Origin of the sequence: Arcobacter ellisii (genome assembly GCF_003544915.1) — a bacterium.
GTDB lineage: Bacteria > Campylobacterota > Campylobacteria > Campylobacterales > Arcobacteraceae > Aliarcobacter > Aliarcobacter ellisii.
In genome coordinates this window covers 692,056-749,726 of sequence record NZ_CP032097.1, presented here as the reverse complement: position 1 = coordinate 749,726, position 57,671 = coordinate 692,056, and the positions used below count along the sequence as shown (strand labels likewise).

The window sequence follows — 57,671 nt, the reverse complement described above, 5'->3', positions numbered from 1 at the left end:
AAAGCTACTAAACACAAAAAGAAAGTTTTACATAAAGTTAGTAGGTTTCAAGGTCCTTGGTAATAAACAATAAAAAACTAATTTTGAAACAAAATTGAATAATAAAATAAGCAATATACAACAATTTAACTAGCATAAATTAAGAAGATTAAATTTTAAAAAAACTCTAAAATTCCTCTATAATTTTAGAAATACTTAAAAGGCAAAACAGATGGGAAAAATAAAAAAAGTACTTATTGCAAACAGAGGGGAAATAGCTTTAAGAATTATTAGAGCTTGTAAAGAGTTAGAAATAGCAAGTGTTGCTATATTTTCAGAAATTGATGTTGAGGGTATTTGGGTTAGAAAAGCAGATGAGTGTTATCCAATTTTGGGAGATGTTGTTCAAGCATATCTTGATTATGAAAAGATAATTTCAATTGCAAAAAAAGCTGAGTGTGATGCAATTCATCCAGGTTATGGATTTTTGAGTGAAAATGCAGATTTTGCAAAGGCTTGTGAAGAAAATGGTCTAATTTTTATTGGTCCTAAACCTGAACATATTGAACTATTTGGTGATAAAATGGCTTCAAAAGTTGCGATGAAAAAAGTTGGAGTTCCAGTTCTTGAAGGAACAGATGAACCAATTATAAACATTGAAGAAGGTGCGAAAATTGCAAAACAAATTGGTTTTCCAGTAATCATCAAAGCTGCTTTTGGTGGTGGTGGACGAGGTATGAGAATCGTTCGAGCTGAAAAAGATTTCAAAGATATGTTTGAAAGTGCAACAAATGAAGCAAAAAAATATTTCGGTCGTGGTGAAGCATTTATTGAAAAATATGTTGAAAATCCAAGACATATTGAAATTCAAATTATTGCTGATAAATATGGAAATGTTCTTCACTTAGGGGAAAGAGATTGTTCAATTCAAAGAAGACACCAAAAAGTTATTGAAATTGCTCCAAGTCCTAGATTAGATGCAAGTACAAGAAAAGAGCTTTATAGAATTGCAACAAAAGCAATGTTCAAACTTGGATATGAAAGTGTTGGAACAATTGAATTTTTAGTTGATGAAAATAATAATATTTATTTTATTGAGATGAATACAAGAGTTCAAGTTGAGCATCCGGTAACTGAAACTATAACTGGTGTTGATATTATTCAAAGAATGATAGAAATAGCTGAAGGTGATAAACTTCAATTTTTACAAGAAGATGTACAATTTAGAGGATATGCAATTGAATTTAGAATAAATGCTGAAAATCCTCAAAAAAACTTTATGCCATCAGTTGGAACAATTAGTAAATATTTAACTCCAGGAGGTCCAGGAGTAAGAATAGATACAAGTATTTATACTGGATATAAAGTTCCAGCAAACTATGACTCAATGATTGGAAAACTTATTGTTTGGGCACTTGACTGGAAAGGTGCTGTTAAAAAAGCAAAAAGAGCATTAGATGAATTTTATATTGAAGGCTTCCCAACAAATATTCCACTTCATAGAGAAATTGTAAGAGACCAAGATTTTATTGATGGGAAATTTACTACAAATTATCTTGATAAAAAAATGGAAATCTTTACACTTCATAGTGAAGATAATATCAAAAAAGAAGAAGAAAAAGTTGCTAGTATCATGAAACTTATTGAAACTATCAACAAAAATAATTTAAAAGTGAAACATTAAGCACCTCAAATAAGGTGCTTAATGCCAACAGAAAAGATTAAACAAAATAATGTAAAAATCTTTTTATGAAAGATTTAAAAGATACAATTATAAAACTTATTATTAGTGCAATTATTTTAGCCATTGCATTTTCATATCTTGAAAAAAAACCAACTACAACTGCTATTCACTTTGATACTTCAAAAAATCAAAAAACAGAAGCGACTCCCTCAAAATTACAATGGTATGATACATTTAAAGGGATAGAAAATCTTCCTTCAAAACAACAAGAAAATAAATAGAAAGATTTATTTTAATATTTTCTAATTATTAAGGTATAAGCCTTATTTATCTTATTTTCATCATTTTAGTTGTATCATTGGGCAATTTTTAAAGAGAAAGAAAAAGAATGTCCGAAAATAATAATTATAATTTTGATAAACAAAATGATACAGAAATGATACATCTAACATCAATTGAGTACAATCAAATTTTAAATTTACAACAACAAATTCTTGAAATGCTATCGACAAATATTAATACTTCACAAATATTATCAAAACTTTGTCTTTTAGCAGAATCTTTACTTCCAAACTCTGTAGCCTCAATTATGTTAAAAAATAAAGAAGATGGGCTAATGAGTATAAAAGCTGCTCCATCAATTCCTCAAAATGGACAAGATAGACTTGCTAATCTAAAACCAGATCCAACAGGTGGTTCTTGTGGAAATGCTGTTTTTAAAAACTTACCTCAATTTGTAAAAAATACATTTACAGATAAAAGATGGGCTGGGCTAAAAGAAGTAGCAATTGATTTTAACATCTGTTCTTGTTGGTCTTTTCCAATTAGAGATAAAGAAAAAAATGCTATTGGTTCTTTTGCTCTTTCATCTTTTGAACACCGTTCTCCTAATAAATTTCATAAAAAATTACTTGAAACAGCCTCTTCAATAGTTAGTACAGTTTTAGCGAATGAAGAGATTCAAAGAAGAAATAGGCTATTTTCAATTGCCTTAGATGACTCATCAGATGGAATTATAATTAGTGATGAAAAAAATCAAATTATTGAAATAAATGATGCCGTTGAAAAAATTTATGGTTATAAAAAAGAGGAATTGATTGGTAAAAATCCAAAAATTTTATCTTCAAATTTACATGATGATAATTTCTATGAAAATATGTGGGAAAAGATAAAAAAAGATTCAAAATGGAGTGGTGAAATTATCAATAGAAAAAAAGATAATTCTCTAATTCATGAATGGATGAGTATAACAGCAATTCAAGATGAGAATAAACAAACACATAACTATTTTGCTATTTTTACAGACTTAACTCAGTTAAAAGAGGCTCAAAATAAGATGGAATATATGGCTTATCATGATTCTCTTACAAATCTATATAATAAAAGTTATTTAACTTCTATTTTAAATACACCAAGTTATAAAACACTGATTCTTTTAAATATAAATAATTTTAGTTATATAAATACAGCTTACGGTTTTGATATTGGTGATGAAATTTTACTTTGTATTTCTGAAATTTTCAAAAATAATTTTCAAATAGATACCCTTTGTAAAATCAATTCAGATGAGTTTGCTTTGGTTTTTAATAGTGAAATTTCTATTATTGATAAGATTTTGGAAATTCAAGATTATTTTATGAAAAATTTAATCAATGTAAAAAAAATCAAACTAAATATTACCTTCTCTTATGGTGCTGTTTATGGTAATGAAATGCTTTTAAGAAAAGCATCAACGGCATTAAAAGAAGCAAAAGAAAATGGGAAAAATAGATTTGAAATTTTTGAACAAAATTACAGTATTGATTATACAAAAAGAGAAGCTTTTATAAACAATACAAATCTTATAAAATCAGCACTAGACAATGACCAATTTTTTCCTTTTTTCCAAGGAATTTATGACAATTTTAATCACAATATCACAAAATTTGAAGCCTTAGCAAGAATTGTTTTAAAAGATAAAATCATTTCTCCTTTTGAATTTTTAGAACCAGCTAGATTATCAGGACTTTTACCTGAAATTACAAAAGTAATAATAGATAAAACTTTTAAAACTATGGCAAAAAATAATTTTTCATTTTCAATAAATATAACAGAAGATGATTTAGCAGAAAACTATCTTGTGAATTATTTAGATGAAAAAATTGCTTTTTATAAAATAAATCCCAATAGAGTGATTCTTGAAATACTTGAAGGTGTTAGTTCAACTGGTAAAAAAAACCATATAAATCAACTAACTTCACTAAAAAGCAAAGGTTTTAAAATCGCAATTGATGATTTTGGTGCAGAGTATTCAAATTTTGAAAGAATTTTAGATTTGGATATTGATTTTTTAAAAATTGATTCAAAATATATAAAAGATATTGATACAAATAAAAGAAGTTTTGAAATAGTAAAAGCTATCGCATTTTTTGCAAAAAATGTAAAAATTCCTTGTATTGCTGAGTTTGTTCATAATGAAAATGTACAAAAAATTGTAAATAATTTGGGAATAAATTATTCTCAAGGTTACTATTTTTCAGTTCCAAATAAAGAGATAAAAAACTAAATTTTTCTCTTTTTATATAAGGCTATTAATATTCCAAAAAGTATTATAAAAGTTGAAACTATCAGTTCAAAACTAAGTTTTTCATCTAAAATTATTAGACTTAAAAATATGGCTATAATAGGAACTAAAAGTTGCAAAATACTTGCAGTAAAAATTTCTATTTTTGGTAAAACTTCATACCAAATCAAATAACCCAAAGCTGATGTTATCATCCCTGAAGTAATTGCAAGTAAAAAAGTATATACATCAACTTTTAAAAAATCTACAAATAAAACTCCAAAAATGAGTGTAAAAATCGAAGCTTTGAAAAAATTATCTGTTGTATTAAAAGTAGCATTTGTAGATTTTTTTCCTAAAACACTATAAACTCCCCAAGCAATTCCAGCTATTATCATCAAACTTGCGTGAAATAAAGAGATAACAAACTCTTCTTTTGGATAAAGAAGATAACCCAAACCAGCAAAAGCAATCAACACGCCAATTATTTTATGTAAAGAGAGTTTTTCTTTGTAAAAAAGAGCTATTAAAATCATACTTAGTTGAACAACTGCAAACAAAATCAATGTTCCAATTCCAGCATATAAATTCATAAAAGAGTATGAAAAACAAATAGCATATAAAAAAAGCATAAACGAACTTAACCAATTTGTTTTAAGATTTAGTTTTAGATTTTTGTTTTTATAAAAATAGATTAATAAAAGAAAAATTGCCCCTGAAAATATTCGTAAAAAAGTAAAAGAATAAGCATCAATATTTTGTGTAGAAATTGCCATTTTACACAAAATAGAGTTTGCACTTAAAAACAAAAGTGAAATAGAAATCAAAATAAAGATTTGCAAACTTATCCTTTTTATTTTTATTATAAAGTTTATTTTATGAAGAACAACTAAGTTTAATATTTGCAAATTTCATAGGTGTTGGTTGGGCATATCTTTCAAAATCTGGATGTTCATCAAATGGATTTAAAGCAATATTTAACAACTCATTTACAAGCCAATAATCGCCCTCATCTGCTTTTTGGATAGCTTCTTGAAGCATATAGTTTTTTAATATATATTTTGGATTTACTTTTTTCATAATTTCAAATCTACTTTCAAAAGTCGTTTCTTGCTCTAAACAAACTTTTTTATATGATTCAAACCATTTTTTAAGTGGCTCTTGAAAAACTGCTATATCCAAAATTGAACTTAAATCTTCAAATGATTTTAGATTTGTTAATCTATAAAAAAATACATTATAATCCATTTTTGAGGATTCCAAAGCACCTAATAATTCAAGAATCAAATATAAATTTGAGTCACCACTTTTTGAAACTTCAAGCCCTACTCTTTTGTTCATCATATCCAAATAGATTTTTTTATGTAAAGATAAATAGTTTTTCATATAGTTTTCAAGTTTTGTTTCATCACAAATTTTTTTAAGACAATCTAATAAAACAAACAAATTCCATCGTGCCACATAAGGCTGATTATTATAAGAGTATCTTCCTTCTACATCTGTATGATTACAAATTGAATTTTTTTCAAAATAATCCATAAAAGCATAAGGTCCATAATCAATAGTAAGTCCAGCCATTGAAAAATTATCTGTATTCATAACTCCATGTTGGAAACCATAAACTTGCCATAAAGCCATAAGTTTTGCACTTCTATCAACCAAAGAATAAAACATCTTTTCATATTTGTTTTCTTCATTTTCAAGTTCGGGATATGATTGTTTGATTACATAATTGGCTAATTGTTTTAGATTTTTTTCAGCGTTTTGTTTTGTTCTTGCAAAATATTCAAAAGTTCCAATTCTAATCCAAGAAGGGGACATTCTAAGAACAATAGAACATGATTCTTGATTCCATTCTCTATGAGCAAAACTATCTGAATCAATAATAGCTAAAGCCCTTGTTGTTGGAATTCCAAGAGCATACATAGCTTCACTCACAAGATACTCTCTAATACTTGAGCGTAAAACTGCTCTTCCATCTCCTTGTCTTGAATATCGTGTTAATCCAGAACCTTTTGTTTGTAAATGCCAACCGTTTATGCTTCCAAGATTTATTGCCCTTCCATCACCAAGTTGTGGTACAAAATAACCAAACTGATGCCCAGCATAAACCATACTATAAGGAACACTTCCCTTTAATATTTTTGTTCCATTCATAAACTCTAAAAACTCTTGAGTTTCACACTCTTTATAGTCTAATCCTATTAAGTCACAGGCTTTTTGATTGAAAGATACTAATTTTGGATTTTTTAATGGGGTTGCATTTAATTTTTGGTATAACTTTTCATCAAATTCAAAATAATCAACTTCAAGTTTTAATTCATCTAATTTCATTTTTATTCTCTTTTATAATAATTGTTCATATCTATGCAAGAACTCTACCAAAAGAAAACACAAAAGAGGATAAAAATTATCTTGTTTGATTATTTTTATTTTATTGTTTTAAATCTTTGATTTTATAAACTCATCAATCAAATTTCTAACACAAATATCAATCATTTCATAAACTTTATCAAAACCTTCAAATCCATCAAAGAAGTATGGGTCAGGTACACACTCTCCATCAAATCCAAAATCTCCAAGTTTTATAGGATTTTTATAACCTAAATTTTTTAGATTTGAAATATTATTTTTATCAAGTCCAACTATCAAATCAAACTTTTTAAAATCCTCTTTTTTTACTTGTCTTGCTTTTTGATTTGAAATATCAACACCATTTAGTTTTGCCACTTTTATTGAATTTTCGCAAGGTTTTTCTCCTATATGCCAAGAACCCGTTCCTGCACTATCAATCAAAATATCCAAATTTTGTTTTTTTATATACTCTTTTGCAACTCCCTCAGCAATTGGAGAACGACAAATATTTCCTAAACATACAAATAAAATCGATTTTACTTCCATTTAAAACTCATTTCCTTCTATACTATTATATGAATATGTTTTTATTTCACCATCTTCAACTATATATGAAACTTCTATTGGTCTGCAACAAACTTCACAATCTTCAACAACTGTCGTATATTCGTAAACTCCCGTATCCAAAAGAATTGAAATGGCTTGTAAACAATATGGACATTGAATATGTATCTCTTTCATCTAATTTCCTTTTTCATCTATTTAAACTAAAAATATGTTACTATTTCAAAAATTTTCAAAGGAGTTCTCATAGCTACTTGTAAAAATTGCAAAAATGAAATAGAACCAAAAAAAAGACAATGCCCATATTGTGGCATTTTAAATCCTACTGTAACCCTAAAAGATGTTTTTGTAGGAATGTTTATAGTTTTATTTGTGATGAGTATAGTTACTTATTTTGTAAATAATTAACTCTATCTTCTAATAAGTGCATAAATAAAACCAACAGCAAGTCCTATAAAATGGGCATACCAAGCAATTGGAAGTCCAATTAATAAAGGTGCAACTGAAATCAATAAAATCCAAGTAATTATTCCACCTCTTTGAGCTTTATCATAATATGCAACATATCCTAAAATGGCACAAATTGCTCCTGAAGCTCCCACTAAATTCACTTGATTATCTAAATAATAGATATATAAAAATGATAATAATGAAGTTACAATTCCTGTTATAAAATATAAAAGAATTATCTCTTTTTTACCTCTAAATCTCTCTATTAAATTTCCAAACTGCCAAAGAACAAACATATTCATTCCAAGATGGGCAATTCCACCGTGAGCAAAAATTGTAGTTAAAGGTTGCCACCAAAAATCATAAACCATAAAATAAAGATTTAATCCAAATAATAATCCACCTTGAGGAATGTTTATTTGAATAATATACATTATTACAGTTATTAGTATAATCACATTTGTTGCAGTAAAATCTCTTCTATTAAATCTTTTTAACATTGTTTTCATAAGCCTTTATAGTACAATCTATTCTTCTTTTTATCTCATCTTTATCATACAGATTAAAATCTATATAAAATCTAAAAATCTCAGTTTTATCTGCTTTAAATGAAGTCATTATACTTCCTGAACAAATCTTACACTCTTTTGATTTTTTATTTGGATCTTTTTTATCATTTTCGATTATTTCATACTCTATTGTCAAAAATTTATTTATATCCTCTTTTGGTTTAGATGAAATAGCTTCAATATAAAAACTATCTATCTCATTTAAAGTAATAAACTCTTCTATAATAGATTTTGAATGTATTGATTTTACATATTGACCATTAAGTTTATAAAATCCCTTATCTAAGGCTTTTATTGAATCATTTAAAAGTTTTTGATTATATACTTTTGAAGTAGAAAAAATTTCTTTTTCGCAAGAAAGAGGAGTTACCTCCTCTTTTGTTACATTTTTATCACCAACGATAAATTTTGAATACAAAACAATGACAATTGAAATCATTACAATAGAGGCTAAAGTAAAAAAATTATTTACTATTAGACTCTGTCGTCTTGTTTTGCTCATTTTAGTTTTCCAAAGCCTCTTTTAATACATCTTCGATTGTATCAACAGCTTTTATTTCCATAGCACTTTTTACTTCTTCAGGAATTTCATCTAAATCTCTATCAAAGTTTTTTCTAGGAACTAAGGCTTTTTTCATTTTTGCTTTATATGCAGCAATTAATTTCTCTTTTAATCCACCAATTGGTAAAACTTTTCCTGAAAGTGTAAGTTCTCCAGTCATAGCAACATCAGCTTTTATAGCTTTTTCACTTAAAACAGAAGCCATTGCAAGAGCCATTGTTATACCTGCACTTGGTCCATCTTTTGGTGTTGCACCTTCTGGAATATGTAAGTGAATATCATATCTTTTGTAAACTTCACTTGAATCAATTTTCTCTTTTTCTTCCTCTTCTTTGAAAGATTTTGGAATTATTTTATCATCGATTTTTAGAGTTTTATTATCAATTAATACTTTTACAACAGAGTAAGAAATTCTTGAAGACTCTTTCATAACATCACCAAGATTTCCAGTTACACTTAAATTACCTTTTCCTTTTAGTTTAATTGCTTCAATTTTTAAAACATCTCCACCAACAGCTGTCCAAGCTAATCCATTTGCAATTCCAACAGAGTTTTTCTTTTCAGCTGGGTCAATTTCAAAAATTGGATTATCTAAATATGTTTTTAAATCTTTTGTACCAATAGTTACTTTTTCTATTGTTGGGTCATTTAAAATCTGTTTTACAACTTTTCTACAAAGTTTTGAGAAAACTCTTCTTAGATTTCTAACCCCAGCTTCTCTTGTATATTTTCCTATTATCATCTCAATAGTCGCTTTATTGATACTTACTTCACTCTTTTTAAGTCCATGTTTTTCCAACTCTTGAGGAATTAAATAATCTTTTGCTATATGATATTTTTCATTTGGAGTATAAGATGAAATCTCTATAAACTCCATTCTATCTCTAAGTGGTGCAGGAATTCTTCTAGCATCATTTGCAGTTGAAACAAAAATTACTTGTGATAAATCAACTGGAAAATTAAGATATAAATCCCTAAATTCATGGTTTTGCTCAGGGTCTAAAATTTCAAGCATAACTGCTGTTGGGTCACCTCTATGGTTAGCTCCTAGTTTATCAATCTCATCTAAAACCATAACTGGATTCATTTTTTTAGCATCAATTAATCCTTTGATTAATCTTCCTGGCATTGCTCCAACGTATGTTCTTCTATGACCTCTTAACTCATTTACATCTTCCATTCCACCTAAAGCAATTCTAATAAGTGGTCTTTGTAGTGCTTTTGCAATTGAGTTTGCTAAAGAAGTTTTACCAACACCTGGAGGTCCCACAAAACATAAAACAGTACCTTTTGATTTTAAATCTTCGATATTTCTTTGCTCTAATAACTGTTTAACTGCAAAATATTCTGAAATTCTCTCTTTTGGTTTAACTAAAGAGTAATGGTCTTCGTTTAGTTGGTCTTCAACACTTTTTACTGATATTTTTTCATTTGCATATTCACCAAATGGAATATCTAAAACTTGTTCTACATAAGTTTGTAATAAAGAAGCATCAGGAGAATCTTGGTTCATTCTACTTAATTTTTCAATTTGTTTTTTTGTCTCTTTATAAGCCTCTTTTGGCATAAACTCTTTTTTAGCTTTTAATCTTTTTTTATAAGCTTTTATCTCTTCATCTTTTTGGTTATCACCGCCAAGCTCTTTTTGAATCGCTTTTATTTGCTCTTTTAAAAAATAATCTTTATGAGTTTTTTCTATTTTTGAGTTTACTTTTTGAGTTATCTCTTTTTGGATTTTAAATGATTCTATCTCTTTTTTTATCTCTTCAATAATATCAAGTAATCTTTGTTCTACATTTGTTTGAGAGAAAAGTTTATAAGCTTCATCTTTTTTTACTTTTAGAACTGAAGAAATCAAATCAGCAATTCTTGTTGCATCATCATTTTCTTCAATTGTTTTTACTAAATCAGCTGGGAATTTTGTATTTAATCTTGAAAGTTTTTTAACATTGTCAATTAAAACTTCTATAATAGATTTGATATTTTCTTCATTTATCTCTTCTGTTCTTAAAATATCAACTCTTGCAAAAAGAGAATCTTCTAAAGCAAAATCTAAAATTCTACCTTTTGCTAAACCTTGAAAAAGCACTTTTATTTTACCATCAGGTAAAGATACTTTTCGCATAATATTTCCAACTACTCCAACATCATAAAAAGAGTCTAATTCTCTTTTTCCCTCTTTACCATGCTTAGAAACAGTAACCATAACTAATTTATTATGTTCTATTGCATATTCAACTGCTTTTATATTTTGCTCATTACTTAAAAATAAAGGAGCAATCATAAAAGGGTATAAAAATATATCATCTTCAATAATTAAAGGTATAGTTTGTGGGAATTCATCGTAATTTTCTAATTCCATTTTTATTTAACTCCTAAAATCTGTATTATGCACTCTTGATATTATTCAAAAATTGATCTGTAAAAAGGAACTTTCACTGGTTCAATTTCTGCTGGATTTATCCAAGATTCTTTAACTTTTTGTTCATAAAAAGCTGCTGCTGCTTCTTTATCTCTTCTTATATAAAGTTCCGCAATTTCGTTATCAAATGAAGCTTTTGCCATAAATAATCTTGAATTTATTGTATCAACTAAAGGCATATAAGGTGAATTTTTGTATTTTGATTTGAACTCTTGTATTTGAGTAATTGTTTCATCAATTAATTGTTGATCTCTAAATTGGTATTTAAACCCTAAAAAGTTTGCTTTGATTTTTAAATATCTTGCATAATCAATATCTTTACTTAAACCAAATCTTTTAATATATTCATCTAAATAAAAGTTTGCTAAAGCATACTCTTCCTCATCAATGTGTCCATTTACTAAAATAAGAATAGCACTTGGAATAAAAGGAGAATTTCTATGTTCACTCTCTAAAGAAGTGTAAGTATCATCTGCTTTATCTAAATCTCCTGATGCAATTTGCTTCATCATTTTGTTATACCAATAAAGTGCAGGTTTATTGTACTCTTCTTCCTCTTTTGAAGAACAAGCAGATAAAACAAAGGCTGTACAAGCTATCAATAATAAATTTTTAAACTTCAAACTTTTTATCATTTTAATATCCTTTCTCATAAAAGTGTTATTCTATCCAATACTACCTTAGGAATTATCTGCTATAATTGATGAAAATAATTTAAAAGGCAATATAAATGAAACTTACATTAATTGGTAATGGAATTATGGCTCAATCATTAGCAAGAGGACTTATTAAAAATCACGAAATTGAGATAATAGGAAGAGATATAGAAAAATTAAAAGTTATTCAAGAGAAGATGCCTCAAATCACAATAAAAGCTTTAGATGACCAAGAAGATATTACAGGAAAAAATATTTTATTTTGTGTAAAACCTTATGCTTTACAAAGTGTATCAGCAAGACTTGTTGGAAATGCAAATGTATTATTATCTATTTTAGCTGGAACAAAACTTGAATCTTTAAGAAAACAAATCAAAGCAAAACATTATATTAGAACTATGCCAAATATTGCTGCTTCTGTACAAAATTCAATGACAACTATTACAGGTGATAACGAAGCGAAAATTATTGCAATGGAAATTTTTAGTAGCATTGGACAAGCTATTTGGGTTAATACAGAAACTCAACTTGATATAGCAACTGCAATTGCTGGAAGTGGACCAGCTTATTTAGCTTTAGTAGCTGAAGCTTTAGCAGATGGTGCAGTAAAAGCAGGACTTGAAAGACATTTAAGTATGCAATTAGTTCAAGGTTTATTTAGTGGAACATCAAGTTTACTAAAACATTCTCATCCTGCAATTTTAAAAGATTCTGTTATGAGTCCAGGTGGAACAACTGCTGCTGGTTATGCAGAACTTGAAAAAGCTGGTGTAAGAAATGCTATGATAAGTGCTGTTGAAGCTGCTTTTGAAAAAGCTATCGAACTTGGGAAAAAGTAGTTTTACACTACTTGAAACCTTAATCAGTATCACTTTTTTAATCATTGTCATAGGTGGTTTTAAATTTTCCACTTATGGTGATGAACAAGAACAAAAAAATTTTATGCTTTTAAATGATTTAGAAAATAAATTTGATACAAAAAATTACTCACTTTTTTCTAAAAACACAAAAAATCTTAAAATCATAAAAAATCAAACTATTGTAGAAAATATTGTTGTTTCTAAATATCAATTTGAAAATGAACAGATAAAGATTTTTAAATATGAAAAATAGTTTTTCTTTATTTGAAATCATATTAACACTAATAATTTCATCCATAGTTATAATCTATTCAACAATTTTTACAAAAGAGATAATTCTACAAAATAAACAAACTCAACAAATTGAAATTGATAAAATAAATTTTTTAGCTACAAAAATATTTTTTGAAAAACATAAAAATGAACTAGATAAATTTTCATTTGAAAATAACAATTTATACTTTGAAAATAACTTACTTTTAAAAGATGTAAAAGAGTTCACTTTAAATAAAAATCTTGAAAAAATTTCTATTTACATAAATTTAAAAAATAATATTATTCAAAAATGGGAATTTAGTTTATGAAAAAAGCTTATACACTTTTAATAACTATTATTTTAGTTACACTTTTTTCTTATATAGGTATTTTAATTTTAGAGACTAAAGCTTTAAGAAATGAAAATTTATCAAATCAATATTTATATATTCAAGGAAAAAATCATATAAATTTTTTAAAATCTTATGTAAAAGATTTAGATTTGAAAAATATAAATCATCTTCAAATAGAAGATGATTTATTTGATATTTATGCAACCATAAACACTGAAAATCAAAAACATATAATCAATTTTTATGTAAAAGCCAAAGATTATGATGTTTCAATTCATGAAAAAATTATCAAAGAATAACGTCTAAAACTTTTTTTGCTAAAGCCAAAGCTTTGCTTCTATGAGAGAACTCTTTTTTCACTTCATGTGGAAGTTCTCCTAAAGTTTTATCAAAACCATTTGGAATAAACATTGGGTCATAACCAAAACCACCCTCACCCATCTCTTTATTTATAACATTTCCATGCATCCAACCATGAACTGTGTAAACTTCATTTTTATAAACTATTGCTATACAAGCTGTATAAAAAGCAGGTGTTATCTCTAAATTTTTTGCATTTAGATTCTCTATTAATTTTGCATTATTTGATTTATCAGTTGCATTAACTCCTGAATAACGAGCACTATAAACTCCTGGTTCATTATTAAGTGCAGGAACAGAAATACCCGAATCATCAGAAATCACAACAACATCTTCATAATCTATTTTTTTTAATTCATCATAAATTGTTTGTGCTTTTTTAATAGCATTTCCTTTAAAAGTATCCTTATCTTCAACGATATCAATTTCACCTAAAATTTCACTAAATGCAATTACTTCATCATTTGGAAGAAGTTTTTGAAACTCTGAAATTTTGCCTTTATTTGCTGATGCTAAAACTATTTTCACAATTATCCTTTTTAACCTATTATTAACTAATATTAACTATAATCTGCCCAAAATTATATTATGTTTAGGATTATAGATGATTAAATCAGTTTTGCCTCTTAGTGCAATTATTGCTCTAAGATTTTTCGGTTTATTTTTAGTTTTACCTATTATTTCAGTTTATGCTATAAATTTAGAAGGTGCAACACCAACTTTAGTTGGTATTGTAATTGGTGGTTATGCTTTAACTCAAATGATTTTTCAAGTTCCATTTGGAGTAATAAGTGACAAACTTGGAAGAAAAGGTACAATTATTATGGGATTATTGCTTTTTGCAGTTGGTTCTTTAATTTGTGCTGTTTCTAATGATATTTACAGCTTATTATTTGGTAGATTACTTCAAGGTGCAGGTGCTATTGGAGCAGTTGTTACTGCAACTATTAGTGATTTAGTAAAAGAGGAACAAAGACCAAAAGCTATGGCTTTAATGGGTTCATCAATTGCTATTGCATTTGCAGTTTCTATGATTGCAGGTCCTACAATTGGTGCTGCATTTGGTGTTCACTCTTTATTTTATATCACAATGGTTATAGCTTTAGGTTCAATTTTTGTTTTAATAAAAATGGTTCCAAATCCTCCACATATAACTCACACTTATAATAAAAAAGTAAATTTAGGTGAAGTTTTAGGAAATACAAATTTAATTAAAATGAACATTACAAACTTTTTACAAAAAGGTTTAATGACATTTGCTTTTATGATTATTCCCATCACTTTAGTAAATCATTTTGAATGGACAATGGGTGAATTGTGGAAAGTTTACCTTCCTGCAATGATTTTTGGTGTTATTGCAATGGGACCTGCTGCTGTTATTGCAGAAAAAAAAGGAAAATTTAAAGAGATACTAATTATTGGGATTGTATTTTTTGCTATCTCTTATTTAGTAATTGGATTAAGTTCTAGTGCTGTTGTTTTTGTTGTTGGTGTTGTTATATTTTTTATTGGATTTAATATGCACGAACCAATTATGCAATCACTTGCTTCAAAATTTGCAAAAGTTCACCAAAGAGGTTTAGTTTTAGGAATTTTTAATTCAGCTGGTTATTTAGGAACATTCCTTGGAGGAATGATTGGAGGAATGTTTTATAAAAATGTAACTCTATCAACTTTAGTTATTACAATTGCAATTATCTGTGTTTTATGGGCTATTTTAATCTTTACTATGCCAAATCCTGCTAAAAAAAGATTTTTATATCTTTCTTTAGATGAGTATCATTTAGAAAATAGCAAAAATCTAAATAATCCTTCAATTGATGAGTGGTATATCAACAATACTGAAAACATTATTGCTATAAAATATGACAATGAAAAAATAAGTGAAGATGAGATAAAAACTCTTCTAAAATAACTTCTTTAATTTTAATTAAATATTAGATAATATATGTAATAAAAAAAAGGAGATAAGATGAAAAAAATGTTATTCATTTTAATTTTTCTTATCCCCTTTTTATCCCTATTTGTAACTGCCTCAAAAACATTCAATATTGACCCAGCTCAACTAGCTTCCATAGAAAACAAATATGGTTCAAGTGCTAAAAAAAGAGTTGAAATGTGGGACTCGATGATGGAAGCTTCTAAAAATGAATCTGTTTTAAATAAACTTAAAAATGTTAATGATTTCTTTAATAGATTAACATATAAAACCGATTTAGCACACTGGAAGAGAAAAGATTATTGGGCAACACCAGTTGAATTTATGGGAACTGGAGCTGGAGATTGTGAAGATTATGCAATTGCAAAATATTTTTCACTAATCAAATTAGGAATTCCAGATGACAAATTAAGAATTACCTATGTTACTTATTCAAAAGCAAATAGTAGATTTGACCAAGCTCATATGGTTTTAACATATTATCATCAAGCTGGGGCAATTCCTGTAGTTTTAGATAATATTAACGAAAGCTTACAACTTGCAACAAAAAGACCTGACTTAAAACCTGTTTATAGTTTTAATGCAACTGGATTATGGCAAGCTCAAACAAAAGGTGAAAAACGAATTGGTGCAAATAATCTTAAATCTTGGAAAGATTTAATGAGTAGATTTTAAAAAAGGAAGAAAAAATGTCTTTATCTAAACAGCTATATATAATCATATCAATAATATTTTTTATGATTTTTACTGGTAATTTTATAATTAGTGTTAAAAATACTAAAGAGTATTTAGAAGTTGAATCTCAAACAAAAGCACAAGATACAGCTACATCTTTAGGAATGAGTCTGAAAAATCTTTTAAAAGATAAAACAAATCCTGAAATTGAATCTGTAATCAATGCTATTGCAAATAGAGGTTTTTATAAAGAAATCCGTTTAGAAGATGCTTTATTTACAATAAAAGAGAGTGATTTAATAAAAGCTTCAAAAGATTTAGATAATACAATGTGGGAAATTTCAAATTTAACTGTTGATGAAAAACTAGGAAAAATTGAAATAAATACTTTAAGTGATGATTTTGAAAAAGAGTTATTATCTTTAGAAAATCCAACAGAAGAAGTGGTAAAAAAACCTACTATAAAAAATCCAAGTGAAGATATTTATAATTTTATTCCTAATGTAAAAACTAATGGAAAAATCACTTTAACTTTTAATTTCACTGCAACAAACCAATTTGACAAAAAAATTGACACAAGTGCAACAATTACTTTAGATAAAATATTAGTTCAAGTAACAAGAGATATAAAATTTGACTCTGTTCCAGAATGGTTTATAAATTCTATTCCTATTGAACTTGAAGAACAAGTAAGTGAAATAAGTAATGGTTGGCAAACAAGTGCGATTATTTATGTAAGTGCTAATCCTGGTGATGCTTATGATAAACTTTATAGTCAAGCAAAAAGTGCAATTATTTATGCAATTATTGCTTTCATTATTTCAATTGTGATTTTATTTATATTTGTTCAATATCTATTAAAACCACTTAAAAAACTTGAAAAACTAGCTCATAGTATTGCAAGTGGTAAATTTGGTAAAATTGATAATCTTCCTTGGACAACAGAGATAAAAGCTGTTGCAATTGCATTTAATGATATGTCAACAAAAATTGAAAATATCATCAATAGATTAAATTCAACACTTGAAAATCTTACAAAAAAATTATCACTTGATGAACTTACAGGTCTTTCTTTAAAACAAAGTTTTGAAACAGATATGAAACATATGTTTATTCATAAATCAACTGGATATATTTTTGTAATCAAAATCTTCGATTTAGCTTCTTTTGCAAAGGCTCACACAAATGCAGAAGTAAATAGTTTTATTAAAAAATTTGCAAAAGTTTTAGCAACTACAAAATTAAATGATAAATCAAAAGTAACAGCTTACAGATTTTTTGGTTCAGAGTTTGCTCTAATAGCTCAAAACTTTTCTTATGAAGATGCAGTAAATTTCACAAAATTATTACAAAAAGGTTTTGAAGAGTTATCTTTAGAGTTTAATAAAAAAGATATTGTTCATATTGGCGCAACTCCATTTAATCCAATTGGAACAACTCCTGAGATTTTACAAAGTGCAAATCAAGCCTATGAAAAAGCAACAGTTATTGGTCCAAATGAATTTTTTATAACTGATACAAATGAATTAGTAAAAGATATGGAAAGCTGGAGAGAGTTGATTTTTGATATTATTGACAACTCTAAGTTTGATGTAAATTATATTGGTGATTGTAAAAAACTTGATGAATCACATGATAATATCGTAATGCAAGAGGCATTTACATCAATAAAAGATAAAGATAATAACAATATTCCTATTGGTACATTTGTTTCTATTGCTGAAAAATATGAAAAAATCGTTGATTTTGATAAAAAAGTTATCCAAAAAGTAATGAATCATATTTTAATCAATAATATAAAACATGATATTTCAATCAATCTATCTTTAGAATCAATAAATAATACTGCATTTATTGCATGGTTAGAGAAAAAATTAGTTGAAAACAAAAATATTGCTTCTCAACTTGTATTTAGTGCAACTGCTTATGCCGTTGCAAAAGATGTTGATAAATTCAAATTCTTTGCAGATGAAATCCATCAATGTGGAGCAAAAATTATCATAAAAAGATTTGAAACTAAATTTATACCACTTAATAACATTAAAGATTTCAACTTAGATTATATAAGACTTGCAAGGGATTATACAAATGAAATCTCAAATGATTATTCTAAACAAAGTTTTGTTGAGTCAATTTCAGAATTAACAACTTTATTAAATATAAAACTTTTAGCTGAAAATGTTCAAAAAGATGAAGATTTAGCATTTATAAAAAAACACAACTTATATGCTGCAAGTAGATAATTTTCTACTTGTGCTAACTTGTATTAATTTATCATTTATACTTTTAAATTATGATACTTCTTTTTATTTCTAAGGAATTTAATGTTTGAAAAGATTTTAAGATTTTTTGTTGAGAATTCAAGAATAAACTATACTTTATTTATTTTAGTTTTTGCAGTTGGAGTTTGGTCATATACTAAAACACCTAAAGAGATTTTCCCTAGTTTTGATTTAGATATGATTTCTATCAAAGGTTCATATAGTGGAGCTAGTGTTGATATTTTAGATAAAATGGCTGTTTCAGAGATTGAAGACAAAATCAAAAATTATGACTCAATTGATACTATGTCAACAATAATAAGTCCAGGAAAATTTACAATTGTTTTGGAACTAAAAAAAGGTTTTAATAAATATGTAGAAGCAGATAAATTAAAAGATTCAATTAGTCTAATAAAAACAAATTTACCTTCTGATATGGATGAGCCATCTGTTAATACACTTGATAGAAGTAGAACATTAGTTGATATTTCGGTAACTTCTAAAAAATTCTCTGTTGATGAATTAAAGCCTTTTGCAGATGATTTAAAAAGTAAACTTTTAACAATAAATGGAATAAATGAAATCAATGTATTTGGAGATTCTGATAAATATTTTGAAGTATTACTCGATGAAAAAAAGATAGATGCACTTGGTTTAAATAAAAATGATGTATTTACTGTCATTTCTAATTTATCTTATATTTTTCCAATTGGAAAAATTGAAGACCCTAAAAAACACTACTATATTTCTACAAACAATGGAGCAAAAACAGCTTTTGAGTTTGAAAATACAAAGGTAAAAATTTCTGGCAAAACTCTTTTTATAAAAGATATTGCAACTATTTCAAAAAAATATGAAGACTCCTCAACACTTTACTCTTTTAATGGAGAAAATGCTTTATCTTTAGAGATAGTTCAAGCAGATACAGCAGATGCAATAAAAATAGTAAAAGATATAAAAAAATTATTACCAAATATCCAAAAAAACAATCCAGATATTAATATTTCAATTGCTGATGATAATAGTGAAAGAATTATTGATAGATTAAATGTTGTTTCATCAAATATTTTTCTTGGAATAATATTAATAACAATACTTGTAACTCTATTAATAAATGCAAGAATGTCATTTATTATTGGACTTGGAATTCCAACTTCATTTGTTATTGCTTCAATTTATATCTATTTTTCAGGATATACAATAAATATGATTTCTCTTGTTGGTGTATTAATTGCAATAGGAATTGTTGTTGATGATGCAATTGTTGTTAGTGAAAATATCCAACAACATATTGAAGAGGGTCATTCTCCAAAAGAAGCAGCAATTATGGGAGCAAAAGAGATGGTAAAACCTGTTACTATTGCTTCACTTACTACTCTTTTTTCATTTTTACCAATTTTGATGATTAGTGGAACTATGGGTGAAGTTATGAAACTAATTCCCATAGCTTTAAGTGCTTTAGTTATCGCTTCTTTGGTTGAATCTTTTATTTTTCTTCCAATACATGCAGCCCATACTTTAAAAAATGGTTCAAAAGTTACATCATGGGAAAAAGCAAATAAGATTTACAATAAAATCATTCATTTTTTCATGAATTGGAAAAAAACATTTATTACTATTTTTATAGTTCTTGTTCCTTTTTTAACTTTTGAATATATAAAAAATTCAAGATTTCAAATGTTTCCACAATTTGACTCAACTGATGTAAAAATTACTTTAAAAGCAAATGCAAATACAACACTAGAAGAAGCTTTTAAAATAGTAAGTTCTATTGAAGCTGATTTAGCAAAAAAAAGTGATGAATTTTACATTAGAAATATAAACTCAATTGCTGGATATAGAAAAGATGTAGGAAACAATACTGAAAATTTCCCATATGCTATGTATATGACTGTTGAATTGCAAAAACTAAAAGAGATGAATTTTTTAGATAAATATGTAACTCCAAATTTAAGTTTTTATTATGATAAAGAAGGAAGAACAAGAGAAGAGACTTCAAATAATATTTCACAAAAATTAAAAGAGTTTTTAAAACAACAAGATTATAAATCAAAATACAATCTTGAAGAGATAGAAGTTCTTGAGAAAAAAGTGGGTCCAATTAAATCTGATATTCAAATAGGTGTTGTAACTTCAGATAATCAAAAAGCTATTAGTGCTGTTGAAAAAATTGATGAGGCTTTAAAAAATATAAAAGGTATTAAATCCTCTTCAAACTCTTTAAAATTTGGAATTGATGAGATAAAAATCAAAGTAAACTCTTATGGAGAACAACTAGGACTTACAGAATCTTTTATAGGAACTTATCTTTCAAATTTATATTTACTAAAGAAAAAAGCTGTATCTTTTGATGAAGAAGAGATGCTTGATATAAAAATACAATCTTTAAACAAAGATGATTTTGAAAGTTTCAAAAATACAAAAATTCCACTTTCTGATAATACAAATGTGAGTTTATATGAAGTTGTTGAATTAAATACCTTAAGAGCATTTGAACAACTTTTAAAAGATAATGGAATTAAAAACTTTTATGTTTTTGCAAATGTAAATCCAGAAATTATAACTGCATCTGAAGTTCTAAAAGAACTACAACCTACTTTAGATGAGATTGAAAAAACTGGAATAAAAATTGTTTTAAAAGGTGAAGCAGAAAAAAATGCTGAATTAAGAAGAGATATGTTGCTTGCAACTGCTTTAGCTTTAATTTTGATTATGATTTCTATGCTTTATTTATTTAACTCTTTTAGAGAAACATTTATTGTAATGAGTGTTATTCCTTTTTCACTTTTAGGAGTTTTAGTTGGTCATCAAATTATGGGACTAAATCTTTCAATGCCTTCATTAATTGGTTCTTTAGGTCTTGCAGGAGTTGTTATAAATGATGGAATTATTATGATGACTTATCTAAAAAAAGCAAAAACAATGAATGAAATATTTGAAAGAGCAACAAAAAGATTTAGACCTATCATAATCACAACTGTTACAACTTTAATAGGTATGTTATCTTTGATTTTATATCCAAGTGGAGAAGCTGTAATTTTCCAACCAATTGCAATTGCTTTAGGTTTTGGACTTGCTTGGGGAACTGTTTTAAATCTAATTTATCTACCAGTTTTATTTACTTTAACTCACAAACTAAGAAAAATGCCTAGAGAGTAAAATCTTTAGGCTAAATTATAAAAATAAAACTTTTTAAAGCTGACACACTCATCTCATAAGGTTCCACATTTATTTTTCTAAGGGTATGTTCTACATTTGTAATCATCTTTGAAAAGAGTATTTCATAAGAAAAATTTGATGGGTCAAGAATAGTTTCTCTATTTGATTTTATATAAAGTAAATCATTTATAATATTGTAATCACCTTTATATTTTTTTTCAAATTCTAACTGCCAATTATTTTGCCAAGTATTAAATAAATAATCTCCATTTTCATCTTTAGCAGTTTTGATTTTCCAACGAGCCACTTGTAAATATTCATAAAGTTTTATCATCTCCTCTTGATTATATGAGATTGCAGAAAATTGATGATTCTTTTCCATCATATAAGCTTTATAAACCATTTTATATAAACCTAAAATCAAAAGGTCATTTCTATTTTCAATCTTTTTAGGAGAAAAAGCATAATAAAAATATTCATTTGAGTTTTCCAAAACTTGACCATTTTGAATTAGATTTATAAAATTTTTATTCATTCTAATTTGATGAATAATACTACTTTGAAGTTCTTTATTATAAGCATTTGGATTTCTTAAATCTAACTTCTTTTTGTAATTGATTAAATCTTTTAATATCTCTTCTTTAAACTCATCAACTTGTGTTGCAGCATTTGTTTGGGCTACACTTTTTAAAGAATTTTGGTCAAAAGTGCAAGCTTGAAGAAAAAAAGATAAACTTAGTAAAAAAATAATTTGACTCTTATTTATTTTCATAAATTTCCTTTTTATTTTATTATATAAAAAAAATTGTTATTTGCAAACCCTATTTGATATTTTATTTTTAATACTATATAGTTCAAAAAATAAAAAATAAGGGATAATATGCCTATAGAGATTAACCGAACAGTTAAAATAATGTTTGAAGTAAGAGTTGATGGTGTTTTAGTGGATGGAAGTAGAAGTAATAAACCATTTGAATTTCAATTTGGTGTAGGACAAGTAATCGCTGGACTTGAAAAAAGAATAATAAATATGAAAGCAGGAGAAGCAGCTCAATTTATAGTTCCTGCTGCTGAAGCATATGGAGAATATGACCCAAATGGAATTCAAACACTTCATATAGAACAATTTGCAGGAATTGAAGATTTAAAAGTTGGTATGCAAATTCAAGCTCAAGATGAAAATGACCAACCAATTCAATTTATCGTAAAAGAAATAGGTGAAAAAGAAGTAACTGTTGATTTTAATCATCCATTAGCTGGAAAAGATTTAGAATATAAAATAAAAATTGATTCACTTTTATAAAATAAAGAGATTTTCTCTTTATTTTGTTACATTAAAGTAATATTTCCTGAACTCTTCCAACTTGCCCATCTTGAAGTCGCACTTTTATTCCATGTGGATGAGAAGGTGAATTTGTAAGTATATTTTTTACAATACCAGTTGTAAGCTTCCCACTTCTTTGGTCAACTTTAAGTACAATATTTACTTTTAAACCAGCTTTTATATTTATTCTTTTTTTAGCGTCAAGCATTTTTTTCCTTAGTTAAAGATAATCTATTGTACTAGATTTAGAACATATACACAAGGAAATGTAGATTAAAATAACAAGTTTTTTAGTCAAAATATCTTAATATAATTTAAAAATATAATATGGACAATAAATGCCAAAAATAGTTAATTCTAGTGAAAAAATTGATTTTATATGTGAAAAAGCCTATGAAGAATTTATAAACAATGGAGTAAACAATTTTTCTTTAAATAAATTTATTGAATCTTTAAATATGTCAAAGGGACAATTTTATCATTATTTCAAAACTAAAGAAGAGTTAATTTTTGAAGTAATTGACAAAAAAAGTGAAAAATTTTTTATTGATACTGAAAAAGAGATAAAAGAAGCTCAAACATTTTCTGAGAAACTTTTAGCTCTTTTTTCTTTTTATTTAGTTTTATCAGACCCTGAAAATAAATCTTTTGATAAATTGATGAAAGATACATTTTATATGTATTTGAATATTGAAAATGAATTTATAAAACAAAAAAATGCCGAGTGTTACGATTATTTATTTAGTGCTACAAATGAAATCTTTGATGAAATGATTGCTAAAGGATTTTTAAAAGAAAATGCTAGAAAATTTATTCCAAGCCTAATTGCAACTGCTGATGGTATGTATTTACAATCTATGATTTTAGAAAATTATGACTTGAAAAAAAATCTAATAGATTATATTAGAATGTTAGAAGATTTATTAAAAAGATAATTTTTATATTTTTCACATTTGTTTTTCAAACTTAAACATCTCATCATCTTGCTCATCAAAATTAGAATCTGATTTTTGATTTGGGTCAGGATGATATCTACTAAAATATTCAACAATTTTAAAACCACATTTATTCACATAAAAATGAATATTTCTTTTCTCAAAATAAGGAGTTGTAGTTTCCCATATTTTTGTTTTTGGATGTTTTTTCTCTATTGCTTTCCAAGCCTTATATCCAACACCTTTACTATGACAATTAGTTGCTATAAAAAATAACAATAATTTGTTGTGTTGAGTAACCTCATCAATAGCCACAATAGCTCCACCGACAATATTTTCATCTAAAGCTACTTGATATACAATTGCACCAGCATAATTAACAGAATCTTCAAAATCCAAATCAGAAGGGATTGGCTCATCTAAGGCATGACCAAACTCCTTTTCTGCTGATATTCTAAATGCTTCTTGTAAATCTGTTTTAAATTTATTTAACTCAGTTTTTTTTGCAACTCTAAGAGTTACATTTGATTTATTTTCACTATTTTTCATAATTTATCTCCCATATAATTCTATACTATTTTTCTTGGACTAAAATTTTTAAATAAAACAATTGCAATTATAAAAGTTATAAATTCAGCTATGGGAATTACTAAAAAAATCCCATTTTTTTCAAATATCATTGGCAAAATAAATATAAATAATACTGGGAAAATAAAACTTCTTGATATGGCAATAATTGCCGAGTGTAAAGGTTTATGTATTGCTGTAAAATAAGCTGAAACTATAAGATTTGATCCATTAAAAAGAAATGCAATCCAAATAAATGTAACAAAATTTAAGACTATTTGTTTGGTTTCATAATTGGTATCTTCTAAAAAAAGATTTGCCAATTGTTCTGGTACAAGAATAATCAAGGCTATCATAAAAAACCCAACAATATATGTTGAAATAAAAGCTATTTTTAAAAACTCTTCTATTCTTTTGTTCTCTTTTGCTCCAAAATTTTTACTAATAATTGGTTGTAAAGAATCACTTATTCCAAAACTTATCATTATACCAATCCATAAAAGATAATTTATCACAGCAAACGCTGCAACTCCTTCTGTACTAAAAGTTTTTATCATTATATAGTTAAAAATCAAAGTTGTAATTCCAACTGAAATCTCATTTATAAACTCAGAAGCTCCATTGTATGTAGCTTTTAAAATTTGAATATAATTTCCTATTGGTGATACAAATTTTAAAGTTGCTTTATTTGAAAAAAAATGAGGCAAAAGAATAAATATCAAAGATAATTGAGATATTCCTGTTGCAAGGGCAGCTCCAAAAATCCCTTTTTGAAGATAAACAATAAAAAAATAGTCTAATACAATATTTATAATAGAACTTAAAAGCATTGTTATAAAGGCAAGATTTGGTCTATTATCAATCCTTACAAAATAATCAAGAACTATTCCTATCATCAAAAATGGAATAAAAATAAGAATTATTGACAAATACTCTATCGCTATATCCATCAAATTTTCGTTTGCACCTAAATAATACAAAAGTGTTTCAATATTAAAATATAAAATTGAACAAGATAAAAAACTAAAAATAACAATAGATATAACTGCTTTTGTAAAAATTATACTTGCTGTTTGATTATTACCTTCGCCTATCAATTTTCCTGCTACAACACTTGTTCCAATAGCAATCATCAAAGCAAAACCAAATAAAAATGAAAAGATAGGTAAACTAATATTTATTGCAGCAAGTCCAAAAGCCCCAACATAATTTCCAATAAAAAATCCATCAACAATACTAGCTGATGAAATTGCTAACATTCCTAAAACAGATGGAATTGAGTATTTAAAAAAAACAGATGAGATTTTATCTTTTGTTACGTTCATGTAATTTCTCTGAATTTATTTTGATTTGACATAATTTTTCTTTTATAAACTGATGGTCTAATTATACTTATGAATACTTTATTTTAAATAAACTGGTAGTTTATTTTTTTGATTTATATAAAATAATGAGGTACAGAAAAAATAGAAAATAAATTTTTTTTTCTTTTTAAAAAGATATGTTATAATTTTTTAAAAATCAATTACAAAAAAGAGTATCTAATGGGTAAAAATGACATTTTAGAACAAGCCTTACACCTAAAAGCTAATGATAGATTTGAACTTGTTGAAGAACTTTTAAAAAGTCTTGATAAACCCGATGAAAATATAAATAAAATCTGGGAAGAAGAAGCTAATAAAAGAGTAAACTCATATAAAAATGGAAAACTAGAAACTGTAAACGAAAAAGATTTTTTCGATTATGAATATTAATTACCTAAAACTTGCAAAACTTGAATTTCATGATTCTATAAAATATTATGAACAACAAGAAAAAGGTTTAGGTAAAAAATTCTCAAATGATATTCAAACTTCAATAAATAGAATAAAAAACTTCCCAAACTCTTATCAAAAAGTATCAAATCAAATTAGAAGATGCACTTTACACCGCTTTCCTTACAATATTTTATATCTCTATGAAGAAAATACTATTTTAATAGTTGCCATAGCACATCAACATCGAGTTCCTGATTATTGGGTTGATAGGGTTTAATTAAGAAATAAAGCTATTTATATTTATTTTATTTTTATTTGTGAACGTATCAATTCACACAAATCTTTATACTCTTTATAAAATATTTCATAAGAGTTTTTTTCTAATTCTTTATATTTTAATGTAGGGTCAATCGATTTAGAATAAATAATTTTATATCCATTCTTAGAAGGAGGATAGGCTTTTGGATAAAAATTAGCCCATTCTTCATATAAATCTGCTACTAATTTATATTTCTCAATAATTTCAATTGGTGCTAACATATTAATTTCAGCAGTCAATTTACTAAATTGTGAATTTAAATCACTTTCTTTATGATTTTTTGTAACCTTAATTAGTTCTTCAAACATTTCATAAGTTTTGATATACAAATTTTTTAATTCATCAAATTGAGAAAGAGCTCTCAATTGTTTATCTGTAGATTTTTTAAATATCCATGTAAATATTATAACAACAATTGCAAATAGACCGGAAATTATAGAAACAATGATTGGTAGATATTCTTTCATTTAAACCTCTTTATAAAAATCTTTTTAATAAAAATAAAAGCCCCATCAAAACTTGATGGGGCTTTTAAAATCTATCTAAAAAATCTTCTTTTTAACTTAAAGATTTAAGTTCAGCCACAACCTTAGCCAGTTTATCTTCAGCACTTGCCAATCCTGCTCTATTTTCTTCTAAAACATTTGCTGGTGCATTTGCTACGAATTTTTCATTATTTAACATACCTGAAAGTTTTGCTATCTCTTTTTCTAATTTTTCTTGTTGTTTTGTAAGTTTTGAAATAATTGGTGTCATATCAATTTCACCAGTTGGGATATAAACTTCTAAGTTATCACTTACATCTGTGATTGAGTTTTCTACTTTTGCTAGGACAAACTCGATATTTTCTACTTTTGCAAGTTTTTCAATAAATGGTTTTGCTGTTTTTTCATCAATATTTTTATTGATTTTTAAATAAGCTTTTGCAATTTTTGAGTTACCCATATCTATGATAACTTTTGCTCTTCTAATAGCTGTAATTGCTTCTTCAATAATTGCAAACATATCTTCGATTTCTTGATTTTTTGCTATTTCTTTTGGGAAATTCATAATCATCAATGAATCACCATCTTCAAGTGTTGTTCCACTTAATTTGTGATATAAATAATCAGAAATAAATGGCATAAATGGAGAAACCATTTTTAAAGTCTCTTTGAAAATTGCTCCAAGTTCTATTACTGAATCTTTAGAAGCTTTTGCATACTCAATTCCCCAGTCACAAAATTCATTCCATACAAATTTATATAAAATAGATGCTGATTCGTTGAATTTATAAGTTTCTAAAGCATTTCTTAACTCATCAACTGCATCACTTAATTTACTTTGCATATAAAGACCAAGTGGCGTTTTGATAGTAATATCTTTTAAATCAGGGAAAGTTTCTACGTTTAACTGTAAGAAATTACTTGCATTGTAAAGTTTATTTGTAAAGTTTCTAAATTGCTCTAGGTTTTTAGCTCCTAGTTTAATATCTCTTCCTTGAACACATAAATACGCTAAAGTAAATCTGATAATATCAGCAGAATGTTCATTTACCATATCAAGTGGGTCAATTACATTTCCTTTTGATTTTGACATTTTAGCACCATGTTCATCTCTTACTAATGCGTGCATATAAATATCTTCAAATGGTAATTGTTTTTTGAAGTGTTCACCCATCATCATCATTCTAGCTACCCAGAAGAACATAATATCAAAACCAGTGATTAACAGTGAATTTGGATAAAAATCTGCTTCATCTGTATCATTATAAAGTTCTTTTAATTTTCCATTATTTCCCCAACCTAATGGCGACATTGCCCATAAAGCTGAAGAGAACCAAGTATCTAAAACATCTGGATCTTGAGTATAGTGTTTTCCTCCACATTTTGGACAACATTCAGGCTCATCAGCTTTATCTGCCCATTGATGTCCACAATCGTCACAAGTAAATACAGGAATTCTATGTCCCCACCAAAGTTGTCTTGAAATACACCAAGGTCTTAACTCATCCATCCAAGCTGTATATGAATTTATCCAATGTGCAGGGTGGAAAAGTGTTCCATTATGTTCTCCAGTTTGAGCTCTTTCTTTTGTAGTTTCTTTTGTTTTTCTAATAGACTCTTGCGCCATTTCAGAACTTAAAAACCATTGTTGAGAGATAAATGGTTCAACAATATTTTTACATCTATAACAATGTCCTACTTGGTGAATATGCTCTTCTATTTTTACGATATACCCAGCTTCTTCTAAAGCTTTTACAATAACAGGTCTTGCTTCAAGTCTTTCAAGACCAGCAAACTCTCCACAGTATTCGTTTAAAATACCTTTTTCATCAAATACTTTAATGAACTCTAAATCGTGTCTTTTTCCAACTTCGTAGTCATTTTGGTCGTGTGCAGGAGTTACTTTTACAACACCTGTTCCAAATTCCATATCAACATGAGAATCTGTGATTACTTTGATTTTTCGCTCAGTTAAAGGTAAAAGAACTTCTTTTCCAACAATTGATTTATATCTCTCATCATCAGGATGAACCATAATAGCTGTATCCCCAAAATATGTTTCAGGTCTAGTAGTTGCTACTTGAAGTTCACCACTTCCATCTGCAAATTTATAAATCATATGATAAAACTTACCATTTACTTCTTCATGTTCAACTTCGATATCTGATAATGCCCCATCATGTGTACACCAGTTTACCATGTAGTTATTTTGAGTGATATGACCTTCGTTGTATAAAGAGATAAAAGCTTCTTTTACAGCCTCTTTTAATCCCTCATCCATCGTAAATCTTTCTCTTTTCCAAGCAGGAGTAACACCTAATTTTCTCATTTGATGAACTATATTTCCACCTGAAGTCTCTTTTTGTTTCCAAGCTCTTTCAAGGAATTTTTCTCTTCCTATTTCTTCTTTAGTTGTCCCTTCAGCTAAAAGTTGTTTTTCAACAACATTTTGTGTTGCAATTCCTGCGTGGTCAGTTCCTGGTTGCCAAAGAGTTTTAAAACCATCCATTCTTTTATATCTAGTGATAATATCTTGTAATGTAAATGTTAAAGCATGCCCAATATGTAAGCTTCCTGTTACGTTTGGAGGTGGCATCATGATAGAAAATGTTTTTTGTTTTCCATTTGAATCAGTTTTCCAAATAGATTTATTTCCATCTATTTCAAAATATCCTCTTTCTTCCCATATTTTATAAAATTTATCTTCTACTTGTGACGGTTCGTATTTTTCGCTCATTAAAAATCCTATCTTTTTCTATAAATATACGCGATTATATCTACTTTTTTCTTATGATGATATTTTAAGAAATTTTGTAAAAGCTAATTATTATGATTATTTGTTATAATCATTTATTATTTATTTTAAAAATTAAGGAGAGAAAATGATTAAAATAATATTAGGAAGTTTAGTTTTAGCAACGTCGATTTTTGCGGTTGATTTACAAACAGATGGGGTTGAAGTTAAATTCAAAAATTCAAAAGATGAAGAAAAAACAGTTGTTATAAAAAGAGAAAAAAAAGAAGAGTGTAAAGATGTAGGTTTTGACCCAAAAGTTGTATATGGTGGAGAGCATCAAGCAGCTGAGAGTGTAAAAGCTGATTGTAAAAGAGCATTTGTAACATATATGGGAAAAATTGCTCCTATAAAATACTCTGATAAAGTTGAAACTTTTGGGGAAGTAGAAGTTTTAGATTTTATTGAAAAAGCAAAAAAAGATAAAAATTTAATGTTAGTTGATTCAAGAACAGAAAATTGGTTTTACCATGAAACAATTCCAAGTGCTATAAATATTCCTTATATTTATATGAAACAATCTCAATATCCAGATGAGTTTGAAGAGTATGTTGAAATGTTAGGTGTAAAAAAAGTAAATGGAAAATATGATTTTTCAAATGCAAAAACTATTTTAATGTTTTGTAATGGAGCTTGGTGTGGACAATCACCTGAATCTATGAAAGCATTAACAGCTATTGGTTATCCAGAAGAGAAACTAAAATGGTATAGAGGTGGAATGCAATCTTGGTTAAGTTTAGGACTTACAACTGTAAAACCTTAATAAAAGTGGAGAAAATCTCCACTTTTACTCAAAAATATTTTCAAAAATTTCTACTATACTTTTATCAATTTTTCCTATTTCTGCTTCATTTCTCATTATTTTAATTGCTTCACTGTGTTTAAAAGCATTTCGATAACTTCTATCTTCTCTTAATGCATTGTAAATTACTAAACAGCTAAGTAATCTATCTTTTAAACTTAAACTTTTAGCTTCTAATCCATAAATATAACCACTTCCATCTAATCTTTCTTGTACTTTTGTTGCAAGAGATAAAATATCTGCAAATCCCATGATTGCACCTAATACTCTTTTTGTATGGTAAGGATATGATTTTATAATCTCAAATTCACTTGAAGATAGTTTCTCTTTTTTATTTAATATAGAGTTTGGAATCATAATTTTTCCAATATTTTGTAAAGAGCTAGCTATTAAAAATATTTGTTTATCTTTATGCTCAAAATTAAATTCATCAGCTACTTTTGAAGCTCTTTCTATGATTATTGAATTTTTATTTTCAAGTTTATGAAAAATTGTTGTTAAATTTAAAATCTCTTCAAAATCTAAAACTGTAGTAAAATCATGTAAAGAGCCATAAATATACATCAAAATCTCATTTTCATATTGTAAATCTAACCAAAAAGAGATTTGTGATGAAACTTCTAAAAAATTATTTATTAATTCATTTGAAAAATTTTCTTTATTCTCTTTTACAAATTCTATTGCTTTAACTCTATTTTCTATTTGATTATCGCTTAGCTTAAACATTTTGTCTAATTTTGAAGAAAATTCAATAATCTCATTTATCAAACTATCTTCTAAAAACTCTCTTGTATTTAAAAAAGGAATTTTTTCTAACTCATTTTTTTCTAAATTATAAATCAATGATAAAGAACATAAATCTGCCATCATTTTTGGTTCAAGATTAAATTTTGCACCTAAATTTAAAGCTATATATGAAACTCTTTTAAAATGATTTAAAGGTGTCCCAAATAAATCAAACTCTTTATAATCTAAAATTGCACTCATTGATAAAAGGAAATTATTTAGGTTAAATGCCATTTGTTTTTTCTTATCCATACCCATCCTATTTGAATTAAAATTAAAACTATTACTTATATAAAAGTGATATTACAATATAATTTTTAATTATAAAATAAAAAAGGAGTTTTATGTTTAAAAAAATCTTATTATCACTTTTACTGTCAATATATGCTTTTGCATTTGATTATAATTTAAAACCTATAAAAGTTTCTTCTGATGTTTGGTGTTTTTTTGGAAAACTTGAGGCACCAACAAAAGAAAATGGTGGATTTATGTCAAATAGTTGTTATATTAAAACAGCAAAAAGTTATGTTTTAATCGATTCAGGTGCAAGTTATGATTTCGCAAATCAAGCTTATAAAGCTATGGAAAAAATAGAAAAACTACCAGTTAACACAGTAATTACAACTCATGCTCATGATGACCATTGGTTAGGAAATAATTTTTATAAAGAAAAATTTAATGCAAAAATTTATGGTCCAGCTCTTATAAATAAAGAATTTAATGCAAATTCAGAAATAAGAGGAGTTAAAATTCTTTCAGAAGAGAATAAAAAAAATACAAAATTTGTGGCAGTTGATGAAATCATAAATGAAACTAAAACTTTAAATATAGATGGTAAAGAAATAATAGTTATTCCAACTGGAGTAAAAGCTCATACCTCTGATGATTTATTTGTTTATTTACCAAATGATAAAGTTTTATTTTCAGGTGATATTGTAATGAATGGAAGAGTTACCTCAAATAGAGATGGTTCTGTTATTGGTTCATTAAAAGCACTAGAGATGATAAATTCAAAAAAATGGGATGTTTTAGTACCAGGTCATGGAATTGATACTTCAAAAACAGCAGCAGATGAAACAATAAAATATTTTACTTTATTAAAACAAAGAGTTCTTGAAGCTATTGAAAATGAAGTTACAGGAAATGATATAACAAAAATTGTAACGATGGAAGAGTTCAAAAACAAAGCTTTATACGATGAATTAAATAGTAAAAATGTTTTTGATGCCTTTAGAGAATTAGAATTTTATGAGGAGAATTAATCTCCTCATTTCTTTCTTGTTTCACTATGTGAAACTCAAAAAAACTAACTTTTAAATAAATATTATTTTAATACAACTTCCTATAAAATCTTTCTAATTTAAAAATTTAAGGAGAACTTTATGTCAAAAAAAATTTTAATATTAGCTGGTGATTTTGTAGAAGATTATGAACTAATGGTTCCTTTTCAATGTCTAAAAATGTTGGGGTTTAGTGTTGATGTTGTTTGTCCTAATAAAAAAGCTAATGAGCAGATAAAAACTGCAATTCATGATTTTGAAGGTGACCAAACTTATACAGAAAAACCAGGTCATAACTTCACTTTAAATGCTTCTTTTGATGAAATTGATGAATCAACTTATGATGGATTATTAATCCCAGGAGGAAGAGCGCCTGAATATATTAGATTAAACCCTAGGGTTATTGAAATCGTTCAAAATTTCAATAAAGCAAATAAACCAATAGCTTCTGTTTGCCATGGTATTTTAGTTTTAGCAGCTGCTGGAATTATCTCAAATAAAACTTGTTCTTGTTATCCAGCTTGTGCTCCTGATGTTGGTTTAAGTGGTGGTAAATGGGCAGATATTGGATTTGAAAGTGCAATAGTTGATGGAAATTTAGTTACTGCTGCTGCATGGCCAGCACATCCTGAATGGTTAGCAAAATTTAATGAGTTATTAACAAAATAATTTTATGCCAAATCAATTAAAATCTTTTTCTAAGGGTTTAAAAGTTTATAGGTTTATCATAGATTATGGTAAACCTATTTTAGCTGTTACTTTATGTGAAAAATTAAATATTGACAAAAGTACTATGTCTAGAATCTTAAAAACTTTAAAAGATGAAGATTTTATCTCATATTTAGAAAATTCAAATGAAATCATTGCTAATGATATATCTAATAAAACAAATCAATCTACAAAAATCGAACTACTTATAAAAGCAACAAAATTTTTACTTGAAGAAATCTCTTTAAAAACAAATGAATGTGCATATTTAGGTATTTTTGATGATTATAAAATCTCTTATATAAATCAAATTGATTTATCAAATCAAGAATTAAAAACAAGAAATAATATAGGTATTAAAACAAATCTACATACAAGTGCTTTAGGAAAATCTATTTTAGCTTTTGGAAATTATGATTTAGAAAAAATTAAATTTAATCAATATACAACAAATACAATAACTGATATTAAAACATTAAATGAAGAATTAACTATCATAAAAAATAGAGGTTTTTCTATTGATAATAAAGAGTATCAAGATGGTATGTCTTGTGTTGCTGTTCCACTTTTTAATAAAGAAAATATTTTAATTGGAGCTGTTGGAATATCAGGAAGCTCTTTTAGATTAAAAGATAATAAACTAAATGAAATTGGAGAACTTATCTCAGATATTGTCTCTAAATATTCAATAGTTTATTAACTTTTATTTTATTTATTCTGCAACAATTTCTTCTATTGCATCTTTTGATTCAGTTGTCATATCTAAATCAATATGTGGTGCATCAACTGCTTCTACAAGTTTTACATTTAAACCTTTACTTTTTGCAAGTTCATAAAAATCTTTTGTAACTTGTGGTTTTGAAATATCATCAGCTGTTCCATAAACTAATACAAATTTTGTATTTTTATTTACTTTATCTAAAACATCAACTATTGAAATATGATTTTTAAGTGCTGGTTTCTCTTTTTTTATATCATAAATCCCACCTGCACAAACAATATTATTTATTAAATCTGGTTTTAAACCTGTTAATGTTGCACCCATCATACAACCTGCACTATGTCCGATGTATGTGATTTTCTCAGCTTTATATTTTGTTTTTAAAGCTTCTACTAATTGAGCTAAAAATTCCACATACTCTTTTTTTGCACCTAAACTTTCAACACCATTATGAGATAAAGATGGAAAATTATTTGTAGAACTTTGCGAATACCCTGGAAGTGCCACAGCAATTGTAGTTATATCTGTTCTCATTGCTAAATCTTCTGCAAAGGGTGCATATCTTGCTAGCGTATCTGTTCCTTCATTCCAAGTTCCATGAACTATGATATTTAAAGCACCCTCTTCTTCACCTGAGAATTTTTTATATTGGATACATTCATTCCCTGCATATATAAAATTTTCACCTTTTTTAGTACACTCATCTTTTGAAATTGTTGCTGCATTTAAAGATAATGTAACAAGAGCTGGTAAAAACCCTAGTAAAATTTTTTTATTTATCATCGTCTCTCCTTTATAAAATATTAAATTTTATTATAGCTTGTTTATTTATAATTCTAATTACTTATTTTTATCAATGGAAAAAATTATTCTGTTTTTATTAATTTTCTGGGCAATAATTCCATAATTTTCTAACTTCTTAAAATCTAAAATTTGTTCTTCATTTCCACTATAATGGATATAAAAATCTGCATTTACATACTTTATAAAAGTATAAAGTTCTTCTTCATTTAATCCTTTTTTTTGTAGTTTTACATACAAATCTTTCATCTGTTTATCTGAATTATCAAACCAACCTATTCCACAACTTGGAACAAAATGCAAAGTTGGATTAAAATATAAAGCTTTATAAATATCCACATTCATTCTGTTTAATAAAATCGTTTTATTATTAAACTCTTCTGCTTGAAATAATTTTCCATCAATTAGCTCATTTTTATAAGTGTATGTACTAAATCCATAGGCAAACATAAAAATCGAATATGGAATTACTATAAAATAAAAAAGTTTAACTTTTGAAGAGTAATTAATATATTTTTTTGTAAATATCAAATATTTTCTTACTTGATTAAAAAACTTTTTTTTATCACAATCAATGATATAAGAAAATACCACTATTATTATAATTGGTAAAAAAAGATAAAAAAATCTTCCTTGGTTTAGCCATAAAATAGAACTAATTAATATAAAAAGTTCTAAAGTTCTCTCTTTGAAAAAACTATATTTATAATATAAAATAATTGATACAATCAATACAAATACTACCAATAATAGTTTTGAATTTATGTTTGTTAAAAACTTAAATAGAGGCATACTTTCTGAAACATTTAAACCATTTCTTAGTTGTTGGTCTGTTAATACATATTTTACAACTTCAATAAAAGCTGTTCCATCATTTACTAAATAATAAATCAAAACAAGAATTGAAGCTAAAAAAATCCCAAAAAATTGTTTATATTTTTTTTGTATTAAAAATGTCAAACCTAAAAATGCACTATAAATATAATAAACATAATAAAATGGTCCATAAATTAAAGTGATTATAAAGACTGGCCAAAATTTATTTCGTAATAACAACACAAATAAAACATATAAACCAGATAATAAATCAGGTCTTAAATTTAGATATCTTATAAATGAAAACATAACTATAGAAAATACAACTAAATATATTAAAGTTTTAAAATCATAATTTATTTTTCTTCGTATATGTGAATCTATTAAAAGCATCAAAACAAATAAAACGACTGTATTTATAGCTATATGAACAGTTTCATAAGAAAATATTTTTAAAAATAAAGCAATAAGTAAATGCCAATTATGCCAAGGGTCATATTCACTAAATAAAGATTTGGGAAATACTTCTCCCCAATTTTTCATAACATCAAGATTAGCTGCAAAAGCAATATGTCTTAATCCATCATCAATCATACTTATATCAATGCTATATGAAAAGAAAAATGCTGCAACAAAATAGATAATAGCACTTATATAAATTGGTAGATAACTTTTGTATTTAATATTTGAAAAAATCATTTTTGTCCTATAAAACCGAATTTAAACTTATCTTATGATATACTAAATTGATTTTAAATTATATTATGAAAGTTTGATTTGTTAAAAAATTTTATACTCAATAAGTCTAATTGTAAAAAAAATCAATTTATTAAATATTTTTTTGTAAGTGGAATATCATTTATTGTTGATTTTTCCGTATTCTTTTTTTTTGTTAATTATTTAGATGTTCATTATCTGATTGCTAATGTTCTTGCATTTTTATTTGGATTAACAACAAATTATATCCTAAGCGTAAATTTTGTTTTTACAAATAGAAAAATTAATCACAAAATGAAAGAGTATATTTTATTTGCAAATATTGGAATTATTGGTTTATTAATAAATCAAGTTACATTATTTGTGTGTATTGAAAAATTTGAAGAGAGTTTAGTTGTAAGTAAAATTTTATCAACAATTATAGTTTTCCTTTGGAATTTCTCTGCTAGAAAAATATTATTATTTTAACTAAGGTTTTAAATGAAAGAAAAAGTATTAATCATTGGTGCAGGACCAGCAGGTTTAACAGCTGCATATGAACTATCACTTGATGATAAATATGATATTACTATTTTAGAAGCTTCAAATGAAATTGGTGGAATTTCAAGAACTATTCTTTACAACGGAAATAGAATTGATATTGGTGGACATAGATTTTTTTCTAAATCTGATAGAGTTATGAATTGGTGGCAAAATATTTTACCAATTCAAGGAAGTTTAGCAAAAGACTACAAACAAACAAAAACTATCACTGAAGTTTCAACTTTAGAAAATGCACCCGACCCAGATATTGAAGATAAAGTTTTATTGATTAGAAATAGATTATCAAGAATTTTATTTTTGAGAAAGTTTTTTGATTATCCAATCTCTTTATCTTTAAAAACAGTAAAAAACTTAGGAATTATAAGAATAATAAAAATTGGAATGAGTTATATTTATAGAACTTTTTTCCCTTTAAAAGATGAATCAACCTTAGAAAACTTTTTTATCAATAGATTTGGAAATGAGCTTTATAAAACTTTTTTCAAAGATTATACACAAAAAGTTTGGGGTGTACCTTGCTATAAAATCAGCTCACAATGGGGAGCTCAAAGAATAAAAGGTTTATCAATTACAAAAACTATAATGCATGCTTTGAAAAAAAATTTTAAATCAAAAGAGAATATAAATCAAAAAAATATAGAAACAACTTTGATTGAAAAATTCTTTTATCCTAAATTTGGTCCAGGACAACTTTGGGAAGAAGTTTTAAATATCTGTTTATCAAACGGAGTAAAAATAGAAAATTTTTCAAAAGTAGATAAATTAGTAATAGAAGATAATCAAATTAAAAAAATATTTTCCTCATCAAAAGAGTATGAAGCAAATCATATCATCTCAACAATGGCAATAAAAGATTTAATTAGTTCAATAGAAGATGAAAAAATTGATAAAAAGGTAAGAAATATTGCCCAAAATTTAGTTTATAGAGATTTTATAACTGTTGGAATTCTTTTAGAAAAACTAAAAATCAATAACGACACAAATTTCAAAACTATAAATAACATCATTCCTGATAATTGGATTTATATTCAAGAATCTGATGTAAAAGTTGGACGTATCCAAGTTTTTAATAACTGGAGTCCATATATGATTAAAAATCCAGATAAAATTTGGATTGGATTAGAATATTTTTGTAATGTTGGCGATGAAATTTGGAGTTTAGAAGAAGATGAATTAAAAGAGTTTGCAATAAATGAACTTGTAAAAATTGATTTAATTGATAAAAAAGATGTAATTGATTCAACTGTTATAAAAGTAGAAAAAGCTTATCCTGCATACTTTGGAAGCTATGATAATTTTGATGAAATCAAAAAATATATAAATACTATAAAAAATCTTTATTGTGTAGGAAGAAATGGAATGCATAGATACAATAATATGGACCATTCAATGTTAAGTGCGATGCAAGCTGTTAAAAATATTCAAAATAACATAAAATCAAAAGATAATATTTGGTCTGTAAATACAGAAGAAGAGTATCACGAAAGTAAATAAATCCTAAAAAAAGGATTTATTTTTAATAAGCAGTTATTCCAATATAACCCTCTTGTTGTTTTTCAATAACTTCAACAATTCCCGCTTGAGTATAAGAAATACCATCTATAAAATCTTTTTCAGTCCATTTCATAGTTTCCATTGTATTTTTACAAGCAACAAACTCTACGTCATATTCCATCAATGATTTTACTCTATTTAAAGTATTTGCATCATAATCTTTTTTTAAAACTCTTAAACCTTTACCATAAGCAACAACAACTATTTTTAAACTCTCACTTGGATACTCTTTTAAAATATTGTACATTGAACCAATTGTGTGATTAACTGTTTCTAAATCACCAACATATAAAGAGTAAACAACTTTTCTTGGATTATCAAAAGTTGGTTGTGGGTCACTAAATTTTGATTCGGCAAATGAAAACATCGCCAATAAAGAAATTAATAAAATTTTTTTAATCATTTTTATCCTTTTATTTTTACTTCCATATCTTTAAATATGAAGCCACTTTTTATTATCTTACAATAAAGTCCCCTATGAGCTTTTAATAATTGTGGCAAATTTTTATCAAAAACACTCAAGTGATTACAAACGGTACAAACCTGAGTTATTTCAATAATAGTTTCACCTATTATTAGATTTGTTCCAACTTCTAAATTATGTGGGTCAAAATCTAATAAAATATTTTCCCCTAAACTTCCAAACTCTAAATTTATATTTTGTTCACGTGCCATTTCATAAGACTTTAATCCAACTATCATAACCGTTTGTTCAAGTTTTTTTCCTGCAAATTTATCATTTTCTATTCCAAAATTTTCTATTAGATTTAACTCTTTTACCTTTGGTCTTGGAAGTCCACTTGACTCTTTTGTAGCACTAAATATTTCTAATACTTTTCCAATATTTTTCATTTTATTTCACATTCTCTTTTAATATTTGTAAAAAATCACTTTTAATCCAAGCTCCAGGATACTGTTTTATATATGTTCCCTCTTTTGATAAAATAAAAAATGTTGGTGTAATTTTTTTATAAACCTTTTGTAAATCAAAAGGTAAAGTTGATTCATCCATATCATTTTTAACAAAGATATAATTTTTATTCATCTCTTTTTTAACTTCATCTAAATTTAATACATCTCTATCCATTCTTTTACAAAAAAAACAAGATTTTGAAGTTGCATAAACTATGATTTTTTTATTCTCTTTTTTAGCTTTTTCTAAAATCTCTTTTTCATTTGTAGAAGAAAAAGTTTTTTCAATCTCTTTATTTGAGATTGTTAAATTGTCTTTATAAAGCATAAAATAGTTTGTTAAATTTTTATAATCTTCCTCATTTAACTCCCCTTTCATACTTGGCTTAGTTTCATAAAAAGACAAAATATGTTCATCACAAATTGAGTTAAATCTATCTGGAGTTTCTAAATATGATTTTAAATAATTTTCTATTTCCATCTCTTGCATTTCAATATCATTTGAATCACCTATTTTTTTAGGACTATCCATAATTGCGTAAACTAACATATTTACAGTTGGTGCTTTAAGATTTAATAACTTATTATTTTTTTCAAAAAAATTCTCTTTTAAAGTATTCATAGAGATATAATCTTTGTGACAAGATGAACATTTGTTTTTAAAAATAATCTCACCCTCTTTAAAATCTGCAAATAGATTAAAAACAAAAAAGAGTGTTAAACATAAAATTTTTATCAAAATAAAATCCTTTTCAACTTAAAAAATATTTTAAAAAAAATATCTATTAAATTGAAAAAAGTATAAAGAAAATTCTTTATACTTTTTCAAAATTAGATAATTCCAGGATTACCTTTTACTCCAATAATATCAGGAGTATCAACTTTGATATTACTAATATGTTTTACATTTTTTAAGTAAGTTTCAACAGTTTCCCAAACAGGTTCCCCCTCACTTTGTGCTCCAACAGTTGACCAACCAGCTACTTTATAAGATTTAGAAGCGTCTAGTTTTTCACCAGTTTTTGTAAGAACAATGTCAGAAATTCTTTCACCCATTTTTGCTTTTGGATTTATTTTATAAGAAATTCCACCAGTTCTTACCATATCTCCACCTTGTTGATAGAATGGATCTTCGTTAAATAAGTTATCAGCAACATCTTCTAAAATAGCTTTAATATCTGTTCCTTTTATGTCTCTTGCATAAGTTTCTGGATATGTCATAGCTGTTTGAGTCATTAAATCATCAAACGTAATAGCTTGACCTGGCATTACAGAAGTTCCCCATCTAAATCCTGGAGATAAAGAGATTTGTGCTTCTTTTACTTCTAAAAGTGCATCACAAATAATTTGGTCCCAAGAACCATTGAAGTTCCCTCTTCTAAATAGAGTTTGCTCAGTTGTAGCTATTTCTCTTGTTAAATCTTTTAAGAAAGGAAGTCTTACATCTTCGATGTATTTTTTCATATCTTTATCTTCAGCTATTAAATCAGAAAAAATTGGTAATAAAGTAAATTTAAAGTCTTTGATTTTTCCATTTTGAATATCTAAATCTAATACATTTAAGAATTTACCGTTTGATCCAGCGTTACAAACATAAGTTGTACCACTTGCATTTTTAACTGGTACTGCTTCAGGAACACCATCATGAGTATGTCCACCCATAATAAAATCTATTCCTGTTACAACTTCTGCCATTTTTTTATCTGTATCAAAACCATTATGAGATAAAACAATAATTGCATCTGGTTTTTCTTCAGCTTTAATTTTGTTTACAATTTCTTGCATATTGTCATCTTTAATACCAAAAGTCCAATCAGGAATAAATCTTTGTGGATTTGCAATAGTTGTATATGGGAATGCTTGACCAATAATGGCAACTCTTGCTTTTCCTAATTGTTTGATAGTATAAGGTTTAAATGCTAATCCACTATCTTCATCATAAGCTTCTGCACCATTCATAAGTGCATCTTCTTTAACAAAAACATTTTGTGCTAAGAACTCTGCATTTAAAGCTTTTACATTTTCTAAAACTTCTTCTGCTTTATATGTAAATTCCCAGTGTCCAACAGCAACATCAACACCAAGTAAGTTCATAGCACCAACCATATCTTTTCCTCTTGTCCAAAGTGCTGTTGCTGTTCCTTGCCAAGTATCTCCACCATCTAATAAAAGAGTTTTCTCTTTTCCATAACTATTTCTTAAAAAATCTACAACTGTTTTTATTTGAGCAAAACCACCAGTTTTTCCCATAACTTTTGCATGTTCTTCAAAATTTACACATGAATATGCGTATTCAAGTCTTTTATTCCCTTTTATTCCATAATAATCAAGAAGTTTTTCACCTACAATATGAGGTGGTTTTCCTAAATTTCCAAAGAATCCAAGATTAACACTTGGCTCTCTAAAATACACAGGTAATAATTGTGCATGAGAGTCTGTCATATGTAATAATCTTGCATTTCCAAATGGTTTTAATTTATAATAATCTTCTAATTTGTTAGTTGTTTCTACCATTCTTGTATGTGAATTTGCGAATACAGGAGCAGCACCAAGTACAGCCATCATATAAACGAATTCTCTTCTACTTAATTTACTCATTTTTTTACCTTATTTATTATTAATATACATAAATATGAACTTGAAAAAAGCTCAAATTTATATAAAAATTTCTATTTCCAGCAAGTTTTAGCATTTTTTGAAAATAAAAAAAGCCAAGAGTTGAATCTTGACTTCTTTTAATTTAAACATTAACAAAAATATTAATATTTATAGCCATCACTAGGACTAGCCATTTTCCAAGTAGTTTTTGCTTCTTCTTCTTGAACTACTGCACTAATTGCAAAAGAACAAGCTCTCCAAGCACCAAACTCAATTGTTGCTTCTTCAGTTTTTTTACCCTTAGCATCAACAATATCAATAGTTTTAGAACCACTTTTTAAAGAGTTATTAACTGCATCAATATATTGGCTAGCTTTCATTCCAAGTCTCATAAATTCAACTTTATGTTTTACAGCTATTTCATTATATTTTGCAGCAGTTGCAATAACTTTTTCTACACCATTTGCTTGAACATTACACTCTTTTTTAACATCTAATTTAGATATTTCAGAAGCACCTAAAGTTGTTAGTCCTAAAGTTGATAATGCTGTAACTGTTGCGAATTTTAAAATTGTTTTTTTCATAATCTTCACCTTATTACTTTCTTATATCTGGACCATCAATTGACATACCATTTGACATGTAAGCTAAGAAATAAACTAATTCTTTCATTTGCGTACTTTCATCTTTTGGCGAAACTTGTCCTTGGTCAACTATACAACCTGATAATCTTCTCTCTAAAGTACCTAACTCTTCCCATTTTAATCTATGAACTGGGAATTGAGTAATTTGTCCAGTTAAAGGAGAAAGTTTTTCATTTCTAACTCTTTGTCCAGCACCTTGAACGTGACAAGTTGCACAAGATAATTTTAGATAACCTCTTTGAGTATAGTAATATTCTTTACCATTTTCATATGCTTTTTTAGCTGCTTCACTTTGAATTTTAATATCAAACTTTTTACCAGCTTCAGTTGTAGCATTTACTAAATATGCTTGAATATTTGCCATATCACCTTTTTGAGTATTAAACTCTTTTTCACCATTATCTCTTAGACAATCATTAACTGCAGATGTTAAAGTAACAACATCTTTTTTCTTTTCATCATAATATGGATAGATATTTGCTACAGCTGGATCAGGGAAACAAGTTGCAAATGAGTTACCGTTTGCAAACTTTTTGTTATATAACTCTTCTCCTGCATCAATTGCATCTTCATATGGTGGCATCTCTTTGATTGCTTCATATTGTGCTTTTGCATCTTTTGAAAATGCATAAGTTCCAATATTAAAATCATTATGTTTTAAACCTTTTGCATAATCATTCTTTAATTCTTCTTCTGTTGAATACGGAAAGAATCTATCTTTGTTTTTTTCTGGATCAGCAAACTTAGCTTCAAAATACTTAATCATTTCAATTCTATCTTTTTCAGCTCCAGCACTGAAATCAGCAGCATTTAAAGAGTATGCTGCTAGTACTAAAAGTGCTGTTGACTTAGCAATTTTTAATAACATGGTTTCTCTCCTTTTTAATTAATTACAAAAGTAATTATTTGATTTTCTCACTACTTACGTCTGTATTACCTTTTAAATCTTTCCATGTTAATTCAATTGTGTCACCAGCATTTGCACCTTTGAATGAGAATTTTAAATATGGGTCTTTTGATAAAAATTGAGAAGTTGATGCTTCATATACAACTTTGTCTCCAACTTTTGCAACTACATATGTAATAAAATTTACTTCTTTTTTTGCTCTTTCAGCTTCTTGATAACTTAACATTGGGTGTGATGCTAATGCTTTAACTTCAACAATTCCATCTTTTAATTTTGCTTTAATTTTTGTAGTACCTGCCATTTTATTTTCCTTTATATTTTTTTATTTTTCTATATTAATTAAATGATAATTTAGTTGAATTAGATCAACCACCACATCCACCAATTGTAACTTTTACTAATTTAGAAACTGCGTGTAATTTACCTTCTGCTTCTGCAACAACTGTTACAGTTCCTGTTTTTGCCATTTTAATTCTAATTGCATAATCAGCAACACTGAATTCATTTAAAGAGAATATAGCAACAGCACTTTCTGGGTTAGCATCTTGGAATACTGCAATTCTTGTAGCCTTTAATTGAGTATCAAAAGATACAGGGATAACTGCACCATTTTCAGCGATATCTGGAGCACTTAAATTAATTCCACCTTCAACAGTAGCTGATGTTCCAAAAAGTTCTTTTATAGCTTCATCAACTTTAGTTGCTGTCCAAGCTTTTGGTTTTGTTTCTCTAAAATCAACTGCACTTAATTTACCTGGAATTGCTGCAATTGCGATAGCACCTAATCCTAAACCTAAAAAATTTCTTCTATTAATCATTTTTATTTCCTTTTTATTAATTTATTGTTTTTAAATAAGCAACTAATGCTTTAATTTCATCATCACTTAACCATCCATTTTTACCAAATGCAGGCATTGCTGAAATTGGATTTGAAACATATGGATCAAAAATCTTATCATATAATGCTTCTTCAGGCCAAGCTGATAAATATTGTAAAACAGGTCCCATAGTTCCTGGTCCATCTAGTGTTTTACCATTAATAGCGTGACAAGCAATACAATTTCCTTTTGTATTAGTTGTAAAGATTTTTTCACCTTTTTTAACTAATTCATCATCAGCTGCAAAACCACTAACTGCAATAAAACCACTTATTGCAGTTGCAGTTATTAAATTTTTGATTATATTCATAGCACTCTCCTTTATTATTTACTAGAATTAATCATATAATCGATTATTTCTTTCATTTTTTCATCACTAAAGTCTGTTCCACCTTTAGGAGGCATAGCATTTATACCATTAATTCCATTATGATAAACTTTATCCACACCTTTTTCAAGTACCTTAGCCCAAGCAGCTTTATCACCTACAACAGGAGCACCAATTGCTGGATTTCCATGACAAGCAGAACAACTAGCTTCATAATCAGCTTGACCTGGTTTTACAGAACTTGCATCAACTTTAGGAAGAGATCTTTCAACTGACATTGGTTGATTTGAGTTAGCTGTTAAATCTATATTTATTTTCATTAAAAGATTATTTACATCTTCTTTTATACAATCTTTCATACATCTTGTACCTGTTCCATATATTTTTGGATCAGATAATAATGCTGTCATATTTTTAACACCATCTTTTGGATTTGGAGTATCAACTTCTGGATAGAAACCATCATGATTTGGCATGATAACTTTCATCAGTTTTTCTTTATCTAATACATACTCATCATCTAACTCAACACCATCAATAGTAATATTATTTACTGATAATAAATAAGCAGTAATTGCATAAGTTTCACTATTTGTTAATGTTTTTGGATGTGGGAATGGCATAGAATCTTGAACATACCAATATAAAGTTGAAGCATATGGCCAATAAGAACCAATTGTTCTAATTGGAGTATCTGGATTTGGATTTTCATCTGCTGGATTTAATCTTTGAATTTTTAAAGACTCTTTAGAACCACCAGCAAGCATTGGATAACCTTTTCCACCTGAACCAAAATCACCATGACACATAGCACACTGTGCATCATATAATTCGTTTCCTAATTCAACTGAACCTTCTGCTTTTTTTGGTTTTCCATCTTCACCTAATACAACTTCACCGTGTTTCATATCAAATTCAGGTAAACCTGTTCCATCTGGTTTTGCATCAACATCCCAAGCTGTAATTTCTCTTTTTGTTGGAGTTCTTCCAATAGCTGAATTTTTTACTTCTTGAGTATTAACATAGTATGAAGAGTATTTTCCATCTTTAATTGGATACTTAACAGCTCCATCAACAGAACTCTCTTTAGTAGCAGCAACAGCAGAAGTTACTAATAAAGTTGATAAGCCAAAACTAAGAAGAGTATTTTTAAGCTTTTTTGTGTTTTCTAATTTGAACATTGTTACACTCTCCTTTTTCAGTAATTTCCCAAGTTACAATTGCATTTCTATGATAAACAGATTCAACACCAACAGCAGAAGTTTCTTGGTCGATTGTAGGTTGAATATTTCCAAAATCATCATAAGATCTACTTGCTAATAATAAAGGTTTTCCATTCCATCTCATCACATAACTAAATCTAGTCCAAGATTTTGGTAATACTAAACCTTTAAGTTTAGCTTCAACCCAATTATCTCCACCATCAAAAGAGATATCAACACCTTTGATTGTTCCATGTCCTGACCAAGCAAGACCTTCAATCTCTACTAACTCACCTTTTTTCAAGTTTGTCCATGGTTTTTCAGGACATGGAGAAGTAATTACAGAGTTTACTTCATTTACCCAGAAATATCTAATAGCTTTTCCAGATTTTTGAAGCATTGTATATTTTGAAGTTTCTTCTTTTGAATGCCAAGGTTTATCACTAAATTCTAATCTTCTTAACCATTTAGTATTTACATTACCTTCCCATCCTGGAACGATAAGTCTTACAGGATAACCTTGTTCAGGTCTTAATGCTTCACCATTTTGTCCCCAAACAACCATTACGTCATCAAGTGCTTTTTCAACAGGAATAGATCTTGGATTAGAAGCATTATCACTTCCTTCAGCCAACATCCAAACTGCATCTTTTTCAAGTCCTAAATCATCTAAAATAGTTTTTAACATAACTCCAGTCCATTGAGCAGCACTCATAAGACCTTTCATAAATTGTAAACTATTAAATTGTGGACCTCTCCACTCTGGACTTCCATTTGCAGGACACTCAATAAAATAAATTCTTGTTTCGCTTGGATATTTTTTTAAATCATCTAAAGTTAAAACAATCTCTTTTTTAACTTTACCATGAATCATTAATCTCCACTCATTTGGATCAACATGAGCTGTCCCACCATGATCTCTTGTAAAGAATAATCCATTTGGTGTAATAATACCTTCAGATTCATGAATTGGACACATAGATACAGAAGCATATGAATCCCCTGATGAGAATAAATCATGCGTTCTTCTAATGTTATTATGCTCATAAGGTGATGGCACACCATACAGATTTTTATCTACTGGATCTCCTAATTTTTGTCCCCAAGGTGCATCATTTATAATTGCAGGATCATCAGCTTTTGCTAAAACTGGTGATAATACAGACGCAGCACTTAAGGCTCCAGCAGAATAAATAGCAGTTTTTTTAAAAAATTCTCTTCTAGTTGTTGTTTGAACTGCATTAGAATTTTCTTTTATTTCTAAAACTTTGCTGTTTTTCAACTTTAACCTCCTATAAAATTTGACTATATTTATAAAAATTCTTCATCGCATCAATTATAGATTTTATAAGTTAAAACAAAACTTAATTTATTAATTTTTCTTATATTTTAATAGACAAATTATTACCCTTGGTAGCATTAGAATAGCACGAATAATTGGGGGTTATAGAAGATATTTGTTTTGCTTATAATATGGAATTTTTATGAATAAGCATTCATAAAAATTCCATATTTTATTAAACTATTTTAGTTTTTGTATCAAAAATTTTATATAATTTTCTAATAAAAATCATAAGAAATAAACCATCAATCATACTTGCAATTATGAAAGAAAAATATTCAGATTGAGAGATTAAACCGTAGTTAAATGAAAGCATTGCAATTGCAACCATAAAAGTTAAAGGCATAGAATCACTTAAAGCAAAAAGTGTAGTCTGTTTAAACTTTAAATATTTGTAAAAAGACAAATATGAACTTATAAGTCTTATTATAATAATCGCACACATAATAAAAATTGCATGTTTTAAAATATCAAAAGTTATCATATCAAGTTTAACAGTTGAACCTGTATAGATAAAAAATATAGGCACAAAAAAACCAAAACCAAAAGATTCTATTTTTTCAAGAAGTTCATGTTTTTGATTAAAAAACATTTTAAAAAATAGACCTGCTGTAAAAGCCCCTAAAACAACATCAATTTTTAATACAAGCATAATTGCTACTAAAATTAGTAAGCTTGAAATTGAAAATCTAATATCTTGATTGTATCTATCATTATGAGAATCTGGGATTAAAAAGTTTTTAAATTCAGGAAACCACCAAAATAAAATATATGAAATTCTTAATCCCAAAATACTAACAACAATAACACTAAATATTGTTAAAAGAGAAAGAAAAAACTGAATATTAAATCCATACTCAATCCAACCACTAAATAAAGTAAGTGCCAAAATACTTATAACTTCACCAACAACACCTATTGATAAAGCTAAGTTTAACCAAGGTTCATCTTTCCCATACTCTTTTATAAGCATCATAATCATACCTAAAGAGAAAATAGGAAGAGCAACAAAATATGTAACACCTAAATTGAAAATCCAACAAACAAGACCTGAAATTGTATATAAAAATATAAAATATAAAATAACATTTATTGCAAGAGTTGCTTTTATGATTTTTACAAGTTTTAAATTTATTTCAAGACCAGCTAAAAACATCAAATAAACAAATCCGAATTTAGCTACAAGTTTTAATGTTTCATCATCATACAATAAGCCTAAATATCCAGCGAATAGACCTAAAAATATCTCAACAACAACAATAGGAGTTCTAGTTAATTTAGAGACACCAGGAGAAATCATAATTATTGTACAAACAGTTATGATTAGAAAAAATTTTTCCATCTTATTTCCAATTTAATAAAATGGCGTATTTTATAATATTACTCTTGAATAGAAGATTCGTCTTCGTCTTTTATTTGCATTCCTGCTTCTTTTAAGAAAGGACTTGCTACAAAAGTAAGCTTTTTTATCTTGTCATACTTTGCATATGAAAGATATAAGATATCTTTTGCCCTTGTAACTGCAACGTAAAAAAGACGTCTCTCTTCTTCTATGCTTCCACCTTTACTCATAAGTTTTCGATTTGGAAATCTTCCATCCATTAAATCTATTACATAAACTTCTTTAAACTCCAAACCTTTACTTGCATGAATAGAAAGTAGATTTACTCCATCACCTTCACTCATCTCACTTCCACCTAAAATCATAGAGTTAATAAATTTTGAGAGGTCATTAAAGTTTCTTGAAAGATTTTTTAAAAGCATACCTTTTCTATTTATTTTAGCTAGGGCTTTTGTTTTTTGCATTGGATTTATAGTTCCATCTTTTTGAGTTGCTCTTTTTGTTGATAAAAAATCTTTTAACTTAGAATAAGCCATAGAAGAGATAATATTTCCAACCAATGTCTCAGGATTTTTTGTTCTTCTTAAATGTTTCATTAATAAATAAATATCATAAAGATATTTTCCTCCATCAACATTTAGTTTTGGATGTTTTAATATTGGATTCCCTAAAAATGCCTCTTCAAAATTACAATCTTTAAATTTTGAAACAGAACCTAACTCAATAAAATCATCAAATAACCCTAATTGCTGATTTTTGATTCTTCCTGTTTCATAAGGATTATTTATGTCACTTCGTGGTTGGAATAAACCTTTTAAAATATCCCCATCTCCAAGTCTCATTAGAGCATCAAATACATCTTTTGCGATTGCTTTTCCAATCCCTTTTCCATGCTCAACAACGTGAATAAAAGCCATCATATCATTATGTGAAAGTTGCATAACTAAAACATCAAGAATAAATTTAACTTCTACAGAGTCAAAAAAGCTCATTCCACCTTTTCTACGTGCAGGAATTGAAAACTCCCTCAAATTTGCTTCTATTCCGTCTGCACTAGAGTTATTTCTATAAATAATTGCAATTTCACTATGAGGTGTTTCACTTTTTGAAATTAATTGTGAGATATATTCATATTGAGAAAAAAGTTCATTAAAAGCTAATAATTTTGGTTTATGTTCATCTTGAGTTCTTACAACTTCAAGTTTTTTTTCATAAACTCTTTCATTAAATTCAATAACTTTTGTTGCTAAATCTAAGATTGGTTTTGTTGAACGGTAATTTTTTCTAAGAGTAAATACTTTTGCATTTTCATATCTTTTTGCAAAAGTTGAAATAATTCCAATATCAGACCCATTAAAAGCATAAATACTTTGGTCATAATCACCTACACAAAAAAGTGATTTTGGTCTAAATCCATCAAGTAATCTTCCTTGTAAAGGATTTGTATCTTGATATTCATCTACTAAAATTTCTTTAAAATCAAACTCTTTTTCTTTTAAAGTTTCAAGCATAATTGTTAATAAATCATCAAAATTTGCATAACCATATTTTGTTTTTAATTCATGAAATTCAGCAACTACATCTTCATAAATCAAAGTATAAATTTCATGACTTGCATTTTTTGATTTTATCCATGAAGCAAAATCTTCACCATCATTTGAGTTTAAATATAAAGAGTACATATCATACAAATATCCACCATCATAAGGACTTGCTTCATCATCTCTTTCCATAAAAACTCTTTTTTCATAAATAGATTTAAAAAGTGTTTTTAATTCATTTGGTTGTTTTAAAGTAATATTTACATTTAGTTCTTTTAAAAGTTTGTAAGAAACAGAGTGAAAAGTTCCAGCCATAATTTGTTTGGCAATATCTTTTCCAAAAAATTTAGCAACCCTTGCTACCATTTCAGCTGCTGCTTTGTTTGTAAAGGTTAAAAGTAATATTTGATTAGGTTTAACACCATTATTTATTAAGTTTGCAATTCGTCCAACTATTGTAGAAGTTTTTCCTGTTCCAGCACTTGCAATAATAAGGTTAAAACCATAGGGACAAGTTGCCGCTTCTAGTTGTTCTTGATTTAGGTTTGATAAAGGCATAGGATTTAGTTATTTGTATTTTTTAAAAGTTTAATCATTTCGCAATAGTAGCATAAAAGATTTAAGACAATTTGAAAATAAAAAAGGATGCCCAGGGGAGACATCCTTCTTTACACAAGGAAACATAAAAAATTATCTATTTAAGAAATCTTATCTTATAAATAAGCCGCTGCGTCAACTTATCTATAAGTAAATTATAATCACTCAACATTAACTAAAATCTAATAAAAAATTAACCAAGAGTTAACTTGAATTTAATTTAGGACTTATTTATATTCTTCTCTATTTGTTGTAAAAGTTTATAATATCCAAGTAATAAAATAACTCCTATATATACATATTGGGAAATATTTATTGATTTTTGTGCCATTATCCAGTGAATTGTTATTAAAATCAAAGCTAAATATATTAATTTATGATATTTATTATATTTTCTAAAAAGTTGTTTTGTTGAAGTTATAAACATAAATAAAACTATAAAAAAAGCAATCATTCCAAGATATATAAATGGTTTTTCAATAGTCTCTTTCATAATAAAATCTAAATCAAAAGAAGCATCTAAAACTACAAAATTTAAAAGATGTAATAAAGCATAAAAAAATCCTAAAAGTCCTACTTCTTTTCTATATTTCATTAAATTTATTTTCTCTTTAAGTAGTGAAATTAAAATTGTAAAAAATAGTATTAAAGTTGCCGTTCCACCTGTTATTGTATAGATGTACTTAATTGGGTCATTTACATTATCAAATATAAATAAGTTAACATTTAAGTAAATAAGAGGAGCTAAACTTAATAAATATATAAAAAATCGTACCATTAGAAATACTTTGTTAAATCCATATTTTTATACAAACTTGCAACTTCTTTTTCATAACCATTAAACATCAAAGTGTTTTGTTTTAAAAAACTTCCTAAAACTCGCTCTTTTTTTTGAGACCATCTTGGATGGTCAACATTTGGATTTACATTTGCATAAAAACCATACTCTTTTGGATTTTGTATTTGCCAAGTATTAAGTGGTTCTTTTTCTACAAAAGAGATTTTTACTATTGATTTAATTGACTTAAATCCATATTTCCAAGGAACTACAAGTCTTATTGGTGCGCCATTTTGTTTTGGCATTACTTCGCCATATAATCCAATAGCTAAAAAAGATAAATCATTCATAGCTTCATCCATTCGTAATCCTTCAACATAAGGATAATCAAGTGTTGCAAATACGCCTCTGTTTTGGTCAGGGAAACTATCTTTATCAACTAAAGTTTCAAATCTTAAATATTTTGCATTTGAAAGTGGTTTTACTTTTTTTATTAAACTAGAAAGTGTAAATCCATTCCAAGGAACAACCATAGACCAACCTTCAACACATCTAAATCTGTAAATTCTCTCTTCAATATCAAACATTTTTACTAAATCATCTAAATCAACTTCCATTGGTTTTTCAACTAAACCATCAATTGTTACTTTCCAGTTTTCCGTTTTCAAAGTGTGTGCCATATCTTTTACGGCACTTTGTTTTGTAGTAAATTCATAAAAATTATTATGAGAAGTTATTTGTTCATATGTATTTAATTTTAGATTATTTATATTTTTATCTTTTATATAAGTTAAAGTTTCTGTAGGTAATTTTTCATTTGCAAAAAGTTCCATAATAGCTCCACTTGATACAAGTGTAGCAGCTCCAAGTTTTATAAAACTTCTTCTTTTTTCAAATAATTCTTTAGAAGTTACAAGATTTTCATTTAATTGCCAAGATTTTTTTCTAATTATTTTCATAACATATCCTTTATATTTCTAATAAAATTATAGAAATTTTGTGTAAAGGATACGTTTAGAATAAATTTTTTATTTGCCTTTTAATAAAATAGTTATGTATTCACAAGACCAAATAAATAAAACTAAAACTAATAAAGTTGCAGTTAAATTTATAAAAAAGATGTAATCTAAAGCAAAATTCATACTTATTGAAGAAAAAATTCTAAGTAATACAATAAATTGTAAAGCAATAAAAATTGATATTGCAAATTTATTTGCATGGGGTGTTGTTCCTGAATGTCCCAAAATAACCCTTGTTCCAAAACCAACCAAAAGTGTAATAAAATATCCTAAAGCAAGAGTATGAATAACAGCTTTTTCAAAATAGATAAAAGGAGCATAAAAAGCCATAAAACTCTCAATTATAGAAATAACTAAAGCAAATGGAATCCAATAAAGACCAAGATATAAAACCCACATAATAGCCGGAACTCTAAAAAATGGAAGTTTCCATCTTATCAACTCTTTTGTAATAACAAATAATAAAGGAATATCACTAATAAGATTTAATTTAGGATTATCAAAAGATAAAATCAGAACTTTTAAAACCAATAAAGAGAAGACAATTTCAAGGAGTTTTGGACTCTTATTGATTTTATAATTTGGTGCTTTTGCTGTTGTAAAAAATGGAATCATTCTTTGTGAAATCACAAATATTATCATAAATAAAAATAGATAAAATCCACTATTTATTGCAATTTTTGAAACAAAATGAGAATATTTAAAGTCAATATTAGAAACTATAAATAAAAAATGAGAAACAAGTCCAATACAAAATGCTATTAAAATCCATTTTGTATCCTCTTTTATTTGAACCAAACTTTTTTTATGAATAGAATAAAGTAATCTAAAACTTAAAATTTGCCCAACAAGAAGTAAGATTTGAAAAACAGTTGTAATTTTTGAATAAAAAATCAAACTTAGAAATATTCCTAAAGATGATAGAAAATATATAAAAAATTGTGTCATATATTTTTTTATTGGTATTTCTGCTTGCATAAGAAATCTAGGGAAAACTACAAATAGAAATCCTAAAAAGAATTGAATAAAAATAACAAACACCATACTATAAGCATGATAAGTCAAAACAGATGTATCTAAAGTCAAAATATTTGAATAAATAAAAATAAATAACATCATAAATAGAGTAAAAAATAAGATTCCACTAGAAAAGAATGGTTGATGTGGCTGGGATGAAAATTTTTTATACCAAGTTAATAACATAAAATCTCCTAAAATTTTTAAGAGATTTTAACTGTTATTAAAAAATAAAACCTTGATTCTAAACAAGAACTATTTTTTTAGATTCGAATAAGCTTCACAAGCAATATCAAGATTCATATCACAAGCCTTTTTAAATAGTTGGGCTGCTAAATCATTATTTTTTGTAAAAAACTCTCCATCAAAATACATTACACCTAAATTATAACAAGCATTTGCATATCCTAAATCACAAGATTTTTGATAAAGATTTGCAGCTCTTAATGGATTTTTTTCAACTCCATCTTCATTTGTAAATCTAACAGCTAAGTTATAACAAGCTTTTGAATGATTCATATTACAAGCTTGAGTTAAATAATCAACTGTTTTAAATAAATCTTTTTCAACACCATCACCTACTTCATACATATTTGCAATATTGTAACAACCGGCACTAATTCCTGCTTTACAAGTTTTATCATATAACTCTATTGCTTTTAGTGAATTAAGTAGTGTTCCTTGTGCATTTTGATACATATATGCTAAATTATAACAAGCACCTATATGATCATTTTCACAAGCTTTAGAGAAATAATCAAATGCTTTTGAATAATTTTTTGCTATTTTGTCACCTTTATAATATAAAAGTCCAAGATTATAACAACCTGATGACGCACCTTCATTACAAGCATTTTGAAAAATATTTGCTGCTTCAAGAATATTTCCTTTTTTTAACTCTTCAAAACCATCATTTACAACTGAAGCTGCATTTAACATTTGAAAACTTAAAAATGAAAACAATAAGATTTTTACTAGATTTTTAAGCATAATTACTCCTCATAATAAAATTACTTAAGACTATTATACTACTGTTTTAAAATTTTAAAATTAAGAGAGAAAGAAAAAAGAGAAAAAATAGTAAAAAAAAGCCACTAAAAAGTGGCTTTTAAAAAATTAGTGGCAAGTTCCACAACAAGATGTTGAAGTTGCACCTTTAGCTGCTTCTAATGCTGCTTCATAATTTGGCTCTTCTGTAATTTCTGGACAAATTTCTTTATAAACTACTTTTCCAGAAGCATTGATAACAAATACTGCTCTACACGCAACACCTGCTAATGGTCCTGAAGAGATTAAAACACCGTAAGATTTAGCAAAAGCTTTTGCTCTAAAATCTGAACCAACAGTTAAGTTCTCAATTCCTTCAGTTGTACAAAATCTTTTCATTGCAAATGGTAAATCCATAGAAACTACGATTACTTCTGCATTTTCAACTTTTGCTGCTTCAACGTTAAATTTTCTTGTTTCAGCGGCACAAACTGCTGTATCTAAAGATGGAACTACAACTACGATTTGAGCTTTACCTTTTTCTCCACCAACTTGAACATCTGATAAATCACCAGCTACAACTGTAACAACTGGAGCGATATCTCCTACATTGATTTCTGTTCCACTTAAAGTTACTTCGTTACCTTTTAATTTTGTTGTTGCCATTATAATTTTCCTTTAATTTTTTAATATTTACGAAATTATATTCAAATAGGATAAAAGATGTCTTAATTATTTGCAATCAAGATGTAATTCTTTTATCTGTTACTATTTAACTCTAATACAACTCTCTTCAAGCACAATTTTATCTTCACTAATAAGTTTTGTCAATGATGCTTTAAAGGCTTTTTTACTAAGTCCAAATACCTCATTTATATCAGAAGCTTCACTTTTATATGTAAAATCTAATTTTCCACCATTTTGTACTAAAACATCAAAAACTTTATCACCTGAAACTTTAACACCAATTTTTTGTAAAGACAAATCAATTTTATTATCTAGTCTAATATTTTTTATATAAGCTCTTTTTTTATCACCAATTTTTAAATTTTCAAAAATCTCTGTGTGATAAATCATACCTTCATATCTATCATTTACTATTACTTTATATCCAAGAGGTGTTTTTGAATAAAGTATTATTTCAACCTCATCATTTTTTTCTAAATTTTTAACAGATTTTAGTAAATCATATTTTTCAGAAGCTATTAATCTATTTGTTCTATCATCTAATTGAAGTTGTAAAACTTTTCTTTTTCCAACTTCATAAGTTCCCTTTTGTTTGTTTTTTGGAACTAAAATATGTTTTGGCAGTCCAATATCTACAAATGAACCAAACTTCATATTATCAACTACTTCTAAAAATGCAAATTCATATAAATAAACATATGGTTTTAATGTAGTTGCAACAAGTCTATCTTCACTATCTGTATAGATAAATACATCTAATAAACTATCAATTTCCATAGATTTATTTACATAAGCATTTGGCAGTAAAACTTCTGTTTCATCTTCACTTATTAGATAAATTCCTGGTTCACTAACCCTATTTACTCTTAAAGTGTTTAATCTTCCTACTTCTATTTTTTCATTCATTTGGTTTTTCCGTTTCTTTTAATTTATTTTTTAAAATTCAAAAATTTCACTGCTGCTAAAATAATAACAGCTACCATAATAATACTAGCACCAGAGCTAATATCATACATATATGAAACTATAAGTCCTAAAATTGTAAACATTGTAGCTAAAATTGAGCTAATTATCATCATAGTTGATAATTTTGATGCAAAAGTTTCAGCTAAATATGTTGGTATTGTTAAAAGTGCAATAACTAAAATCAATCCAACAGCTTTAATAGCAGCAACAACACAAAGAGCAGCTAAGATTAAAATAAGTGTATAAAAAAACTTAACATTTATACCTCTTAAACTTGCAAACTCACTATCATATGAAACTGCTAAAATCTCTTTATAAAAAAATACAACTATTCCTATAATAAAAATATCTAAACAAGTCATATATAAAATATCATCATTTGAAACAGCAATAATTGAACCAAATAGATATGACATCAAATCCACATTATATCCAGGTGTTAAATCCACAAATATAATACCAATAGCCATACCACTTGCCCACATCATTCCAATGATTGCATCAATTCTTGTTCTATTTTTTAGTGTAATTATTGCAATAATAACAGCTGTTAATACAGCAAAAACAGTAGCACCAAAAAGAACTGGTATCCCTAAATAAATAGCAAGACCAATTCCACCATAAGAACTATGTGCAATTCCACCTGTTAAAAATGTAATCTTATTTACTACCACTAAAGAACCTATAATTCCTGCAGCAATTGAAATCAAAACTCCTGCAATTAAAGCATTTTGAATAAATTCATATTGTAAAACTTCTAACATCTTTTACCCTTAATGGTTGTGATTACAACAAATTTGAGTTTTTCCTAATGCTGATAAGAGTTCAACTTCACATAAATGTTCATTTTGTGTATCTATATTTTTTTCTATATTTTCTAAAGAGTGATAAACTAAATTTTTATTTATGTGTGCAACATTTTTTGCATAGTTTAATAAAACTGAAATATCATGGCTAACAACAACTATACATATAGATTTATTTAATTCTTTTAATAGTTCATAAATCTCTTTTTGACCTTTTACATCAATACTTGCTGTTGGTTCATCAAGTAACATAATTTTTGGATTTGAACACAAAGCTCGTGCAATAAATACTCTTTGTCTTTGTCCTCCACTTAAATCACCAATTTTACTCTTAGCAAATTTTGCCATTCCAACTTTTTCCAAAGAACTCATTGCACAAGATATATCCTCTTTAGAATATCCAAATATCTTTTTTTTAGAAGTTGTATGCCCCATCAAAACTATTTCTAATGCAGTTATTGGAAAATCTGTATTAAGATTTGTATTTTGAGGAACATATCCTACTTGATTATTTTTTATTTTTTTCTCAATTTTTCCACTTTGAGGAGTCAATAATCCTAAAATCA

At 26.9% G+C, this 57,671-nt stretch carries 61 protein-coding genes (2 of these 61 only partly in view); 22 read left to right on the top strand and 39 right to left on the bottom strand.

Features of this window, described 5'->3' with window-relative positions:
- The 4 genes from AELL_RS03770 to AELL_RS03755 form a co-directional block, all read left to right on the top strand.
- On the top strand, positions 1-63 hold the 3' portion of the coding sequence (locus tag AELL_RS03770) for a TIGR03643 family protein (RefSeq protein ID WP_118916664.1). It extends 246 nt beyond the left edge of the window; only the last 63 of its 309 coding nucleotides appear in the window; the start codon falls outside the window, past its left edge; the stop codon is at positions 61-63.
- A gap of 148 nt (positions 64-211) precedes the next feature.
- Positions 212-1,663, top strand: coding sequence for an acetyl-CoA carboxylase biotin carboxylase subunit (locus AELL_RS03765; RefSeq protein WP_118916663.1), 1,452 nt, complete (start codon positions 212-214; stop codon positions 1,661-1,663).
- Positions 1,664-1,728: 65 nt separating this feature from the next.
- Positions 1,729-1,944 carry a hypothetical protein gene (locus AELL_RS03760; protein ID WP_118916662.1) on the top strand — a complete coding sequence of 72 codons (216 nt, stop codon included), beginning with the start codon at positions 1,729-1,731 and terminating at the stop codon, positions 1,942-1,944.
- A gap of 107 nt (positions 1,945-2,051) precedes the next feature.
- Complete coding sequence (locus AELL_RS03755; RefSeq protein WP_118916661.1) at positions 2,052-4,208, top strand: sensor domain-containing diguanylate cyclase; 2,157 nt, start codon at positions 2,052-2,054, stop codon at positions 4,206-4,208.
- On the opposite strand, the gene AELL_RS03750 is transcribed toward AELL_RS03755, so the two are convergent.
- The 8 genes from AELL_RS03750 to AELL_RS03715 all read right to left on the bottom strand — a co-directional run bounded on the left by AELL_RS03750 (position 4,205) and on the right by AELL_RS03715 (position 11,762).
- Entirely contained in the window at positions 4,205-5,047 is an 843-nt protein-coding gene (locus AELL_RS03750) for a DMT family transporter (protein ID WP_226806013.1), read from the bottom strand. The two genes, AELL_RS03755 and AELL_RS03750, sit on opposite strands and share 4 nt — an antisense overlap.
- A gap of 34 nt (positions 5,048-5,081) precedes the next feature.
- Entirely contained in the window at positions 5,082-6,539 is a 1,458-nt protein-coding gene (locus AELL_RS03745) for a protein adenylyltransferase SelO (RefSeq protein WP_118916660.1), read from the bottom strand.
- A 108-nt stretch (positions 6,540-6,647) separates the two neighbouring features.
- Complete coding sequence (locus AELL_RS03740; protein WP_118916659.1) at positions 6,648-7,106, bottom strand: low molecular weight protein-tyrosine-phosphatase; 459 nt, start codon at positions 7,104-7,106, stop codon at positions 6,648-6,650.
- On the bottom strand, positions 7,107-7,301 hold the full coding sequence (locus tag AELL_RS03735) for a zinc ribbon domain-containing protein (RefSeq protein ID WP_118916658.1): 195 nt from the start codon (positions 7,299-7,301) through the stop codon (positions 7,107-7,109).
- Positions 7,302-7,534: 233 nt separating this feature from the next.
- Positions 7,535-8,074: a rhomboid family intramembrane serine protease gene (locus tag AELL_RS03730; protein WP_118916657.1), complete on the bottom strand. Its 540-nt coding sequence runs from the start codon at positions 8,072-8,074 to the stop codon at positions 7,535-7,537.
- Entirely contained in the window at positions 8,058-8,645 is a 588-nt protein-coding gene (locus AELL_RS03725; protein ID WP_118916656.1) for a hypothetical protein, read from the bottom strand. The genes AELL_RS03730 and AELL_RS03725 overlap by 17 nt, the downstream gene beginning before the upstream one ends.
- A 1-nt stretch (position 8,646) precedes the next feature.
- Positions 8,647-11,067: an endopeptidase La gene (gene lon / locus AELL_RS03720; protein WP_118916655.1), complete on the bottom strand. Its 2,421-nt coding sequence runs from the start codon at positions 11,065-11,067 to the stop codon at positions 8,647-8,649.
- 41 nt (positions 11,068-11,108) lie between these two features.
- Complete coding sequence (locus tag AELL_RS03715; protein WP_118916654.1) at positions 11,109-11,762, bottom strand: outer membrane protein assembly factor BamD; 654 nt, start codon at positions 11,760-11,762, stop codon at positions 11,109-11,111.
- A gap of 95 nt (positions 11,763-11,857) precedes the next feature.
- Between AELL_RS03715 and AELL_RS03710 the strand changes: the two genes are divergently transcribed.
- Genes AELL_RS03710 through AELL_RS03695 form a run of 4 tightly spaced genes read left to right on the top strand, consistent with a single transcriptional unit; the run spans position 11,858 to position 13,550 of the window.
- On the top strand, positions 11,858-12,622 hold the full coding sequence (locus AELL_RS03710; protein WP_118916653.1) for a pyrroline-5-carboxylate reductase: 765 nt from the start codon (positions 11,858-11,860) through the stop codon (positions 12,620-12,622).
- Positions 12,609-12,896, top strand: coding sequence for a hypothetical protein (locus AELL_RS03705; RefSeq protein WP_118916652.1), 288 nt, complete (start codon positions 12,609-12,611; stop codon positions 12,894-12,896). The genes AELL_RS03710 and AELL_RS03705 overlap by 14 nt, the downstream gene beginning before the upstream one ends.
- Entirely contained in the window at positions 12,886-13,227 is a 342-nt protein-coding gene (locus AELL_RS03700; protein WP_118916651.1) for a hypothetical protein, read from the top strand. Before AELL_RS03705 ends, AELL_RS03700 begins: the two co-directional genes overlap by 11 nt.
- Positions 13,224-13,550, top strand: a complete 327-nt coding sequence (locus tag AELL_RS03695) for a hypothetical protein (protein WP_118916650.1) — start codon at positions 13,224-13,226, stop codon at positions 13,548-13,550. Before AELL_RS03700 ends, AELL_RS03695 begins: the two co-directional genes overlap by 4 nt.
- On the opposite strand, the gene AELL_RS03690 is transcribed toward AELL_RS03695, so the two are convergent.
- Positions 13,540-14,139, bottom strand: a complete 600-nt coding sequence (locus AELL_RS03690) for a non-canonical purine NTP pyrophosphatase (protein WP_118916649.1) — start codon at positions 14,137-14,139, stop codon at positions 13,540-13,542. The two genes, AELL_RS03695 and AELL_RS03690, sit on opposite strands and share 11 nt — an antisense overlap.
- Before the next feature lie 76 nt (positions 14,140-14,215).
- Here AELL_RS03690 and AELL_RS03685 point away from each other — a divergent pair, with 76 nt between their 5' ends.
- The 4 genes from AELL_RS03685 (at position 14,216) to AELL_RS03670 (ending at position 21,645) form a co-directional block, all read left to right on the top strand.
- Positions 14,216-15,526: an MFS transporter gene (locus AELL_RS03685; RefSeq protein ID WP_118916648.1), complete on the top strand. Its 1,311-nt coding sequence runs from the start codon at positions 14,216-14,218 to the stop codon at positions 15,524-15,526.
- Positions 15,527-15,583: 57 nt separating this feature from the next.
- Positions 15,584-16,225 carry a transglutaminase-like cysteine peptidase gene (locus tag AELL_RS03680; protein ID WP_118916647.1) on the top strand — a complete coding sequence of 214 codons (642 nt, stop codon included), beginning with the start codon at positions 15,584-15,586 and terminating at the stop codon, positions 16,223-16,225.
- 14 nt (positions 16,226-16,239) lie between these two features.
- The gene (locus AELL_RS03675) at positions 16,240-18,468 is read left to right on the top strand and encodes a bifunctional diguanylate cyclase/phosphodiesterase (protein WP_118916646.1); all 2,229 of its coding nucleotides are present in this window, start codon (positions 16,240-16,242) and stop codon (positions 18,466-18,468) included.
- A gap of 81 nt (positions 18,469-18,549) precedes the next feature.
- Positions 18,550-21,645 carry an efflux RND transporter permease subunit gene (locus AELL_RS03670; RefSeq protein WP_118916645.1) on the top strand — a complete coding sequence of 1,032 codons (3,096 nt, stop codon included), beginning with the start codon at positions 18,550-18,552 and terminating at the stop codon, positions 21,643-21,645.
- 10 nt (positions 21,646-21,655) lie between these two features.
- On the opposite strand, the gene AELL_RS03665 is transcribed toward AELL_RS03670, so the two are convergent.
- The gene (locus AELL_RS03665; RefSeq protein WP_118916644.1) at positions 21,656-22,417 is read right to left on the bottom strand and encodes a hypothetical protein; all 762 of its coding nucleotides are present in this window, start codon (positions 22,415-22,417) and stop codon (positions 21,656-21,658) included.
- A gap of 108 nt (positions 22,418-22,525) precedes the next feature.
- On the opposite strand from AELL_RS03665, the gene AELL_RS03660 reads away from it, so the two are divergent.
- Positions 22,526-22,948: an FKBP-type peptidyl-prolyl cis-trans isomerase gene (locus AELL_RS03660; protein WP_118916643.1), complete on the top strand. Its 423-nt coding sequence runs from the start codon at positions 22,526-22,528 to the stop codon at positions 22,946-22,948.
- Positions 22,949-22,979: 31 nt separating this feature from the next.
- On the opposite strand, the gene AELL_RS03655 is transcribed toward AELL_RS03660, so the two are convergent.
- Positions 22,980-23,177 carry a YwbE family protein gene (locus AELL_RS03655; protein WP_118916642.1) on the bottom strand — a complete coding sequence of 66 codons (198 nt, stop codon included), beginning with the start codon at positions 23,175-23,177 and terminating at the stop codon, positions 22,980-22,982.
- A 130-nt stretch (positions 23,178-23,307) separates the two neighbouring features.
- Between AELL_RS03655 and AELL_RS03650 the strand changes: the two genes are divergently transcribed.
- Entirely contained in the window at positions 23,308-23,904 is a 597-nt protein-coding gene (locus AELL_RS03650) for a TetR/AcrR family transcriptional regulator (protein ID WP_118916641.1), read from the top strand.
- 12 nt (positions 23,905-23,916) lie between these two features.
- Here AELL_RS03650 and AELL_RS03645 read toward each other — a convergent pair whose 3' ends face one another.
- Complete coding sequence (locus AELL_RS03645; RefSeq protein ID WP_118916640.1) at positions 23,917-24,453, bottom strand: GNAT family N-acetyltransferase; 537 nt, start codon at positions 24,451-24,453, stop codon at positions 23,917-23,919.
- Positions 24,454-24,473: 20 nt separating this feature from the next.
- Positions 24,474-25,796 carry an MATE family efflux transporter gene (locus AELL_RS03640; RefSeq protein ID WP_118916639.1) on the bottom strand — a complete coding sequence of 441 codons (1,323 nt, stop codon included), beginning with the start codon at positions 25,794-25,796 and terminating at the stop codon, positions 24,474-24,476.
- Between the two features lie 219 nt (positions 25,797-26,015).
- Between AELL_RS03640 and AELL_RS03635 the strand changes: the two genes are divergently transcribed.
- Positions 26,016-26,225: an addiction module protein gene (locus tag AELL_RS03635; protein WP_118916638.1), complete on the top strand. Its 210-nt coding sequence runs from the start codon at positions 26,016-26,018 to the stop codon at positions 26,223-26,225.
- Positions 26,215-26,505 (top strand): type II toxin-antitoxin system RelE/ParE family toxin, encoded by a 291-nt coding sequence (locus tag AELL_RS03630; RefSeq protein WP_118916637.1) that lies wholly within the window; start codon positions 26,215-26,217, stop codon positions 26,503-26,505. The genes AELL_RS03635 and AELL_RS03630 overlap by 11 nt, the downstream gene beginning before the upstream one ends.
- 23 nt (positions 26,506-26,528) lie before the next feature.
- Here the strand turns inward: AELL_RS03630 and AELL_RS03625 are convergent, their stop codons facing one another.
- Positions 26,529-27,014, bottom strand: a complete 486-nt coding sequence (locus tag AELL_RS03625) for a hypothetical protein (protein WP_118916636.1) — start codon at positions 27,012-27,014, stop codon at positions 26,529-26,531.
- 91 nt (positions 27,015-27,105) lie between these two features.
- On the bottom strand, positions 27,106-29,769 hold the full coding sequence (locus AELL_RS03620; RefSeq protein WP_118916635.1) for a valine--tRNA ligase: 2,664 nt from the start codon (positions 29,767-29,769) through the stop codon (positions 27,106-27,108).
- 145 nt (positions 29,770-29,914) lie between these two features.
- On the opposite strand from AELL_RS03620, the gene AELL_RS03615 reads away from it, so the two are divergent.
- On the top strand, positions 29,915-30,589 hold the full coding sequence (locus tag AELL_RS03615) for a rhodanese-like domain-containing protein (protein ID WP_118916634.1): 675 nt from the start codon (positions 29,915-29,917) through the stop codon (positions 30,587-30,589).
- Between the two features lie 24 nt (positions 30,590-30,613).
- On the opposite strand, the gene AELL_RS03610 is transcribed toward AELL_RS03615, so the two are convergent.
- The gene (locus tag AELL_RS03610; protein ID WP_118916633.1) at positions 30,614-31,666 is read right to left on the bottom strand and encodes an HD-GYP domain-containing protein; all 1,053 of its coding nucleotides are present in this window, start codon (positions 31,664-31,666) and stop codon (positions 30,614-30,616) included.
- A 92-nt stretch (positions 31,667-31,758) separates the two neighbouring features.
- Between AELL_RS03610 and AELL_RS03605 the strand changes: the two genes are divergently transcribed.
- The 3 genes from AELL_RS03605 to AELL_RS03595 all read left to right on the top strand — a co-directional run bounded on the left by AELL_RS03605 (position 31,759) and on the right by AELL_RS03595 (position 34,102).
- The gene (locus AELL_RS03605; RefSeq protein WP_118916632.1) at positions 31,759-32,676 is read left to right on the top strand and encodes an MBL fold metallo-hydrolase; all 918 of its coding nucleotides are present in this window, start codon (positions 31,759-31,761) and stop codon (positions 32,674-32,676) included.
- Between the two features lie 120 nt (positions 32,677-32,796).
- Positions 32,797-33,363, top strand: coding sequence for a DJ-1/PfpI family protein (locus tag AELL_RS03600; protein ID WP_118916631.1), 567 nt, complete (start codon positions 32,797-32,799; stop codon positions 33,361-33,363).
- A gap of 4 nt (positions 33,364-33,367) precedes the next feature.
- Positions 33,368-34,102 (top strand): IclR family transcriptional regulator, encoded by a 735-nt coding sequence (locus AELL_RS03595; protein ID WP_118916630.1) that lies wholly within the window; start codon positions 33,368-33,370, stop codon positions 34,100-34,102.
- A gap of 12 nt (positions 34,103-34,114) precedes the next feature.
- On the opposite strand, the gene AELL_RS03590 is transcribed toward AELL_RS03595, so the two are convergent.
- Together AELL_RS03590 and AELL_RS03585 are read right to left on the bottom strand one after the other, a co-directional pair.
- Positions 34,115-34,906 (bottom strand): alpha/beta hydrolase, encoded by a 792-nt coding sequence (locus tag AELL_RS03590; protein ID WP_118916629.1) that lies wholly within the window; start codon positions 34,904-34,906, stop codon positions 34,115-34,117.
- A gap of 57 nt (positions 34,907-34,963) precedes the next feature.
- Entirely contained in the window at positions 34,964-36,439 is a 1,476-nt protein-coding gene (locus AELL_RS03585; RefSeq protein WP_118916628.1) for a hypothetical protein, read from the bottom strand.
- A gap of 78 nt (positions 36,440-36,517) precedes the next feature.
- Between AELL_RS03585 and AELL_RS03580 the strand changes: the two genes are divergently transcribed.
- Together AELL_RS03580 and AELL_RS03575 are read left to right on the top strand one after the other, a co-directional pair.
- The gene (locus tag AELL_RS03580; protein ID WP_118916627.1) at positions 36,518-36,925 is read left to right on the top strand and encodes a GtrA family protein; all 408 of its coding nucleotides are present in this window, start codon (positions 36,518-36,520) and stop codon (positions 36,923-36,925) included.
- A gap of 12 nt (positions 36,926-36,937) precedes the next feature.
- Positions 36,938-38,494 carry an NAD(P)/FAD-dependent oxidoreductase gene (locus tag AELL_RS03575; RefSeq protein ID WP_118916626.1) on the top strand — a complete coding sequence of 519 codons (1,557 nt, stop codon included), beginning with the start codon at positions 36,938-36,940 and terminating at the stop codon, positions 38,492-38,494.
- Positions 38,495-38,516: 22 nt separating this feature from the next.
- Here the strand turns inward: AELL_RS03575 and AELL_RS03570 are convergent, their stop codons facing one another.
- The 21 genes from AELL_RS03570 to AELL_RS03470 form a co-directional block, all read right to left on the bottom strand.
- Complete coding sequence (locus tag AELL_RS03570; RefSeq protein WP_118916625.1) at positions 38,517-38,957, bottom strand: DsrE family protein; 441 nt, start codon at positions 38,955-38,957, stop codon at positions 38,517-38,519.
- 2 nt (positions 38,958-38,959) lie between these two features.
- Positions 38,960-39,406, bottom strand: coding sequence for an MOSC domain-containing protein (locus AELL_RS03565; protein WP_118916624.1), 447 nt, complete (start codon positions 39,404-39,406; stop codon positions 38,960-38,962).
- A 1-nt stretch (position 39,407) separates the two neighbouring features.
- Positions 39,408-40,205 carry a thioredoxin family protein gene (locus AELL_RS03560; RefSeq protein WP_192941211.1) on the bottom strand — a complete coding sequence of 266 codons (798 nt, stop codon included), beginning with the start codon at positions 40,203-40,205 and terminating at the stop codon, positions 39,408-39,410.
- A 92-nt stretch (positions 40,206-40,297) separates the two neighbouring features.
- Entirely contained in the window at positions 40,298-42,064 is a 1,767-nt protein-coding gene (gene soxB, locus AELL_RS03555) for a thiosulfohydrolase SoxB (RefSeq protein WP_118916623.1), read from the bottom strand.
- A 161-nt stretch (positions 42,065-42,225) separates the two neighbouring features.
- A complete protein-coding gene (locus AELL_RS03550; RefSeq protein WP_118916622.1) occupies positions 42,226-42,648 on the bottom strand; it encodes a hypothetical protein in 423 nt (140 codons plus the stop codon).
- Between the two features lie 13 nt (positions 42,649-42,661).
- On the bottom strand, positions 42,662-43,576 hold the full coding sequence (gene soxA / locus AELL_RS03545) for a sulfur oxidation c-type cytochrome SoxA (RefSeq protein ID WP_118916621.1): 915 nt from the start codon (positions 43,574-43,576) through the stop codon (positions 42,662-42,664).
- A gap of 34 nt (positions 43,577-43,610) precedes the next feature.
- The gene (gene soxZ, locus AELL_RS03540) at positions 43,611-43,916 is read right to left on the bottom strand and encodes a thiosulfate oxidation carrier complex protein SoxZ (RefSeq protein ID WP_118916620.1); all 306 of its coding nucleotides are present in this window, start codon (positions 43,914-43,916) and stop codon (positions 43,611-43,613) included.
- 64 nt (positions 43,917-43,980) lie between these two features.
- Positions 43,981-44,433, bottom strand: coding sequence for a thiosulfate oxidation carrier protein SoxY (gene soxY / locus AELL_RS03535; protein WP_118916619.1), 453 nt, complete (start codon positions 44,431-44,433; stop codon positions 43,981-43,983).
- Between the two features lie 16 nt (positions 44,434-44,449).
- Complete coding sequence (gene soxX, locus AELL_RS03530) at positions 44,450-44,803, bottom strand: sulfur oxidation c-type cytochrome SoxX (protein ID WP_118916618.1); 354 nt, start codon at positions 44,801-44,803, stop codon at positions 44,450-44,452.
- A 14-nt stretch (positions 44,804-44,817) separates the two neighbouring features.
- Entirely contained in the window at positions 44,818-46,002 is a 1,185-nt protein-coding gene (locus AELL_RS03525; protein WP_118916617.1) for a c-type cytochrome, read from the bottom strand.
- Positions 45,971-47,305, bottom strand: coding sequence for a sulfite dehydrogenase (gene soxC, locus AELL_RS03520; RefSeq protein WP_118916616.1), 1,335 nt, complete (start codon positions 47,303-47,305; stop codon positions 45,971-45,973). Before soxC ends, AELL_RS03525 begins: the two co-directional genes overlap by 32 nt.
- A 235-nt stretch (positions 47,306-47,540) precedes the next feature.
- The gene (locus AELL_RS03515) at positions 47,541-48,707 is read right to left on the bottom strand and encodes a cation:proton antiporter (protein ID WP_118916615.1); all 1,167 of its coding nucleotides are present in this window, start codon (positions 48,705-48,707) and stop codon (positions 47,541-47,543) included.
- Positions 48,708-48,745: 38 nt separating this feature from the next.
- Entirely contained in the window at positions 48,746-50,806 is a 2,061-nt protein-coding gene (locus tag AELL_RS03510) for an ATP-dependent helicase (RefSeq protein WP_118916614.1), read from the bottom strand.
- 259 nt (positions 50,807-51,065) lie between these two features.
- Positions 51,066-51,623 carry a protein-methionine-sulfoxide reductase heme-binding subunit MsrQ gene (locus AELL_RS03505; protein ID WP_118916613.1) on the bottom strand — a complete coding sequence of 186 codons (558 nt, stop codon included), beginning with the start codon at positions 51,621-51,623 and terminating at the stop codon, positions 51,066-51,068.
- A complete protein-coding gene (gene msrP, locus AELL_RS03500; RefSeq protein ID WP_118916612.1) occupies positions 51,623-52,582 on the bottom strand; it encodes a protein-methionine-sulfoxide reductase catalytic subunit MsrP in 960 nt (319 codons plus the stop codon). Before msrP ends, AELL_RS03505 begins: the two co-directional genes overlap by 1 nt.
- A gap of 69 nt (positions 52,583-52,651) precedes the next feature.
- Complete coding sequence (locus AELL_RS03495; RefSeq protein ID WP_118916611.1) at positions 52,652-53,845, bottom strand: NnrS family protein; 1,194 nt, start codon at positions 53,843-53,845, stop codon at positions 52,652-52,654.
- 69 nt (positions 53,846-53,914) lie between these two features.
- Positions 53,915-54,649: a tetratricopeptide repeat protein gene (locus AELL_RS03490; protein WP_118916610.1), complete on the bottom strand. Its 735-nt coding sequence runs from the start codon at positions 54,647-54,649 to the stop codon at positions 53,915-53,917.
- Between the two features lie 126 nt (positions 54,650-54,775).
- A complete protein-coding gene (prx-suh, locus tag AELL_RS03485; RefSeq protein ID WP_118916609.1) occupies positions 54,776-55,312 on the bottom strand; it encodes a thiol peroxidase Prx-SUH in 537 nt (178 codons plus the stop codon).
- A 102-nt stretch (positions 55,313-55,414) separates the two neighbouring features.
- Entirely contained in the window at positions 55,415-56,239 is an 825-nt protein-coding gene (locus tag AELL_RS03480) for a CvfB family protein (protein WP_118916608.1), read from the bottom strand.
- A 23-nt stretch (positions 56,240-56,262) separates the two neighbouring features.
- Complete coding sequence (locus tag AELL_RS03475; protein ID WP_118916607.1) at positions 56,263-57,063, bottom strand: metal ABC transporter permease; 801 nt, start codon at positions 57,061-57,063, stop codon at positions 56,263-56,265.
- Positions 57,064-57,072: 9 nt separating this feature from the next.
- A protein-coding gene (locus AELL_RS03470; RefSeq protein ID WP_118916606.1) for a metal ABC transporter ATP-binding protein crosses the window boundary here: on the bottom strand, positions 57,073-57,671 show its 3' portion. 142 nt of this gene lie beyond the right edge of the window; 599 of the gene's 741 nt are visible here — the last part of the coding sequence; its start codon lies beyond the right edge, outside the window; it ends in the stop codon at positions 57,073-57,075.

What these genes read in the sequence shown, in the direction of transcription:
- AELL_RS03765 (WP_118916663.1), top strand. Translation starts at nt 212, where the DNA reads ATGGGAAAAATAAAAAAAGTACTTATTGCAAACAGAGGGGAAATAGCT.
- AELL_RS03760 (WP_118916662.1), top strand. Translation starts at nt 1,729, where the DNA reads ATGAAAGATTTAAAAGATACAATTATAAAACTTATTATTAGTGCAATT.
- AELL_RS03755 (WP_118916661.1), top strand. Translation starts at nt 2,052, where the DNA reads ATGTCCGAAAATAATAATTATAATTTTGATAAACAAAATGATACAGAA.
- AELL_RS03745 (WP_118916660.1), bottom strand. Translation starts at nt 6,539, where the DNA reads ATGAAATTAGATGAATTAAAACTTGAAGTTGATTATTTTGAATTTGAT.
- AELL_RS03740 (WP_118916659.1), bottom strand. Translation starts at nt 7,106, where the DNA reads ATGGAAGTAAAATCGATTTTATTTGTATGTTTAGGAAATATTTGTCGT.
- AELL_RS03735 (WP_118916658.1), bottom strand. Translation starts at nt 7,301, where the DNA reads ATGAAAGAGATACATATTCAATGTCCATATTGTTTACAAGCCATTTCA.
- AELL_RS03730 (WP_118916657.1), bottom strand. Translation starts at nt 8,074, where the DNA reads ATGTTAAAAAGATTTAATAGAAGAGATTTTACTGCAACAAATGTGATT.
- AELL_RS03725 (WP_118916656.1), bottom strand. Translation starts at nt 8,645, where the DNA reads ATGAGCAAAACAAGACGACAGAGTCTAATAGTAAATAATTTTTTTACT.
- lon (WP_118916655.1), bottom strand. Translation starts at nt 11,067, where the DNA reads ATGGAATTAGAAAATTACGATGAATTCCCACAAACTATACCTTTAATT.
- AELL_RS03715 (WP_118916654.1), bottom strand. Translation starts at nt 11,762, where the DNA reads ATGATAAAAAGTTTGAAGTTTAAAAATTTATTATTGATAGCTTGTACA.
- AELL_RS03710 (WP_118916653.1), top strand. Translation starts at nt 11,858, where the DNA reads ATGAAACTTACATTAATTGGTAATGGAATTATGGCTCAATCATTAGCA.
- AELL_RS03700 (WP_118916651.1), top strand. Translation starts at nt 12,886, where the DNA reads ATGAAAAATAGTTTTTCTTTATTTGAAATCATATTAACACTAATAATT.
- AELL_RS03695 (WP_118916650.1), top strand. Translation starts at nt 13,224, where the DNA reads ATGAAAAAAGCTTATACACTTTTAATAACTATTATTTTAGTTACACTT.
- AELL_RS03685 (WP_118916648.1), top strand. Translation starts at nt 14,216, where the DNA reads ATGATTAAATCAGTTTTGCCTCTTAGTGCAATTATTGCTCTAAGATTT.
- AELL_RS03680 (WP_118916647.1), top strand. Translation starts at nt 15,584, where the DNA reads ATGAAAAAAATGTTATTCATTTTAATTTTTCTTATCCCCTTTTTATCC.
- AELL_RS03675 (WP_118916646.1), top strand. Translation starts at nt 16,240, where the DNA reads ATGTCTTTATCTAAACAGCTATATATAATCATATCAATAATATTTTTT.
- AELL_RS03670 (WP_118916645.1), top strand. Translation starts at nt 18,550, where the DNA reads ATGTTTGAAAAGATTTTAAGATTTTTTGTTGAGAATTCAAGAATAAAC.
- AELL_RS03665 (WP_118916644.1), bottom strand. Translation starts at nt 22,417, where the DNA reads ATGAAAATAAATAAGAGTCAAATTATTTTTTTACTAAGTTTATCTTTT.
- AELL_RS03660 (WP_118916643.1), top strand. Translation starts at nt 22,526, where the DNA reads ATGCCTATAGAGATTAACCGAACAGTTAAAATAATGTTTGAAGTAAGA.
- AELL_RS03655 (WP_118916642.1), bottom strand. Translation starts at nt 23,177, where the DNA reads ATGCTTGACGCTAAAAAAAGAATAAATATAAAAGCTGGTTTAAAAGTA.
- AELL_RS03650 (WP_118916641.1), top strand. Translation starts at nt 23,308, where the DNA reads ATGCCAAAAATAGTTAATTCTAGTGAAAAAATTGATTTTATATGTGAA.
- AELL_RS03645 (WP_118916640.1), bottom strand. Translation starts at nt 24,453, where the DNA reads ATGAAAAATAGTGAAAATAAATCAAATGTAACTCTTAGAGTTGCAAAA.
- AELL_RS03640 (WP_118916639.1), bottom strand. Translation starts at nt 25,796, where the DNA reads ATGAACGTAACAAAAGATAAAATCTCATCTGTTTTTTTTAAATACTCA.
- AELL_RS03635 (WP_118916638.1), top strand. Translation starts at nt 26,016, where the DNA reads ATGGGTAAAAATGACATTTTAGAACAAGCCTTACACCTAAAAGCTAAT.
- AELL_RS03630 (WP_118916637.1), top strand. Translation starts at nt 26,215, where the DNA reads ATGAATATTAATTACCTAAAACTTGCAAAACTTGAATTTCATGATTCT.
- AELL_RS03625 (WP_118916636.1), bottom strand. Translation starts at nt 27,014, where the DNA reads ATGAAAGAATATCTACCAATCATTGTTTCTATAATTTCCGGTCTATTT.
- AELL_RS03620 (WP_118916635.1), bottom strand. Translation starts at nt 29,769, where the DNA reads ATGAGCGAAAAATACGAACCGTCACAAGTAGAAGATAAATTTTATAAA.
- AELL_RS03615 (WP_118916634.1), top strand. Translation starts at nt 29,915, where the DNA reads ATGATTAAAATAATATTAGGAAGTTTAGTTTTAGCAACGTCGATTTTT.
- AELL_RS03610 (WP_118916633.1), bottom strand. Translation starts at nt 31,666, where the DNA reads ATGGATAAGAAAAAACAAATGGCATTTAACCTAAATAATTTCCTTTTA.
- AELL_RS03605 (WP_118916632.1), top strand. Translation starts at nt 31,759, where the DNA reads ATGTTTAAAAAAATCTTATTATCACTTTTACTGTCAATATATGCTTTT.
- AELL_RS03600 (WP_118916631.1), top strand. Translation starts at nt 32,797, where the DNA reads ATGTCAAAAAAAATTTTAATATTAGCTGGTGATTTTGTAGAAGATTAT.
- AELL_RS03595 (WP_118916630.1), top strand. Translation starts at nt 33,368, where the DNA reads ATGCCAAATCAATTAAAATCTTTTTCTAAGGGTTTAAAAGTTTATAGG.
- AELL_RS03590 (WP_118916629.1), bottom strand. Translation starts at nt 34,906, where the DNA reads ATGATAAATAAAAAAATTTTACTAGGGTTTTTACCAGCTCTTGTTACA.
- AELL_RS03585 (WP_118916628.1), bottom strand. Translation starts at nt 36,439, where the DNA reads ATGATTTTTTCAAATATTAAATACAAAAGTTATCTACCAATTTATATA.
- AELL_RS03575 (WP_118916626.1), top strand. Translation starts at nt 36,938, where the DNA reads ATGAAAGAAAAAGTATTAATCATTGGTGCAGGACCAGCAGGTTTAACA.
- AELL_RS03570 (WP_118916625.1), bottom strand. Translation starts at nt 38,957, where the DNA reads ATGATTAAAAAAATTTTATTAATTTCTTTATTGGCGATGTTTTCATTT.
- AELL_RS03565 (WP_118916624.1), bottom strand. Translation starts at nt 39,406, where the DNA reads ATGAAAAATATTGGAAAAGTATTAGAAATATTTAGTGCTACAAAAGAG.
- soxB (WP_118916623.1), bottom strand. Translation starts at nt 42,064, where the DNA reads ATGAGTAAATTAAGTAGAAGAGAATTCGTTTATATGATGGCTGTACTT.
- AELL_RS03550 (WP_118916622.1), bottom strand. Translation starts at nt 42,648, where the DNA reads ATGAAAAAAACAATTTTAAAATTCGCAACAGTTACAGCATTATCAACT.
- soxA (WP_118916621.1), bottom strand. Translation starts at nt 43,576, where the DNA reads ATGTTATTAAAAATTGCTAAGTCAACAGCACTTTTAGTACTAGCAGCA.
- soxZ (WP_118916620.1), bottom strand. Translation starts at nt 43,916, where the DNA reads ATGGCAGGTACTACAAAAATTAAAGCAAAATTAAAAGATGGAATTGTT.
- soxY (WP_118916619.1), bottom strand. Translation starts at nt 44,433, where the DNA reads ATGATTAATAGAAGAAATTTTTTAGGTTTAGGATTAGGTGCTATCGCA.
- soxX (WP_118916618.1), bottom strand. Translation starts at nt 44,803, where the DNA reads ATGAATATAATCAAAAATTTAATAACTGCAACTGCAATAAGTGGTTTT.
- AELL_RS03525 (WP_118916617.1), bottom strand. Translation starts at nt 46,002, where the DNA reads ATGTTCAAATTAGAAAACACAAAAAAGCTTAAAAATACTCTTCTTAGT.
- AELL_RS03515 (WP_118916615.1), bottom strand. Translation starts at nt 48,707, where the DNA reads ATGGAAAAATTTTTTCTAATCATAACTGTTTGTACAATAATTATGATT.
- AELL_RS03510 (WP_118916614.1), bottom strand. Translation starts at nt 50,806, where the DNA reads ATGCCTTTATCAAACCTAAATCAAGAACAACTAGAAGCGGCAACTTGT.
- AELL_RS03505 (WP_118916613.1), bottom strand. Translation starts at nt 51,623, where the DNA reads ATGGTACGATTTTTTATATATTTATTAAGTTTAGCTCCTCTTATTTAC.
- msrP (WP_118916612.1), bottom strand. Translation starts at nt 52,582, where the DNA reads ATGAAAATAATTAGAAAAAAATCTTGGCAATTAAATGAAAATCTTGTA.
- AELL_RS03495 (WP_118916611.1), bottom strand. Translation starts at nt 53,845, where the DNA reads ATGTTATTAACTTGGTATAAAAAATTTTCATCCCAGCCACATCAACCA.
- AELL_RS03490 (WP_118916610.1), bottom strand. Translation starts at nt 54,649, where the DNA reads ATGCTTAAAAATCTAGTAAAAATCTTATTGTTTTCATTTTTAAGTTTT.
- prx-suh (WP_118916609.1), bottom strand. Translation starts at nt 55,312, where the DNA reads ATGGCAACAACAAAATTAAAAGGTAACGAAGTAACTTTAAGTGGAACA.
- AELL_RS03480 (WP_118916608.1), bottom strand. Translation starts at nt 56,239, where the DNA reads ATGAATGAAAAAATAGAAGTAGGAAGATTAAACACTTTAAGAGTAAAT.
- AELL_RS03475 (WP_118916607.1), bottom strand. Translation starts at nt 57,063, where the DNA reads ATGTTAGAAGTTTTACAATATGAATTTATTCAAAATGCTTTAATTGCA.